This is a genomic window from Rathayibacter sp. KR2-224, assembly GCF_049446075.1.
In the GTDB taxonomy this organism is placed as follows: domain Bacteria; phylum Actinomycetota; class Actinomycetes; order Actinomycetales; family Microbacteriaceae; genus Humibacter.
On sequence record NZ_JBMSEB010000001.1, the window covers coordinates 2,445,787 to 2,503,141 of the forward strand.

Here is a 57,355-nt window from a genome sequence, read left to right on the forward strand (position 1 = left end):
CCGTGTTCGTCGCATACGACATACCCGGGCGCGACTGTGGCGACTACTCGGCCGGCGGCGCACTGAACACCGCCGACTACGAAGCGTGGATAGACGGCGTCGCCGCGGGCATCGGAAGCGCGAAGGCGGCGGTGCTGGTCGAGCCGGACAGCCTCGGGATGCTGCCTGGCACCGATTGCGGCCACGGGCACGGAGCCAGCAGGGCCGGGCATCCCTTCACCGACGTCGAGCGGTACAGCCAGCTGAACTATGCAGTGCATGTTCTCGAGGCGAAGCCGCACACGAGCGTGTACCTGGACGGCACGAACAGCGCGTGGATGGGCGTCTCGGGCATCGCCAAGCGCCTCATCCACGCGGGAGTGAACGAGGCCCAGGGCTTCTTCCTCAATGTGTCGAATTACCAGTACTCGGAGAACAACACCCGGTTCGGCACCTGGGTCTCGGAGTGCATCGCCTTGCTCGGTCGCGACTCCAGTGCGAGCTGCCCCGGCCAGTACCCGAACGACGGTTCCGACCGCACGAGGAGTGAAGCCCTGGTCGGGGCACCGCAGCGCGGCGCGCTCGACGACTACCGGCCGTGGAAAGACGGCGCCACCGGCCTCGCGCTCGATCCGCGCACGATCGACGATCAGTACGCGTCGGCTCTGCGTCGCGCAGGGGTTTCAGCGACCGCTCACTTCGTCATCGACACGAGCCGGGCCGGGGCGGGCCCGAATCCCATGAAGAGCTATCTTCGTGCACCCTACAAGCAGCCGGCAGCCAACGTGCCCAAACTCGAGAGCGGCAACTGGTGCAACTCGCCCGGCGCCGGGCTGGGGCGCACTCCGACCACGAACACGGGTGTTCCGCTCGTCGACGCGTACCTGTGGGTGAAGACGCCCGGCGAATCCGACGGGCAGTGCAACGCCGCCGGTGCGGGACGGGTGTGGAACTACGCCGCGTACTCGAAGCCGGGCTGGCCTAAGAGTGTGCCGGGGAAGGCATCCTTCGATCCGCTGTGGGGCCAGGTGGACCCGGCGGCAGGCGCGTGGTTCCCTGCGCAGATGCTCGACCTGATCCACCACGCGAATCCCGCCATCGGCTGAGGCTTTTTCTCGTCGGGAAGGGGCTCAGGTACGCGACGGCGGGCCTGACTCCTGAAGTGATGCACAGGTGGCGCAGCCCTGAGAAGAAGTTCACTCCTGGTTCACGCCCAGGCGGGGGAATGTCCAGGACGTAAGGCTGGGCTGGTCAGGCGTCCAGGGTGGGGCGCCCCGGCGCGACCGCACCGGATGGCACGAGACGAGCGACAACGGGGGAGGTGCGCGTGACCAGCACGAATGTGGCTGCGGCCACCTCCCGCAACACCCCGCCAACGCGTCCAGAACCCGCTCGCGGTGTCGCACGGATGCCGCGCTTCACCACGATCGCGGCCGTCGCGGCCGGCCTCTTCGCTTTCGTCGTGTCGTGGTGGGGATCGTGGGTGCCGTCGTTCTGGGGCGACGAGGCGGCGAGCATCATGTCGGCCGAGCGTCCGTGGGGTTCGCTGCTGCGCGAGCTCGGGCGAGTGGATGCCGTGCACGGCACCTACTACTCGCTCCTGCACGTGTGGATCGACTTCTTCGGAGCATCGCAGCTCTCCACTCGCCTGCCGAGCGCCATGGCCGTCGGCTTGGCGGCCGCGGGCGTCGTCGTTCTCGTCGCGCGATACGGCGGCCTGCGGTTGGGCATCCTCGCGGCCCTCGTCTTCGCCGTGCTGCCGCGGACCACCTACATGGCCACGGAGGTGCGCTCCTACGCACTCGGTACGGCGTGCGCGGTGTGGCTCGTCGTGCTGTTTCTACGGCTCGTCACGCGGCGAACCAGACGACTGCTGCCGTGGGTCGCGTTCGCGGTCGGTTACGCGGCATGCATCTACGTGTTCCTGTATCTCGCGCTGCTCGTGCTGCCGTTCGCGGCGCTGCTGCTGTGGGAATCCCGGGGTCGTCTGCGCGCAACCGTCCGGGCATTGACCCGGCCGCGTTCCACCGTGTCGCCGGACGTGGCCGCGCTTCGCGCCGTGATCGTGCGATGGATGCTCGCGACCCTGGGCGGAGTCATCCTCGCGTCGCCCCTTGAATACTTCGCGCTCAAGGAGCACGGCCAGATCAAGTTCCTCGGCAAGCATCCGGGCGTGACCTTCCTCACGTTCACCGTGAACCAGTGGTTCGACTACAGCTGGGGTGTGGCTGTGCTCGCCTGGGCGGCGCTCGCGGCGCTCGCCGTCGTCGGTCTCGTGGCGTGGCGGCGCAGGAGGCGCTCGGGAGTGCGAAGGATGCTGCGCACGGACCGCGCGCGCCTCCTGCTTTTGGCGGTCGCCTGGTTCGCGCTGCCGCCCCTCGCGCTGCTCGCGCTGAACGCCTTCATGCCCGCCTACACGGTTCGCTACGTCTCGTTCACCACGCCGGCACTGGCCATCCTGCTCGCGGTCGCGATCGACGGTGCGGCGCGGTGGGTGATCGCACGGCTGCCGAGAGGGCAGGCATCCGGTTCGGTCGTCAATCGGAGTGCGAGCGCGCTCGCGGCGTTCGCCTGCGTTGCACTCATCGCCGCGATCGCCACGCCGACCTACCTCGCCCAGCGCGGACCGTACGCCAAGAACGGCGGAAGCGACTGGGCAGACGTGGCGGCCGTCGTCCAGCAGCATGCCAAGCCTGGCGACGACATCGTCTTTGATGAGACGACGCGGCCATCGCGTCGTCCTCGACTGGCCATGCACCTCTATCCCCAGCAGTTCGCCGACGTCGTCGATGTGACGCTCGAGATCCCCTACGTCGATCGCGACGCGCTGTGGGACAAGGCGCACACCATTCCCGAGGTCGGCGCACGTATCGAATCCGGCAACGGCCGGGTATGGCTCGTGGAATACCGCGGGCCGGACAACGACGGCGTCGTGACCTCGACCGGCATGCGCGAGCGGATGGCCGACCTCCGCTCGCTCGGATTCGACCTTGTCAACAGCTATTCGCTGCACAGGGATGTCGTCTACCTTTTTACGAGAGGAGCAGCGTCGTGAACGTGGCCGTCATCATCCCGACCTACAACGAAGCGCAGAACATCGCGTGGATCGTGGGGCGGGTCAGGAACTCGGTGCCGCAGGCATCCGTGTTGATCGTCGACGACTCGTCGCCGGACGGCACAGGCGAGATCGCAGACGGCCTCGCCGCCGACGACGCCTCGGTGCACGTGCTGCACAGGGCCGGCAAGGAGGGCCTTGGTGCGGCGTACCGCGCCGGGATGCGCTGGGCGCTCGAGCACGGCCACGACGTGATCGTCGAGATGGATGCCGACGGCTCGCATCGCCCGGAAGAGCTTCAGCGGCTGCTCGATGGCCTGACCAAGGCAGACGTGGTCGTGGGTTCGCGCTGGGTGCCCGGCGGCGGCGTGAGCGGCTGGCCGCTCTGGCGCAAGGCGCTGTCGCGCGGTGGCAGCGCATACGCACGATTCGCGCTGGGTGTTCCGGTGCGCGACATGACGGGCGGATACCGCGCGTTCACCGGAGATGCACTGGCTCGCATCGACCTGGATGCCGTGCTCAGCCAGGGCTACTGCTTTCAGATCGACATGCTGTGGCACGCGCAGGTCGCGGGGCTGCGCATCCGCGAGGTCCCGATCACGTTCCCTGAACGTGAGCGGGGCAGCTCCAAGATGTCGGGTGGCATCGTGGTCGAGGCGATGCTTCGCGTCACGGGCTGGGCGATCGGTTCGCTGCCTGCGCGCATTCGCCGGGCGCTCCGCAAGGAGCCCGACGCGGTCGGCACCCGCTCCTGACGCTCACTGCTGGCATTGGCTCGATGCTCACCGCTGGCCTTGGCGTCGTGCTCACCGCTGGTTGAGTAGCGGCGCAGCCGCGTATCGAAACCGGGTGTGTGGGTGGGTGGGGTTTCGATACGCGCGCTTCGCGAGCTGCTCAACCCGCGGTGGGCGCGGAGTCGGGTCGCTTGGGGCAAGCTGAAACGAGCACAGTTCGAGGAGGAATTCATGGCTGAAGACCCGTACGAGCGGTTCGGATCCGTTCCGCAGTTCTCCGTGACCAGTGAGGACGTCGCGGACGGGCATCCGATCGCTGAACAGTTCCGCGCGAGCGGCGGCAACACGTCGCCGCAGCTGTCGTGGAGCGGCTTTCCAGATGGCGCCAAGAGCTTCGCGGTCACGATCCACGACCCGGATGCCCCCACCGGTTCCGGCTTCTGGCACTGGGCCGTCTACAACATTCCGGTGTCCGTGACCGCTCTGGAGCGCGGTGCGGGCGGCGCGGGTGGGTCGCTTCCCGGCGGTGCCGCCCAGCTGAAGAACGAGTTGCGACAGGTGGGCTACACCGGTGCCGAGCCGCCCCAGGGCACGGGCGTGCACAGGTACTTCGTCGTGGTGCACGCGGTCGACGTTGAGCGCCTCGACCTCGACCCCGAATCGACGCCTGCCGTGCTCGGGTTCAATCTGCACTTCCACACGCTGGCAAGAGCCGTGATCGTGCCGACCGCCTCGTACGACGACGCCGTGTAGCCGAGCCGTCAGCTCTTGTTGCCGGTGACCGCGAGCACGCCGCCGAGCCCGATGAGCATGACGCCTCCGGTGGCTGACAGCCGTTCCGCGCGCTTGGGCGATTTCGCGAACCAGCCCCTCGCGAGTCCGGCCAGGAGAGCCCACGTGCTGTCGGAGAGCAACGCGATCACGAAGAACACGAGTCCGAGCACCATCATCTGAAGCGGGATGCCGCCCGCCCGGAAGTTGACGAACTGCGGCAGCACCGCCACGAAGAAGACCAGCAGCTTGGGGTTGCTGATGCCGACGAGGAATCCCTCGCTGAGCATCCGCGTCGCCGATCGACGAGGACCCGACGCGATCGCGTCGATCGAGCCGTTCTTGCGGTGGCGAATGGCCTGGATGCCCAGATAGACGATGTAGAGCGCCCCGGCCAGCTTGATCACGGTGAACAGCACGACGGACTCGGCAACCACGAGCCCGAGCCCGAGCGCGACAGCGGCCACAATCGGGATGATGGCCAGCGCGTTGCCGAGCACGCTCAACATTCCGGCGCGGCGACCGAGCGCGATGGAGCGCCCGACGGCGAACAGCACGCTGGGGCCGGGGATGACGATGATGGCGAACGCCGCCAGGGCGAACGCGCCCAGGGTTGCGATGGACGGCATGCACCAACAATAGGGAGCGGCCACGAGGAAGGCCACCGTACCGGCACGGGCTCGTGCGTCGAGCCGGCTCCCGGGCATGACGCGCCCTAGGTTCGAATGCATGACTTCTCGTGAACCGGCATCCGTCGTGGCCGAAGCCCTCGAACTGTGCCCCGTCATCGACGGGCACAACGACTGGGCCTGGGAGAGCCGCCTGAGACGGGACTACTCGGTCGAGGGACTCGACGTCGTGCTCCCGAGCGACACGGACATTCCCCGGCTGCGCCGCGGCGGCGTCGGAGCTCAGTTCTGGTCGGTGTTCGTCGCCGACGACGACGCCGGGCCGGCTGCCGTGCAGGCCACGCTCGAGCAGATCGACTGGGTGCACCGGCTCGTGGCGAGGTACCCGGGCGATTTCGAACTCGCCCAGTCTGCTGCCGACATCGCCCACGCGCGCTCTCGGGGCCGCATCGCGTGCCTGCTCGGCGCCGAGGGCGGACACCAGTTGAACGATTCGCCCGCCGTGCTGCGGATGCTCGCCGCCCTGGGCGTGCGCTACCTCACTCTGACCCATCTGCGCACGTCGTCGTGGGCGGACTCCGCCACAGACGAGGCCGCGCACAACGGGCTCAGCGAACGTGGCAAGGCGTACGTGCGCGAGCTGAACCGCATAGGGATGCTCGTTGACCTCTCGCACGTGTCGCCCGCGACCATGCACGCGGCCCTCGACGTGGCATCCGCTCCGGTGATCTTCAGCCACAGCTCCGCGCGGGCGCTGGCCGACAACCCGCGCAACATCCCAGACGACGTGTTGGCGCGGCTGGCCGACAACGGCGGAGTCGCGATGATCACGTTCGTGCCGCAGTTTCTGCGTGAGGACTTCTGGCAGTGGTACGAGTCCGACCAGAGCGAGCCGATGCCGCCGGTCACGATCGCCGACGTCGCCGACCACGTGGAGCACGCGCGCGACGTGGCAGGCATCCGTCACATCGGCCTGGGCGGCGACTTCGACGGAACGGACATCTTTCCGCCGGGGCTCGAGGGTGTCGACGGCTACCCCGCGCTCCTCGAGGAGCTCGCGGTGCGGGGCTGGTCGAGCGCCGAGCTCGCACGACTCGCCGGCGCCAATGTGCTGCGCGTGCTCGCCGAGACGGATGCCGCCTTCGAGTCGGGCAGGCTCTCCCACCCGCCTGCCCTGACCTCGTAACGATCGGGGCTTCAGAAGGGCGAGGCGAAACGTCGCCGAAACGGTCCGGCTCTACGGTGGATGAATTCCCGCAACACGAAGAGAGAAGGCGCCCATGATCCGCTCTCACCGCCGCATCGCCGCCGCCGTGGTGATCGCAGCCAGCACCGCGATAGTGCTGGCCGGATGCTCGGGTGGCGGTGGTTCTGGAGGCAGCGGAAAGACGCTCGTCGTCGACAACTCGTTCGACCTGAAGACATCCGACCCGGCAAGGGCGTTCGAGCTCACGGGCTCGATCGTGGACCGGGTGCTGTATGACACCGTGCTCACCTTCAAGGGCGGCGACGTGACCAAGCCGGTGCCGTCGCTCATGTCGTACAAGGAGTCATCCGACGACAAGACGCTCACGCTCACCATGAACGGCAAGCACAGCTTCTCGAACGGTGATCCCGTCACGGTCGACGACGTCGTGTTCTCGCTCAAGCGCGTGCAGGGCATCGCAGGCAACCCGTCGTTCCTGCTCGACGGCGTCGCGGTGACGAAGAAGGACGACAAGACGGTTGTGCTCACGAGCCAGTCGGCGAACCCTGCGCTGCCGTTCATCCTGCCGAACCCGTCGCTGGGCATCGTGGACTCGAAGGTGCTGGCCAAGCACGGCGGCTCCACGTCGAAGTCCGACGGCGCGGAGTCCTTTCTGAACAAGACGTCGGCGGGCTCCGGGCCGTACATGCTGCAGTCGTACAGCGTGAACACCAAGGTCGTGTTCGCGCTCAACCCGCACTACGTGGGACCGAAGCCGGCGTACAGCAAGGTCGTGCTCGAGAACGTCGCGGGGCCGACGCAGAAGATCAACGTTCAGGCCGGCTCGACCCAGGTGGCACTGGACCTCAACGCCGACCAGGTGAATGGTCTCGGCAGCGGCAAGACCAAGGTGATAAAGGGCGTCTCGCCCGACGTCATCTACCTGTGGTTCAACCAGGATCCGGGCGTCTCCGGCGGCGTCACCGACAAGCAGGACTTCCTGACGGCCGTTCGCAAGGGCATCGACTACAGCAAGATGCTGTCGCTGTCCGGGCAGGGTGCGACGCAGCCGGGTGGCATGGTTCCTTCCCAGTTCCTGGGTGCGATCAAGCCGGACTCGACGGATGGCTACGACGCAACGGCGGCGAAGGCCGCCCTCGCAAAGAGCGGCTACTCGGGCCAGCCCGTGTCGTTCTCGTACCCCAACGACATCACCATCAACGGCCTGCAGATGGAGACGCTCGCCCAGGCGATCCAGTCGCAGCTCGCCGCGATCGGCCTCAAGATCACGCTCTCGCCTGCGCCGATCTCCACGTTCCTCGACGCGTACCGTGCCGGCAAGCTTCAGTCCGGCATCATGTACTGGGGCCCGGACTTCCCGGACCCCTCCGATTACCTGGTGTTCAACCCGGGCGGCGATCTCGGTCTTCGCGCAGGATGGAAGGCCGGCGCCGACCCGACGGTGACGGCGGCACAGCAGGCGGCGGAGGCTGCGAGCGGCAGCGCTCGCGCTGACGCATACGCGGCATGGCAGCGAGCGCAGAACGCGACCGGCCCGTTCGTGTCCGTCGTGCAGCCCGCCCAGTACGTCGTGACGTCGTCGAGCATCACGTCACTGCAACTGAACCCCGTGTGGACAGTTGACCTCGCTGCCATCAAGTAGCGACGTCGAGCAGGCGTCGGCCGGTGCACGCCGTGCCGGCCGGCGCCTTCGGCATCCGCTGCTTCGCTACATAGGCATCCGGTTCGGCATCAGCATCCTGCTGGTGGTGGGTGTCACGATCGTCACGTTCGTGCTCACGAACCTGGTGCCCGCCGACCCGGTGCAGGCGGCGCTCGGCGAGCGTGCGGCAGGAGACCCGAAGATCGTGGCGGCGTTCCGCCAGGCTCAGGGCCTCGACAAGCCCGTCGTCGTGCAGTACTTCATCTATCTGGGTCACCTGCTGCAGGGCAACCTGGGCACGTCCACGCAGACGCACAATCCCGTGACGCAAGACCTCGCCGTGGCGTTTCCGGCGACTGCCGAACTCGCGCTGTTCGTGATCGTGCTCTCGGTGATCATCGGCATCGGCCTCGGACTCATCGCTGCGCTCCGCCACAACCGGCTGACCGATCAGATCATCCGCGTGTTCAGCCTCGTCGGCATCTCGATCCCCACGTTCTGGCTCGCCGTCGCACTCTTCTTCGTGTTCTTCTACCTGCTCGGCTGGGCACCCGGTGCAGGCAGACTGGACGCCGCAACCACGCCACCGCCCACCGTCACCGGCATGTACACGGTGGATGCCCTGCTCGCCGGCCAGTTCGGCACCTTCGCGGATGCCCTGGCCCACCTCGTGCTTCCCGGCGTCGTTCTCACGCTGTACACGGTCGGGCTGCTCGTGCGGTTCTCCAGATCGGGCGTTCTCGACGTGCTGTCGCAGGACTACGTCAAGGCGGCGAGGGCAAAGGGGCTCTCCCCATCGGCCGTGGTGTTCCGGTACATCCTGCGCGGATCGCTGCTGCCTATCCTCACGATCGTCGGACTCGCGTTCGGTTCGCTGCTGTCTGGCACCGTGCTCACGGAGCAGGTGTTCGGCTGGGGTGGCCTCGGGCAATACGCCTACAAGGCCGCGACCACGCTCGACCTCCCGGCCGTGATGGGCGTGGGCATCGTGGTCGGAGTCGTGTACATCGCCATCAACTTCATCATCGACGTCGTGTACGGATTCATCGACCCGAGAGTGAGGGTGCAATGAGCGCCGACGCGGCACAGGCAACCGAGCCGGCGCAGGCATCCGACGGCCGACGGGTGCTGAAGACGCCGCCGTGGAAGCGGCGAAGGCGGCCACTGCTGGCTCGGCAGTGGCGCAGGCCGATGGCCATCGTCGGGGTGGCCGTGATCGTTCTCTGGTTGGTGATCGCGGTGTTCGCGCCGCTACTGGCGCCGTACGACCCGCTCGCTCAAGAGTTCCCGCGGCTCGCTCCGCCGAGCGGTGCACATTGGTTCGGCACGGATGTGCTTGGCCGCGACGTGCTCTCCCGCACGCTCTACGGGTCGCGCGTGTCGCTGCCGCTCTCGCTCATCCTGGTCGTCTCGTCGATGATCATCGGGTCGGTGCTCGGCGCCATCGCCGGGTACTTCGGCCGCGTGGTCGACGAGGTCATCATGCGCATCGCCGACCTCGTCTTCGCGTTCCCCACGATCATCCTCGCGATGATCGTGGCGGCATCCCTCGGCCCGAGCCTCACCAACGCCGTCGTCGCGCTGCTCGTGGTGTCGTGGCCCAACTACGCGCGCGTGATGCGCTCGCTCGTGCTCTCTGCGCGACGGCAGGAGTACGTGGTGGCCGGCCGGCTGCTCGGTGCCGGATCGTTCCGGTCGCTGTCGCGCGACGTGCTGCCCAACGTCGCGGCGCCCGTCTTCGTGCTCGCCACGCTGGACTTCGGCAACGCCATCCTGCTGCTGTCCGGCCTGTCGTTCCTCGGGCTGGGCGCCGTGCCGCCCACGCCGGAGTGGGGTGCCATGGTCGCCGACGGCGTGCAGCAGTTCAGCAGCTGGTGGCTCGCGGCATTCCCGGGCCTCGCCATCTTCACGGTCGTGGTCGCGTTCAACTTCGTGGGCGACGCCCTCCGAGATGCGCTCGACCCCCGCACCGCCGAGGCCGTATCGGAGGTGTCGATGTGAGCGAGACGGATGCCGGACGCGGGCTCTCGATCCGGGGCCTCACCCTCACGATCGCGACGAAACAGGCGAAGACGCCCATCCTGCGCGGGATCGACCTCGATGTGCCGATGGGAGCCGTGACCGGACTCGCCGGTGAATCCGGCTCGGGCAAGACGATGACGGGACTCGCCGTGTGCGGTCTGCAGCCCGCCGGCTCGATCGTGGGCGGAACCGTCGAGCTGAACTCCGAACGCATGCAGGTGGCCAACGTGCTGTCGCTGAGATCCCGGTCTCTGAATCGCGTGCGGGGAAGGGAGATCGCGGTGGTCTTCCAAGACCCGACAGCGAGCCTCCACCCCATGATCTCGATCGGCGGCCAGCTCACCGATCACATGCGCCATCATCTCGGGCTCTCGAAGAAGGATGCCCGCGACCGAGCCGTCGAATTGCTCTCCCGCGTGCGCGTGCCCGACCCGCGCGATGCGCTCGGCAAGTATCCACACCAGTTCTCCGGCGGTCAGCTTCAGCGCATCGCCATCGCTTCGGCCATCGCGTGCGACCCTGGCGTGCTCATCGCCGACGAGCCGACGACCGCGCTCGATGTCACCGTGCAGGCAGGTGTGCTGCGGCTGCTGCGCGAACTGTGCGACGACCTCGGCCTTGCCGTGCTGCTCGTGACGCACGATTTGGGCGTGATGTCCGCGGTGGCAGACACGATCGCCGTCATGCACAAGGGCCAGATCGTCGAGCACGGCGATCGGTACCAGGTGATCAGGGAGCCGCGCAGCGACTACACACGATCACTCATCGAGTCGCTCCCGCATACGCCACCACCGGGCGCGGGCTACGACGAGGAGGTGCCCGATGTCCGCTGATCTCGTGCTCGACGACATCGTCGTCAGCTACCGCCAGGCGGGCCGTGGCGAGTTACGTGCAGTCGACGGGGTGAGCCTCACGCTCGCGCCAGGAGAAGTGCTCGGACTCGTGGGGGAGTCGGGCTGCGGCAAGTCCACGCTCGCACGCGCGGTGTGCGGGCTGGAGCCGCTCGCGGGCGGAGGCATCCGGTTCGATGGGGAGCCCGTGTCGAAGCTCGGCCCGCGCGCGCGACCTGAGCGGCTGCGGCGCATCCAGATGGTGTTCCAGAACCCGTACGCGTCGTTGAACCCTCGCCGTCGGGTCGGCAGCCAGATCGAAGACGGTAGGCGTGCGGCCGGCCGGGACGCGCCATCCGTTCCGGAGCTGCTCGCCGACGTCGGGCTGGAGGCGGACGCCGCGCGCCGCTACCCGTACGAATTCTCCGGCGGGCAGCGGCAGCGCATCGCCATCGCCAGGGCACTCGCCGCGATGCCAGAGGTGCTGATCGGCGACGAGCCGATCGCGTCGCTCGATGCGTCGCTGCAGGCACGCATCGCGACCCTGATGCGCGACGCGGCGAGCAAACGCGGGGCATCCCTGCTGTTCATCAGCCACGACCTCTCGGTCGTGCGGATGATCGCGGACCGCATCGCCGTGATGAGTGCTGGCCGCATCGTGGAGTCGGGTACTGCCGAGGAGCTGTGGGCGCACCCGAAGGATGCCTACACGCGTCGCCTGCTCGCAGCCATCCCGATCGCGGACGGACTGGGCACACTGCCGCGGGTCTGAAGGCGCGCTGGCGAGGGGCGCCGCTCAGCCTCGGCCGCGAGCGGCTCGCCCATACGCCGGGACGGTAGGGTCGCGGGCCGTTCCGCGTCCGGTCCGCTCCTGTCGTGTTGCCGACGGCATGTAGCCTGCGCATATCGAACGGGAGAAGTCATGAAGCCGACCAGTGCTGCTCGACCTGCTGCCGGCATCCCCGCGCTATTCGTGATCGGTGGAGCTCTCCTCGGGGGCGCAGTGGTTGCAGGGTCGACCATGTGGATCGCGACGCTGTCGATGATGGCGCACCTGGGTCATCCTTCTCCACTGCCGACCCTGCCGGTCAAGGCCTATGCCGGCATCCCGTTCCCCGCGGCGGCGGTGCCCTCGGCGTTCGACGGCACACTCATGTTCGTCTTCTTGTCATTGGCCGGTCTTGGCCTGCTGTGCTTGGCAGCGGCCGTGATGCTTCGCGTACCTCGCACTCCCGCGGTCTGGCTCATCGTTCCGGGTGCGCTCGTTTCGCTCGCAGGTGTCATCGGCGCCATAGTCGCGAGGAGGGCCGCGGACATCGCTTCCTTCGTCGCCTCGCACGAGTATTCGAGGCTCGTCTCCGATCCCTCGAATCCCATTGGGCTCGCCTTCGACCCGGCATCGGCGCATCACGTCGGTGCGAACTACACGGGGTTCTGGACAGGGATGCTCGTCGTTGCAGTCGGCCTGCTGGTCGTGCTCGCCGGCGTCGTCACGGCGTTCGTCAAGCGCCGTCACCGTGTGGCCGGGTCTGCTTGACGCGCGACTTGCGAGAGAGGACCGGATCGAATGGGACGCAGCACATGGGCGAGGTTGGCGCTGATCCGAATCACCACGCCACCTTGCAGATCAGCGGCCTGTACGGGGGCTGAGTTCGAGACTGCTTGCCCGCGAGCATCCCAGCAGATCCAGCCCAACGGGGACTGGCACACTCCGGAGCGCGCTGTGCCCGGGTAGGTTCGATCGCGTGAACATCACGCACGTACGCACGCACCGAAGCGACGAGAACCTACCCCGTGAGGAGCAGCTGGCCTACAAGATCGCGCAGGTCGCCGCCGACGAGGTCGAGGTCACGCCCGAGGTGGCCGACATGGTGGTGAACCGGGTGATCGACAACGCGGCGGTCGCGGCGGCGTCGCTGCTCAGGCATCCGGTGGCCGCGGCTCGCGGTCAGGCGCTCGCGCATCCGGTCTCGGTCGGTGGCAGCGGTTCGAGCGTGTTCGGAACGGATGCCGCACGCCGCGTGAGCGTCGAATGGGCGGCTTGGGCGAACGGCGTGGCCGTGCGCGAGCTCGACTACCACGACACGTTCCTGGCCGCGGAGTACTCGCATCCGGGCGACAACATCCCTCCGGTCATCGCGGTCGCCCAGCACCTCGCGGTAGAGCGCGGCATCACCGGGCGCGACGTGGTGCGCGGCATCGCAACGGGCTACGAGATCCAGATCGATCTGTCGCGGTCGATCAGTCTGCACGCGCACAAGATCGACCACGTCGCGCACCTCGGTCCGTCGGCAGCCGCGGCGGTCGGCACGCTGCTCGGCCTCGAACCGGACATCATCTTCCACGCCATCGGACAGGCGTTGCACACCACGACCGCGACCAGGCAGTCGCGCAAGGGCGAAATCTCCAGCTGGAAGGCATTCGCCCCGGCCTTCGCCGGCAAGATGGCGATCGAATCGGTCGACCGGGCCATGCGCGGCGAGACCAGCCCCACCCCGATCTACGAGGGTGAGGACGGCGTCATCGCCTGGCTGCTCGACGGACCATCGGGCGGCTACGACGTAGCCTTGCCCGAAATAGGGGCACCGAAGCGTGCCATCCTCGACTCCTTCACCAAGGAGCACTCGGCCGAATACCAGGCGCAGGCCTGGATCGACCTTGCTCGCAAGCTGCACGGCGAGTATCCGCTCATCTTCGACGACCCGGAGCGCGTGGAGTCGATCGTGCTGCACACCTCCCACCACACGCACTACGTGATCGGCTCGGGCGCCAACGATCCGCAGAAGTACGAGCCGAACGCATCGCGCGAGACGCTCGACCACTCCATCCCGTACATCTTCACGGTCGCGCTGCAAGACGGACGCTGGGATCACGTCGGCTCGTACGCACCTGAGCGCGCCTCGAGGCCGGACACGGTGGCGTTGTGGCGCAAGGTGTCCACGCAGGAGGACGAGGAGTGGACCCGCCGTTACCACTCGAGCGATCCGCAGGAGCAGGCGTTCGGCGGCCGCGTCGAGGTGACGTTCACCGACGGGTCCCGCATCGTCGAGGAGATCGCCGTGGCGGATGCCCACCCGCAGGGCGCGCGCCCCTTCGGTCGCGACGACTACGTGAACAAGTTCCGCACGCTGGCGGGTGACGCGTTGGAGGCATCCGAGATCGAGCGGTTCCTGGATGTCGCGCAGCGGCTCCCCGAACTCACCCCCGAGGAGTTGCCTGGCCTGAGCTTCACCGCCCGCCACGGTCTGCTCGCCTCGGTGGACGTGCCGCGCGGGCTGTTCTGAGCCACGAGGGTTGAGTAGCGGCGCATCCGCGTTCTACCGAGGGTTGAGTAGCGGCGCAGCCGCGTATCGAAACCCGGTGGGTCGGCCTGGTTTCGATACGCCCGCTGCGGGCTACCTAACCGGCGGTGGGGCTCCTCAACCGGCGGTGGGGACGTGTCGCATCGAAATGGCAGACTGAACGGACCGGAGCGAAGGAGCACCATGAGCGAGCAGAACCCGGAGATCCACAAGGGTCTGGCCGGTGTCGTGGTCGACACGACCGCGATCTCCAGCGTCAACCCGGCGAGCAATTCGCTGCTGTACCGCGGGTATCCGGTGCAAGAGCTGGCGGCGAAGTGCTCGTTCGAGGAGGTTGCGTACCTGCTCTGGCACGGCGAACTCCCCGGCGAGGACGAGCTCCGCACGTTCGAGCAGCAGGAACGGGCGCAACGCTCGCTCGCGCCCAACGTGCGGCGCGCGATCGACGACATCCCGACATCCGCTCACCCGATGGACGTGCTGCGCACAGCTGTCAGTGTGATCGGAGCCGACGACGAGCACGGCGACTTCGGTGCGCTCGCCGACCCGTTCGAGGTGGTGTACCCCAAGGCGCTGCGGATGCTCGCGCAGCTGCCGGCGATCGTGGCGTACGACCAGCGACGCAGGCATGGCCTGGAGCTCGTGGAGCCGAACGACGAGCTCGACTACGCCAGCAACTTTCTGCACATGACGTTCGGCGAGGTGCCGGATGCCGTCGTGGTCGACGCGTTCCGCGTCTCGCTCATCCTGTACGCGGAGCACTCGTTCAATGCCTCCACGTTCACCGCCCGCGTCATTGCGTCCACCCTGTCGGATGTCTACAGCGCCGTGACCGGCGCGATCGGGGCGCTCAAGGGTCCGCTGCACGGCGGCGCGAACGAGGCGGTCATGGTGGCGTTCGAGGAGATCGGATCCGCCGACAAAGCCGAGCAGTGGCTCGACGACGCGCTGGCGAACAAGCGCAAGATCATGGGGTTCGGCCACCGCGTGTACAAGAACGGGGACTCGCGCGTTCCGACGATGAAGGCATCCCTCGATCGGCTCGTCGAGTACTACGACCGACCCGAGGTGCTCGACCTGTACGAGACGTTGGAGAAGGCGATGGATGCCCGCAAAGGCATCAAGCCGAATGTCGACTACACGAGCGGGCCGGCCTACAACCTGATGGGTTTCGACACGGAGACCTTCACGCCCATCTTCGCCGCGGCCCGCATTACCGGGTGGACGGCGCACGTCATCGAGCAGCTGAGCTCGAACTCGCTGATCCGCCCGCTGTCGCAGTACAACGGACCCGCCGAGCGGCACCTGTAGCGCGAGGCGGCCGGCACCGGCGGGCTACGCCGCAGGGAGCGTGAGGATCTCGGCGCCGTGCTCGGTGATCGCGATCGTGTGCTCGCTGTGTGCGGTGCGGGATCCTGTCGCGCTTCGGAGCGTCCAACCGTCGACATCGGTGACGAGGCGATCGGTGTCGGCCATGACCCACGGCTCGAGGGCGAGCAGCAGTCCGGGACGCAGCCGGTAGCCACGCCCGGGGCGGCCGGCGTTCGCGATGTGCGGATCCTGATGCATCGTCGACCCGATGCCGTGCCCGCCGAACTCCATGTTGATCGGGTAGCCGGCGTCGCTGAGCACCGAGCCGATGGCGCCTGAGATGTCGCCGATTCTGGCCCCGGGACAGGCGGCGGCGATCCCCGCCTCCAGCGCCCGCTCCGTCGCTTCGATCAGCGCCACGCTCTCCGCCGGGCGCGACTCGCCGACGATGAAGCTGATGGCCGAGTCGGCCGCGATCCCGTCCTTCAGCACGGCAAGGTCGAGGCTGAGCAGGTCGCCGTCGGCGAGTCCGTAGTCGTGGGGCTTCCCGTGGAGCACCGCGTCGTTGACCGACGTGCAGATGTAGTGCCCGAACGGCCCGCGCCCGAACGACGGTTCGTAGTCGACGTAGCACGACTCGGCGCCGGCGTCGGTGATCATCTCCCTGGTCCACGCGTCGATGTCGAGGAGGTTGGTGCCGATCGTGCTGCGGCTCTTCATCGCTTGCAGGATGCCTGCGACCAACCTGCCCGTCTCTCGTGCCCGCTCCATTTCCCCGGGGCTCAGGATCTCGATCACACTTCACCTCTCGAACCGATAACTATCCCGGTCATACTATCCCGGTATTAGTATCGGTTGCATGGTCCGAATGCCTCTCACACCCGCCGATGTCGAACGCGGCCAGCGCCTCGGTGCGCTGTTGCGTCGTGCGCGGGGGGACCGCTCGATGCTGCAGACCGCCCTCGACGCCGGGCTCTCGCCGGAGACCCTTCGCAAGATCGAGACCGGGAGGGTGGCGACGCCCGCGTTCTCCACCATCGCCGCCGTTGCGGATGCTCTCGGCCTCTCCCTCGATGCCGTGTGGCGCGAGATCGCTCTGCCGGCCGAGCACGAGAGCTCGGGCTCCGGCGACGCCGCTCGCTCCACGGCCGCGGAACGCCTCGCCTCGTAGCCCCTCGCATCGTAGCCGGCCGGTGCCCGACGGCCTCCCGTTCCGCTGTCGCAAATCGCGGGTGCGGCCATCCGTGACCCGCGTTTCCTGACAGCGGAACGACGCTGCTCGCTCGCGACGCATGTCGCTGTCCGACAGAGGAATGGTCCCGCCGCGTATGGCCCGCATAGCGTTGCGGCATGCACATGCTCTTGCGCACGATCCTGCACGCCTGGATCTCGCGGTTCGGCAAGCGGATCGGCCACTACGACGTCGCGTACACGAGGTTCCGTGTGCTGCCGACCGACCTCGACATCCTCAGGCACATGAACAACGGCGTGTACCTGTCGATCTTCGACGTCGGCCGCTTCGACATGCTGCGCCGTAACGGCATCTGGCAGGTCTTCGCCGAGCGCGGCTGGTATCCAGTCGTGGCATCCGAGACGATCACGTTCCGCAAGTCGCTGCAGCTCTGGCAGCAGTTCGTCGTCGAATCCCGCATCATCGGCTTCGACGAGAAGGCCGTGTACGTGCAGCAGCGGGCGGTGGTCGGCGGCGAGATCTATGCAGAGGCGTTCATCAAGGCCCGGTTCCTCAAGCGCACGGGCGGCACCGTCTCGATCGACGAGTTGCTGGATGCGGTGGGCCCGATCCCGCCGCAGATCCACCTGCCCGAATGGCTGGGGCGGTGGGGCGACGACGTGAAGCTGCCCGCGACGCGCGCTGAGGCGCCCAGCGTCTGGGAGTGACGGCCGGCGGACGTAGCCTTGAGCGCGTGACCACCATCGCCGACCCGCTTCTCGAGTCGGCCACCCGTCCGCTGTTCTGCGAGTACCGGCCGGCAGAGCCGGTCGACCTGCGCAGCACGCTCGGAATCCTCGGTCGCGGCACGTACGACCAGACCACCATCTGGGATGCCACCGGCGTCTGGCGAACATTCCGCACGCCCAGTGGTCCGGCCACACTCCGGCTCGTCCAGCGTGCCGACGGCGTCGACGCCTTCGCCTGGGGGCTCGGCGCCGAGTGGGTCATCGCGGGCGTGCCCGAGCTGCTGGGGGCACGCGACGACTGGAATGCGCTCGACTTGAGCAGGCATCCGTTCCTGTCCGAGGTGCGGCGCAGGCATTCTGGCATGCGGTTGCCGCGCACCCGGCGTGTTCTCGAGGCGCTCGTGCCCGCCATCATCGAGCAGAAGGTGACGAGCCTCGAGGCCTACCGCGAATGGGCGCGGCTCGTGCGCTGGTTCGGCGAGGTCGCGCCGGGTGTTGCGGAGGGGGTCGCGCCGCGTGGGCTGCTGGTCTGCCCCTCGGCCCACACGTTGCGGCACATCCCGTCGTGGGAGTGGCACCGGCTGGGCGTGGATCCGAGCAGGTCGCGCACGGTGGTGCTGGCATCCCGGGTCGCGGATGGCCTTGAGCGATCCATCGACGACACGGGAGCGGATGCGGCGGCCAAGCTGCGCACCATCTCGGGCGTCGGCGTGTGGACGGCCGCCGAGACCCTGCAGCGCTCGCACGGCGATCCGGACCAGATCAGCGTCGGCGACTACCACCTGGCGTCGATCGTCGGCTTCGCGCTCACGGGCTCGAAGACGGACGACGACGGGATGCTCGAACTTCTGCAACCGTGGGCCGGCCAGCGACAGCGCGTGGTGCGGCTGATCCTCGCGTCCGGACGCCGACAGGAGCGCCGCGGGCCACGCGCGACCATCACCGACCATCGCTGGCGCTGAGGCCCACCGGGGATTGAGCCGCGGGGGGCTGCCTGTCGCGGGTTGAGTAGCGGCGAAGCCGCCTGCCCCGGGTTGAGTAGCGGCGGAGCCGCGTATCAAAACCCCCGGTGGTTTCGATACGCGTCGCTGCCCGGCGCTACTCAACCCACGGTTCCCCCGCGACGCGGGCGACGCAACCCACGGTTCCGCGGCGCGCCGCGGCGCTACTCACCCGCGGTTCCGCGGCTATGCGCCGGCGTGCAGGTGCGGGTCGTCCTTCCAGGCGGGCATGCCCGACATGTAGGCGCGGGTCGAAGCTTCCACTTCGGCGCGGCTCTGCTCAGGGTGGGAGCGCTGCTGCCACGCCGTCATGCGCTCGAAGCGCTCGTCGAAGCTCTGCAGGTTGCCGTCGGCATCCGTGCAGTTGGCGCAGTAGCGGCCGCTCTCGATGGGCATCCCGCAGCTCTCGCAGGTCAGTTGAGTGGTCATGATGGTTCTCCTTCGATGTTCGATGGCTCCGCGATCGTTGCCGGCGCCGCGGCCGACGCGTCGACGAGCGCACGGAGGGCGGCGAGGAGGTCGGAGACCTGGCCGCCAGGCAGCCGCTGCAGAGCGGATGCCAGCATCCCCAGCCCGAGCACGCTCGAGTCGTCTCGCAGTACGTCGAGCCCGGCATCCGTGAGCCACACGAACGTGCGTCTGCGGTCGCCGGGGTCGGCGCGCCGCTCCAGCAGACCCTTGCGCTCGAGCCCCGTGACGATGTCGCTCGCCACGGACTGAGCGCGGTCCAGGTGCTCGGCCAGCTCGCCGATCGTCAGCGGCCCGGCGAGCGAGAGGTGCGTGAGCACAGCCCGCGAGGCGCCGGGCAGCGCGCTGTGCTTGGCGTCCCTGCGATGAAACGTGAGGTACACCTGCTGGAACAACCGATCGAATGCCTCGGCATCGTGTGCGGGTCGCTCGTTGTGCGTCACGCGATCACTGTCGCCCCAGGGCGACGCATCGTCAATCCCGATGGATCTGCGTGGGCGCCCGCATTGCAGATCTGTCGCTCTTGCGTGCCTGCATGGGCATCCGTGTGCAATGACGACAGATCTGCGGGGTGGCGAGTGTCGAGCGCGGTGGAGCAGCCGCGGGCACCGAGTTCCGGCGAAGGGTCGCGATGGCTCAGTCCGGGTCGGACGGGTCGATCGGCTCGTGGTGGTCGCGGTTGACGATCCCGCGCTTCCAGTAGCCCTGCACGTCGAGCTGGTCCTGCCGCAGACCGGCCTCGTGCTTGAGGAAGCGCCGGATGGGCACGAGCGCGGATGCCTCGCCCGCGGCCCACACGTAGACATCCGGGCCGAGAGCCAGGGAGCGCACCGCCTCCTCCAGCTGGCCAGGACCGTCTTCGCGATACAGCCACTCCACTGATGCCCGCGACAGCTGCTCCTCGCTCAAGTACGGCTCGACCTCCTCGTCGGCCACGTCGAGCAAGGCCGTGATGCGAGTGGACTCCGGGAGCATGGCAAGCCATCGCGTGAACGCGGGAAGCGCCGTCTCGTCGGCGATGAGCACGGCCTCCGACGCGTCTTGCGGAGCGAGGTGCGAACCTCGGGGTCCGGCCACCGCGATCTCGTCGCCCGGCTGCGCCGAGGCCGCCCAGGCAGAAGCGGGACCGCCGCCGGCGCGGTCCTTCGGGTCGCCGTGCGCGGGATCCGGCGAGTGGAGCACGAAGTCGATGTCGAGCTCCGCGGCGCCGAATGGGGCGGGGCGATACTCGCGCGGGGTGTAATCGCGAGAGATGATCACGCCATCCGTCGACCGATGGATGCCGTCGCTGCGCACCTCGGGAACCGTCAGCCGTCCCGTGGCCGGGTCGGGGAAGAACAGCTTCACGTGATCGGTGGGGCCGGGTGCCGAGAAATCATCGAGCGTGTCGCCCACGAGCGTGATGCGCACAATCGACGGCGTCAGCTGGTCGATGTGCGAAACGGTCAGGCGTCGGATCGCCATGTCGTGGCGAAGGTGATCGCGTGTGGCCATGCTTCGACGCTACGCCAGGGGGCGGTGAGTGGCTGGTGCGCCGGCACGCGCCGCGAAAAATCGGAGATCTGCGCCGACACGCCGCGTGTGAGGGCGTGTCGCCGCGGCTGGGCGGCGTGTCTCCGATTTTTCGCGGGGTGGCGGGCGGCGGCGAGGGTGGCGGTGGTGCGGGCAGGGAGTGCCCGGGGTGCGGCCGGGGCTGCAGGACGGCGGGGGTCGGCCGGATGGATGGGTGTGCGACGCAGCTGTGGAGAGTCCCGGGCGGTGCCGCGGGCGGGTAATAGGGTGAACGGGTGCCCGCCGGGAAACGCCACCGAGACGTGCACGGCTCGCCGCCGAGTGGATCCCGACACCGCACCGAACGCAGCGGCGCGCTGTGGCGCAGGCGCACGCGCGCCCAGGCGGGCCTGCTGGCCGCCATGGCCGGAACCATCGCCATCGTGGCTGCGCTGGTCGGGGTGATCGCGGGCATCGCCGCGCAGGCACCCGCGACATCCGTTCGCGCGACGATCGACGCCGGGCCCTCGTCTGCCATCTCCCGTAGCGTGTCGTGGCAGTGGGATGCCGGCGACGAGCATCCTTCGCAGGCCGTCGTTCGCGCGGCTCTGGGCAAGCAGTTCGCCGGCCTGCCGGTTCGCATCGAGCAGGATGCTTCGCCCGAGCACTCCGCTCGCTGGACGGTCACTCCGGATGACTCGCGCATCCGCCCTGAGCAGCTGACCTCGGTGCGTCACGCCGAGTCCCGCCTGGTCGAGGTGGTGCGAGGGCTCCCGGGGCTCAGCGACACCCCCGTGAAAGCGACCGGTGGCGGTATCGACGCGCTCCGCAGCATGGAGCAGGCGAACGCGGCGCTGTCGGCGGTGCTGCCCGTGCCGGCATCCGTGCTGGCCGTCGCAGGCGTGATCGCGCTGGCGTTGTTGGCGCAGCTGCTCGTCGACGCCCGCGACAACGAGACCAGGCTGCTGCGGGCACGCGGTGCCTCGGTGCGTGCCATCGTGCTGGCCGATGTGACAGAGACCGCGGTCACAGCCATCCTCGGATGCGTCGGAGGTGGGATCGCTGCCGGGCTGACGCTGGCGCTCACGGTCGGGATGCCTGCGCCCGGGTCGTTCCTGTTGCCGTGCGCGGGGGTTCTGCTCGGCTCGGTCGCGGTCGTCGTCGGGTTCGCCGCGGTCGCCGCCGAGCGGGCATCCGGCGAGGCGAGACAGGTCTCCGGGCGAGTTAGGCTCGGCATCTCTGCCGGGTCGACGCTCGTCCTGCTCGCCATCGCAGGCATCTCGATGTGGCGGTTCGTGCAGGGGCAGGCATCCACCGGCCCTGTGGATCCGATCGCCGTCGTCGCGCCGGCTGCGGTGCTGTGTGCGCTCGCCACGTTCGCCGTCATCTTCTTCGGCCCCGTCTCCGCGGCGATCGAGACCGGCGTGTCCCGGTCGCCCGGCGTCGCGTCGTTGCCCATGCGGCTGGTATCACGGCACGCGGCAGTGTTCGCCGCGCCCGTCGCGCTGCTCACCCTGGCCGTCGCCGTCGCGACCTTCGCCAGCGGCTACCAGGCCACCTGGTCGTCGTTCCTGACCTCGTCATCTCGGCTCGTCGTCGGCGGGGATGCCCGCGTCGACCTCGACGCGCCGCAGTTCGTGGCCGGCCCCTCGGATGCCTCGCCGCTCAAGCGCATCGTGAACGTGCCTGGTGTCAGTGTGGCGGTGCCCGCCATGACGATCCCGGCCGACATCGGACCTCTGTCGGTCGACCTCGTCGGCGTGAAGGCGAACATGCTGCCGACACTGAACAGTGCACCGGGCGCCATGTTCGATGCGGCAGCGATCGGCAACGACTTGACCAGGTGGTCCGAGTGCATCGGCCCGTCAGGTGAATGCGAGATCTCTGAGGAGGGGGCGCAACGGGCGAACGCCGTGCGCGCGGCGGGGCAGGGCATCGGGGTTGCGGCGGGAGCGAAAGAGCTCACGCTCAGTGTGCAGGCGAGCGCATCGGCGGCGACGACAGCGCACATCACGGCATGGCTCACCGCGCCGACGGGCGAGGCTGTGCCGGTCTCGGCCGACGATGTTCCGGTGCAGGCGGTGAAGGCATCCGACCGGGTCTCCGCTCAGCAGGTGCGGATCCCTCTGCCCGACGGCGTATGGGCCGTCGCGGCGATCGATGTCTCGGTCGACCTGCCGCAGGGATCCGGCCCGAGCCAGGGCTTGGCAGTGAACGACATGAGCGCGCTCGCGCACGTCGGCTTCTCGATCTCGAAGGCCGAAGCGGATGGCCATCAGCTGTCGCTCCCGCAAGCAGGCTGGCAGTTGCAGAGCGATGTGTACGACAACGGCGACGTGGTGACGATGCGCGGGCACGCGAACGACCTGGGATTCGACGGAGCCGTGGGGGCGACGACGGCACCTACCGTACGGGTGCGCCTCGCCCCGAAGGTCGACTCCAATGTCGTTCCGGTGGCCCTGAGCTCTGCGGCGGCGGCCCAGACCGGGCTGAAGGTCGGCGCCACCACGACCATCGACCTGCCTCAGGGATCGTTGCCCCTGCGCGTGGTCGCCGTGACGCCGCAGATCCCCGGAACGTCACAGGCCGCCGCCGCCCTCGTCGACCTTCCGACCCTGACGACTGCCATGCTGCACGCCTCGCAAGACCTGCCGGCCGTCGACACGGTCTTCGTAGAGGCGCACCATGGCGCCCCGGCGACCGGAGGGCGGTTCGACGCGCGCGCGCTGAGCAGCGCCATGCCCTCTGCCTCGGTCGTCACACCAGATGTCGCGCTGCCCACGCGATTCATCGCACCCGTTGTGCTGGCGCTCGAGCTCGGGGCATACGGATGCTGCGCGCTCGCCATCGTCGCGCTGGCCGCCAGTCTCGCGGCGCTGTGGCGCGGGCGGCGGGGTGAGACGGTCATCCTGCGCGCGATCGGCTTCGCCCCGCAGACGCAGGCTCGCTCCCGAGCCGCCGAGGCCGGCCTGGCAGTGAGCTACGCCGTCGTGTGCGGCGTGCTCGCGGGCATCCTCGTGACCATCGTCGCCGGCAACGCGCTCGCAAGACGCTCGGTCCCCGGCGCACCACAGGGGCTACCGGTAGTGGGCACTTTCGACCTCGTGTGGCTCATCGGATGCCTGAGCGCGCTCCTCCTCGTGCTCGCGCTGGTCGTGGTGCGCTACGCCACCACGCTCTATCGCAGCGCGGTGCACGCCGTTCCGGGAAGGACCACGACGTGAGCCACGGGCGGCACGCCGCTGGCGCGGAGCCAGCCGCCGGCAACGACGCCTCGAAGCGCGCGGGCGAGGAGCATCTCGCGCTGTTGCTGCGCCCGATGCGCGCGTTCCGCTCCGGCTTCGTCGCGCTCGGCGTGATCGTGCTCGTCGCCACCGCCGGGGTCGTGGCGTGGCCGGCGGTGACGAGTGCGCTCGTGACGGCGGATGCCCGCGACCGGCTCGCGCAGTCATCCGTCGCGGCTCGCGACATCACGGGAACTGTGCCGATTCAGCAGACCGGCGGTCTCGACGGGCGGATCTCATCGACTGCTGACGCGATCGCGGCCGGGTTGCCTGGCGGGCTCGGGCGGGCAAGGCGCGAGATGCAGCCCGCGCTGCGCTCGATGACACAGCCGGGCAGGTTCGTGGGCCGCTCCGACGGCATCAGCGCTCCGAACTCGCCGCAGGGTCTGCGTGTGAAACCGGAACCGTCCGACACCAAGCTGAGCGCGCTCGGCATGTCGGTGGAAGCCGATCAGCGGCTGAAGACTGACGACGCGGTGCTCGTCGAAGGCCGGTGGGCGGCCGGTGGCGTTCGCAACGGTGCGATCGAGGTGAACGTGGCCGCCGCGACAGCCAAGAAGCTGGCATGGAAGGTGGGCGGCGCACGCACCGTCGATCTCGGAATGAATCCAGAGATCTCGCCCTCTCTCGGGTTGCCGCAGGACGCCGCCGGTCGGTCGTCGCTCGTGCTTAGGCTGGTCGGCACGGTCAAGCCCAAGCACCCCGCCGACGACTTCTGGCAACTCGACCCGGTGCGCTCGAGACTCGGAGTCAGTACTTCACCGGACCCCAACTCGAAGATCGCGTTCTACCACGGCCTGGCGTGGATCGATCAGGATGCCTGGCCGCAGCTTGCCCTCTCCCTCGGCAGTCCATACGTGTCCGCCTGGTACGGGGTGAAGCCGGGGTCGGCAGAGGTCGGCGCCCTCCCGGACATCGCAGCGGCCGCGACGGCGTTCCTGGCCAATCCGATCGACCCCGGAGCGGGATCCGGCGCGCAGCCGTTGCGGCTCAGCAGCCAGCTCCCCGACATTGCTCAGACCATCAGCAGACGCGAGGGTCCCGTGCCGACGCTGCTCGCGATCGTGGCCGTCGGACCGCTCGGTGCCGCGGTCGCTGTGCTCTTCGTCGGCGCGCGCCTCATGACCTCCCGACGGGCACGCGAGCTGCAGCTCGTACGCGCCAGAGGAGCGTCGGAGCGTCGCGTACGTGGAACGCTCGCACTTCAGACAGCGATCGTCACGGTGCCAGCGGCCGTGCTCGGCGGGGCCGTGGCCACGTTCGTGGCATCCGCCGTTCTCGGTACGGCGCCGGCGTCCGCCGTGCTGCCGATCGTGGTGTGCGCCGTCGTGCCGCCGTGCGCCGTCGCGATCACAGCGTCGCCGCAGGGCGCCACCCGGCGACGCCCGGTCACGGCGCTCATCGCCGAGCTCTTCGTGCTGGCTCTCGCCTGTGCGTCGTGCGTTCTGCTGCTGCAGCGAGGGGCGAGCGCGGCGACGGATCCCACTGCCATCGACCCGCTTCTGGTGGCGACGCCGCTGCTGGTGGTCTTCGCCGTGTGCGTGCTCGTCCTCCGCGTTTACCCGGCCGTGCTTGGGCTCATCGGACGCGGGGCTCGTTCGTCGCGGGGTGCCGTCTCCCCGGTGGGGTGGGCCGCGGCATCCCGCAGCGACAGAGGCAGAGTGTGGCCGCTGTTCGCCATGCTGACCGGCGTGGCGGTCGCGGTCTTCGCCGGAACCACGTTCACGACACTGGTGACGAGCGGCGAGCAGGATGCCAGCGCCCGCGTTGGTGCCGACGTCACCGTGAGTGCGCCGCTGTCCGCCGGTCAGGTGCGGGCCCTGCAGCGAATCGACGGCGTCGCGACGGTGGCGCAGCTGCGCCTTGTCGGCCTCGGCAGCACACCTGAGGGTGCGAACATTCCGGCGTACCTCGTCGACGTTGCGAAGGTGTCGGCCGCGCAGTCGAGGGTCGGCGAAGGCCGGCGGCTCTTCCCGGCGGATGCCGTCGCCTCCGCGGCGCGGAACGTCGGCGGCGCAGTGACCGTTCTCGGTGCGGTGCCTGGGGCCCGATCGGTGCGCATCCTCACCTTCGACAACACGCGCATCGACGTGCCCGTGAAGGTGGTGAACAGCGCCTCCGGGTCGGAGGCGCCATTCCTCACCGACGCGGAGTGGGCACTGCTCGACGAGGACCGGGTGCCTGCGTCGCTGCGCGCGGAGGCGACCACGGTGATCGCCCTCATCGGCGTGCGCGACGGTGTCGACACCTCTCGCGTCGCGGCGGCGGCGCAGCGCGTCGCGGGCCAGGCCGCGCATGTGGACTCGGTCGCCGCCGAGCAGGATCGTCAGGGGCAAGGTCCGCTGCTTGCAGGCATCCAGCTGCTGATGATCGCTGGGACCGTGCTCGCCCTCGTCATGGCCGTCGGAGCGCTGCTGCTGACCCTGGCCATGGCGAGCGGACAACGCGTTCGGCTGCTGGCCGTGCTGCGTACGCTCGGGTTCGACCGAACGCAGTCAGCTGCGCTGGTGGCGTGGGAGGTGGTCCCGCTCGCCGCGACCGCGATCGTGGCAGGGGTGATCGCAGGACTGGGCCTCTCGTGGCTCGTGGTGAGCGCCGTCGACCTGCGTGCGGTCACCGGGGCGCTGGCCCGGCCGCGGCTCGACCTGTCGCCTGCCGCGATCGGCCTCGTGGTCGCGCTGTTCGTGGTGGGCACCGCCGTTGCCCTGCTCTTCGCCGTCGCCTCGGCCCGTCGTGCCGACCCGGCTCGAACACTCCGGGCCGCAGAGGAGGAACTGTGAACGATGTCACCACGTTGCCGGCAGAGCCGGTGATCAGCTGCTCCGACCTGGTGCGCATCTACTCGGGCGAAGGCGTCGAGGTGCAGGCGCTGCAGGGGCTCAACCTGCAGGTGTCGCGAGGCGAGCTCGTCGCCATCATCGGCGCGTCGGGTTCGGGCAAGTCGACGCTGCTCGGCATACTCTCGGGGCTCGACAAGCCGACCGCCGGGCGTGCCACCGTCGCAGGCCGCGACCTGCTGTCGCTCACGCGCAAGCAGCGCCTGGAGTACCGGCGGCATGTCGTGGGGTTCATCTGGCAGCAGACGGAGCGCAACCTGCTTCCCTACCTCAGGGCGCGCGAGAACGTGATGATGGCGATGAGCCTCGCGGGAGCGCCGAACAGGCAGCGCCGTTCGTCCGAGTTGCTCGAGGTGCTCGAGATCGGTCACCTCGCCGACCGGATGCCTTCGCAACTTTCGGGCGGCGAGCAGCAGCGCGTGGCCATCGCGGTGAGCCTGGCGAACGAGCCCCAGGTGCTGCTCGCCGACGAACCGACCGGTGAGCTCGACGACGCGACGAGCGCGGAGGTACTTGAAGTGATGCGTGGCGTCAACCGGGAGCTGGGCGTCACGACGCTCATCGTCACGCACGATCCGGCCGTGTCCGAGCACGTGCGGCGCACCGTGCTCATCCGGGACGGGCGCACCTCGACCGAGGTGTTCCGCAGTCATGGGGAGGGCGGCGAGCATTCGGTCGCGGAGGAGTTCACGGTGATCGACCGGTCCGGACGCCTGCAGCTTCCGGCGGAGTACGTCTCTCGCCTGCAGCTGCGCGACCGCGTGCGGCTCGAGCTCGAGCAGACGCACGTGAGGGTCTCGCCCGCGCATCAGCCAGGGCACGACGTGAGCGGGGAGGAGCAGCAGTGAGCACGGGAACGCGGGCGCAGGCATCCATCGAGCCGATCCTGCGAGCGCGAGCGCTCACCAGGGTGTTCGGCTCGGGTTCGACGCGGGTCGAGGCGTGCGCATGCGTGGACGTGGACGTGCGGCCAGGCGAACTGCTCGTCATCAGGGGCCGCTCCGGCTCAGGCAAGACGACGCTGCTCAACCTGCTCGCCGCAGTCGACCGCCCGACCAGTGGATCCGTGTGGCTCGGTGACGTCGAGCTCAGCGCGGCGAGCGAGGACGAACTCGTGCGCGTGCGCAGGGATCGGATCGGCTTCGTGTTCCAAGGTTTCGGGCTCATCCCCGTGCTGTCCGCTGCTGAGAACGTCGAACTGCCGCTCCGCCTCCTCGGCCTGCCTGCCGGAGAGCGGGAGGAACGCGTTGCCCGCGCACTCGAGGATGTCGGCCTGACGGAGCACGCAGCGCAGCGGCCTCCCGAGATGTCGGGTGGGCAGCAGCAGCGCGTCGGCATCGCGCGGGCGATCGTCTCAGAGCCCGAGGTGCTCTTCGCCGATGAGCCGACCGGGCAGCTGGACAGCATCACAGCGGCAGCCACCATGGACCTTCTCGTCACGCTCGTGCGCCAGCGGGGGACCGCCGCCGTGGTGACGACGCACGATCCCCTGCTGGTCGCCCGGGCCGACCGCGTGCTGGAACTGCACGACGGCCGGGTGGTCGACGAGGTGCGCGCGACCGGCTGAGCAGCCCTCAGCTGGCCTTTGCCGCCTCGACTGCCCCCACGTAGTTCTGCGCGATGTCGTCGAGCAGCCCGAGTTCGGTGGGCTGCCAGCCCAGCAGCTCTCGAGTGAGTGCGCTGGTTGCCTGAACGTCTGACCCGAAGAACCTGCCGAGCCAGCCGAAGTGCTCCGTGGCATCCTCCGGCGAGACCGACACGACCGGCAGGCCGAGGCCGTCTCCGATCGCCTGGGCGATCTGTCTCGTGGGCACGCCCTGCTCGGCGACCGCGTGGGTGATTGTTCCGCCCGGTGCCTTCTGCAGCGCGAGGCTCACGAGTCGGCCGGCATCCAGGCGGTGCACTGCCGCCCAGCTGTGCTCGCCGTCGCCGACGTAGGCCGAGACGCCCCGCTCACGCGCGATCCGCACGAGCACTGCACTGAAACCGTGGTCGCCCGCACCGTGCACGGTCGGGGCGAAGCGCAGGGCCACGGGAGCGATGCCCCGCTCGGCGAAGCTCATGGCGAGCTGCTCGCTTCCACCGCGCGGGGCATCCGGACCGGCGAACGGCGATTCGTCGCGTTCCGTCAGGGCGCGAGACGGGAATCCCGCGAGGCCCGAAGCGAACATGAACTTGCGGCCCGTGCCCTCGAGCGCGTCACCGAACGTCTCGAGCGCTGCTCTCTCGGTGCGCCCAGACGCCGCGAAGTTGTCGAAGTCGTGCTTGAACGCGAGGTGGATGACGGCATCGGATGCCTCGGCCCCTGTGCGAAGCACGTCGAGGTCGTCCAACCCGCCGCGCACGGGGATGACGCCTGCAGCCTCGAGGGCGGAGGCTGAGGCATCCGACCTGGCAAGACCCGCGACCTCGTGGCCGGCCTCGATCAGGTGCGGCACGACGGCCGAGCCAATCCAGCCGGATGCTCCTGTCATGAAGATGCGCATGTGCTCTGTCTCCTTCTCGTCCGCGTGCGCCTGGGCGACGCGAGGACGGTCGATGGTGGTGTTCAGCCGCTGAGTCATGTCAGCCACTGACATAGTTGACGCTAGCACTCATGTCAGTCTCTGTCATCAGTAGAATCGAAAGCGGGAGTCGAGGATGCCGGCACGCAGCGAGCGCGCACCGGGCCGGCTCCAGAATTCCGAAGCGCCGTAGAAGCAGAGGTGGTGAGCGCACATGGTGAGGTGGGAGCCGGATGCCAAGGGGCGGCTGCAGCGCGCCGCGCTCGAGCTCTATGGGGAGCGCGGGTTCGAGGCGACGACGGTGCAGGACATAGCCGAGCGCTCGGGCGTAACGGAGCGCACCTTCTTCCGCCACTTCGCAGACAAACGCGAGGTGCTCTTCGACGGATCCAACCTTTTGCAGAACGGGATGGTGGGTGCGCTGAGCGAGGCGCCGGCATCCGCGGGCCCGATGCAGTTGATCGTCGCAATGCTCGAGGCGGCGGGCGGGTTCTTCGATGGCCGGCATGAATACTCGAAGCAGCGCGCAGCGGTGATCGACGTGAATCAGGGCCTCATGGAGCGCGAACTGCTCAAGCTCTCCACGATGTCGTCCGCGATCGCCGCCGAGTTGCAGTCGCGGGGCATCCAGGCGGAGGCGGCAGCGTTGGCAGCCGACCTCGGCGTCGCCCTGTTCCACGGGGCGTTCCGTCGGTGGGTGCAGGGCGACGACGGAATCGAGTTCAGCCAGAGGGTGCGCGAGACGTTGGCCGAATTCGCCGTGCTCGCGGCCGAGGTCGCCGCTCCTCAGGCGGCGGCGAACGTGCGGCGGTAGTCACTCGGGCTCACGCCCGTGGCGCGCCGGAAGTGGGCGCGCAGATTCGCGGCGGTGCCCAGCCCGCAGTCCTCTGCGATGCGGTCCACGCCGAGGTCGGTGGTCTCCAGCAGCTCGCGGGCACGGTCGACCCGGGCAGCGTTGAGCCATTTCAGCGGCGTCGTTCCCGTCTCGGCCACGAAGGCGCGAGCGAAGGTGCGCGCGGATGCATGCGCGTGCGCAGCAAGATCCCCGACAGTCAGCGCCTGATCCAGCCTGTCCAGCGCCCACGCCCGAGTCTCTGCCAGCCGCGCGCTGTGCGGCTCGGCCGCCGGCGATCGTTCGATGAACTGCGCCTGCCCGCCGTCGCGGTGGGGCGCCGCGACGATGTCCCTTGCCACGGCATTAGCGACCGCCGCGCCGTGGTCGAGGCGCACGATGTGCAGGCACACGTCGATGCCGCTGGCGACCCCCGCAGACGTGATCACATCGCCCTCGTCGACGAACAGCACGTGCGGGTCGACCGTGACGAGCGGGTGCAGCCTGGCGAGGGCATCCGTGTAGCGCCAGTGCGTCGTCGCCCTGCGCCCGTCGAGCAGGCCGGCCGAGGCGAGCGCGAACGCCCCTGTGCAGATGGAGACCATGCGCGCGCCCCTGCGATGGGCCTCGCGGAGTGCCTCGGCGGCGTCCTCGGGCGCGCCGTCGAGTGCGTTGCGGAAGGCCGGAACGATCACGGTATCTGCGGACACCACCGCGTCGAGTCCATGAGTGGCGTTGACGGTCCACCCGGCTGTGGTCTCGATCGGTCCCGGTTGCCTGCCGCAGAGCACGACGTCGTACGGCAATCCGAGGTGATCGAAGATCTGGAACGGCATCCCGATCTCCATCGGCAGCGCCTGGCCGAGAGCGAGCACCGCAACGAGGTGCCTGTCACGCTCGACCCCTCGGCGCCGCGTACTCGAAACGACCATGGCAGAAATGTATCGCAGATCGTCATTAGTGCCACTCGTGACGACGTCGCTCCGGCGGCACAGTGTGACCGTGACGACAATCAACACACCGCAGGGCGCTCCCCGCGGCACCCGGCAGGCACGCACCCGCACGGATGCCTCGCCGCACCTCCGCGTCGCCCGCCGGCTCGCTCCAGCTCAGGCCCTCTACATCTTCGGCAGCTCGGTCGACCTCACGCTGACCGGCATCGTGGGTGTGCGGTTGGCGCCGGTGCCCGCGCTGGCGACGCTGCCGTTCAGCCTGATCCCGATCGCGGCCGTTGCGTCGACGTTCGTCGTCTCCCGTTTCATCGGTCGCGTCGGCTACCGCGCCACGTTCACAGGTGTCGCTGCTGTCGCTGCGGTTGCGGGCCTTGTCTCGGCCCTTGCGGTGCAGCTCGATCAGTTCTGGCTGTTCTGCATAGGCACCGGACTCATCGGCGTCTACTCGGCGGGTGCCGGCTACTACCGCTACGCGGCGGCGGATGCGGCAGGAACGCAGCGCGCCCGAGCTGTGACGACCGTGCTGGCGGGTGGACTCATCGCCGCCCTTCTCGGACCGTTCCTCGCCACCTGGGTCGGCGGCCTGCTGCCCGTGACGTTCGTTGCGAGCTACCTTCTCGTCGCGTTGTTCGGCGTGCTCGCCGTGGCGTGGAACGCGTTACTGCCGCGGGAACTCGCGGGCGGCCGCGATGAGCAGCGGCGAAGGGGCGGCGCCGCCGAGTCGGCGACGGGCGTAGGCGCGGGGGAGGAACAGGCATCCGCTCGCCCTCGCAGGATGCTCTGGCGGCAGCCCGTGCTGCTGGCCGGCGTCGCAGCGACCTCGTTCGCCGCCTTCTCGATGACCTCCATGATGGCCGCAGGCCCCATCGCGGGCATGGCGATGGGACACAGCGAAGCGGATGCCGCGCTCGCGGTTCAGCTGCACATGATCGGCATGTTCGCGCCAGGCTTCGTCATCGCGCGGATGATCGGCAGGTTCGGGGAGCGGTCGATCACCGTGGCCGGCGCGATGATCGTCATCCTGGCCGGTGCCGCAGCGGCGTGCAGCACGGCGGAGTGGGCCTTTCTCACCGCGATGCTCGCGATCGGCGTCGGCTGGAACCTCGCGTACAGCGGCGGCAGCGCCATGATCGCCGGCTCGTACGCGGGTGCCGAACGCGGCAGGGTTCAACCGATCGCCGAGGTGATCACGAACGGCTTCCAGGTGGTCGGCTCGCTGAGCGCCGGCGTGCTCGCAACCGTGCCCGGCTGGCGCATGCTTGGCATCGGCCTGATCGTCCTGTCGGTCGTGGTCGGCATCGGCGTCTCGGCGGTGCGGCGTGCGGCGCGTGCCTGATGCAGGGGCGCTAACGCGGACGGGCGGGAAGACCTTGCGCCATGCGCCGCGTAGACGCACGCCTGTTGCGCCGCACGCGCGGGCGGCGCTGCCGCCGTGCGTCGACATGCGAATAGTCTCGACTTCATGGCGCAGGACGACGGTATCCGCACCCCCGGCGGGCTTTCCGAAGACGATCTCGCGCAGCGCGCGATCGAACTCGTGCGAACGTGGCTGCAGGCGTCGCAGGCGCGGGATGCCATTCCCGAGGCATCCAAACGCGACCCGGCGGCCGAGCGGCTGGCCGGCTTGCTGCAGGACCCACGTGGACTGGACTTCGCGGTGGGCTTCGTCGACGGCGTCGCCCGACCTCAAGACGTCTACGTCGCTGCGAAGAACCTGCACCTGCTGGCGCGACGCGTTCCCGGCTTCCTGCCCTGGTATCAGCGCTGGGCGGTCATCGTAGGCGGCACGATAGCGCCGGCCATGCCGTGGATCGTCATCCCCATCGCCCGCCGCGTGCTGCGTTCGATGGTCGGGCACCTGCTGGTGGATGCCACGCCCTCTCGGCTCGGCAAGGCCATCGCGAGACTGCGGCAGGCCATGCCCGTTCAGCCAGGGGCTCCGGCGGGCGGGGCATCCCACGGCCCGATCCGGCTCAACCTCAACCTGCTCGGTGAGGCAGTGCTCGGCGAGAACGAAGCGGATGCCCGCCTCGAGGGAACGCGCGAGCTCCTGGAGCGCGACGACGTGGACTACGTCTCGATCAAGGTCTCGAGTGTGGCGAGTCAGCTCTCCATGTGGGCGTTCGACGAGTCGGTCGCCCGGGTCGTGCAGCGACTGCTGCCGCTCTATCTCTATGCCGCGGCATCCCCGACGCCGAAGTTCATCAACCTCGACATGGAGGAGTACCACGACCTCGACCTGACGATCGCGGTCTTCAAACGGCTGCTCGGCGACCCCCGGCTGCTGCGGCTGGAGGCCGGCATCGTGCTGCAGGCCTACCTGCCAGACGCGCTGGATGCCCTCCAAGACCTGACCGAGTGGGCGCAGAACCGCAGGGCGGCGGGTGGCGCGCCCATCAAGGTGCGTGTCGTGAAGGGCGCCAACCTGCCCATGGAGAGAGTGGATGCCGCACTGCACGGCTGGCCGCAGGCGACCTACGACGGCAAGATGCACACCGACGCCAACTACAAACGCGTTCTCGACTGGGCGTTCACGCCCGAGCACACGCACGCCGTCAAGATCGGCGTGGCCGGCCACAACCTGTTCGACGTCGCGCACGCGTGGCTGCTCGCCCGCAGCCGTGGCGTCGACGACCGCATCGACTTCGAGATGCTGCTCGGAATGGCGACGCAGCAGGCCGACGCCGTTGCGCAGACCGTGGGCGGCCTCCTGCTGTACGTGCCGGTCGTGCATCCGCGTCACTTCGACGTGGCGGTGTCCTATCTCATGCGGCGGCTGCAGGAGAACGCCGCAGACGAGGACTTCCTCTCCGCCGCCTTCGAGCTCCCGGACAAGCCCGATCTGTTCGAGCGGGAGAAGGCGAGGTTCCTGGCATCCGTCGCCGAACTCGAAGCGGATGCCGGCCCGCGCGGCCTAGCGCCCCTCCCGAACCGCAGGCAGGACCGCGCCAGGGAGTGGGTGGAAACGGATCCGACGACCCTGTTCCATCCGCGCCCGGCGCCCGTCGACCCTGCGGCGGAGGCAGCCGAGGGGGGTCTGACGCAGGCCGTTCTCGGACTCCAGCGCGGGTCGAGGGGCAGCGGCCTGTTCTCGACCACCGGCATCGTGTTGCAGCCAGAGGATGCCGTGCAAACGGAGGCAGCCGGTGAATCGCCTGCGGCTCGCTCAGGGAGCGAGGACTCGCCTGCGGCGAGCTCAGGAAGCGAGCAGGGTAATGCCTTCCGCAACGAGTCCGACACCGATCCATCGTTGCCTGCGAACCGGGCGTGGGGGAGGCGCATCCTGGCGTCCGTCCCGTCCTCCGAACTCGGTGTGCAGACCATCGCCAGGGCCCGCGTCCACGACGAGCGGATGCTCGACGATCTGCTCGCTACAGTGCAGGCGACCGGCGCGCAGTGGGGATCCATCTCGGGAAGTGCGCGGGCTGCGGCCCTCGACCGGGTCGGCCTCGCGCTCTCGGCCAATCGCGACAGACTGATCGAGGTGATGGCATCCGAAACCGGGAAGACCATTGCCGAGGCCGATCCCGAGGTCAGCGAGGCCGTCGATTTCGCGCACTACTATGCCGCGCTCGCCCGCGAGCTCGACACCGTTCAGGGCGCTCGGTTCGTGCCGTCGCGCCTCACGCTGGCGACGCCGCCGTGGAACTTCCCGGTGTCGATCGCGGCCGGGAGCGTGCTTGGCCCTCTCGCCGCAGGAAGCGGAGTGGTGCTCAAGCCCGCTCCGCAGGCGAGGCGCTGCGCTGCCGTGCTGGCCGAGTGCATCTGGGAGGCGGGCATCCCGCGCGAACTGATGGCGCTCGCCGACGTCGACGAGGGCGACCTCGGTCGTGCGCTGATCTCCGACCCCCGGGTGGATCGCGTCATCCTCACCGGCTCGTACGACACTGCGCAGCTCTTCAAGAGCTGGCGGCCAGACCTGCCGTTGCTGGCCGAGACGAGCGGCAAGAACGCCGTCGTCGTCACGCCGAGCGCCGACGTGGATCTCGCGGTGGGCGACATTGTGAGAAGCGCGTTCAGCAACGCGGGCCAGAAATGCTCGGCGGCCAGCCTGGTGATCCTGGTCGGATCGATGGGCACGTCCCGCCGCTTTCTCGACCAGCTGGCCGACGCAGCCGAAAGCGTGTTCGTGGGGTGGCCGGAGCAGCCGGTGACGTGGATGGGCCCGCTCATCGAGCCGGCCGCGGGCAAGCTCGAGTACGCGCTCACCCAGTTGGAAGCAGGCGAGCAGTGGCTCGTCGAGCCGCGGAGGCTCGACGACTCTGGGCGCCTCTGGTCGCCCGGCATCCGCACCGGCGTGCAGCCAGGTTCGCGCTTCCACCAGACCGAGTTCTTCGGCCCGGTGCTCGGCATCATGCAGGCGCGCACCCTGGAGCAGGCCGTCGAGTGGCAGAACGACGTGGACTATGGGCTCACGGCCGGCCTGCATTCGCTGGATCCGGACGAGATCGAGTACTGGCTGGCGACCGTCGACGCAGGCAACCTGTACGTCAACCGCGGCATCACGGGCGCGATCGTGCAGCGGCAACCGTTCGGCGGATGGAAGCGGTCCTCGGTGGGTGCCGGCCACAAGGCGGGCGGCCCGAACTACCTCTTCGGCCTGGGATCGTGGACGACGGATGCCGGCTCGTCCAGCGCGAGCCTGCACCTGCGGGGCCTCGACTCGCGTGTGACAAGGGTGATCGAGTCAGCGCAGCCTTCGATGAGCTATCAGGAGTTCGACGTCGTGCGACGCTCGGCGCTCAGCGACGCGATCGCGTGGGCGAACGAGTTCGGTGTCGCACGGGATGCCGCGAACCTCGGTGTGGAGCGCAACCTGTTCCGCTATCGACCGGCGCAGGCGAGCATCCGTCTCGCCGAGGGCGCGAGCCTGCCGTCTTTGCTGCGCGTGCTTGCGGCGGCGACCCTCGTGCGTGGGCGTTTCGACGTGAGCACTCCGGTGCAGTTGCCTCGCCCTTTGCGTGAGGCGCTGCATGAGACGGGCGCGGCGGAGATCGTGGAATCGGATGCCGCGTGGCTGAGCCGTGTTGCGGCTTCCGGTCCGGCAGTGGACCCGGATGGTCCGCCTGCCGAGCGCATCCGCCTGATCGGGGGCGATCCGTCGGCTCTCGCCAGAGCGCTCGGGGACCGCATCGACGTGGCGGTCTTCTCCGGTGAGGTCACGGCATCCGGTCGCGTCGATCTTCTTCCGTTCCTCAAGGAGCAGGCCGTGTCGATCACGAATCACCGCTTCGGCACGTCCACGAGGCTGACCGCCGACATCATCTGACGACCCACCGCCGGTTGAGTAGCGACGCGAAGCGCCGCGCATCGAAACCCGACCCCGAACCTGGCATGCACCGCAAGGGGACCTGAGGATCCCCTGATAGTGGCGGCTTTTCTGAGAATGGCGCCGGTGCATGCGTCGGTGGAACGGAAGTGGGTCAGGCGACCAGCTTCGTCGACTCGGACGGTCATCCGCGATCCGCGTCAGCATGCGGATCGCGCCGGGCTCGCAGCCGCCCTTCCTCGGCAGTCTGGGCGGCCGATCTCCCCGCAAGAGGTCCGAAACCTCGACCGGTCAGGTAACTGAGAACCTGAACGCCTTCTGGATGCGAGGGGTGCCGTCTCGCCTACGGTTGTCGACGGTCGGTGAAGAACCGGCCTTTTGTTTGTACCCGAACGACACCCGACGCCGCCGCCCGCGGCACCGGCCGGGCCCGGAGCGAATCCCGACACTCGCTCCGCGGCCGAATCACGCCAGGCGTCGACCAAGAAACGAAGCTCGATACCAGCCCCCGGAACACTGCCACGAAACTCATGCGCTTACCCTCTTCGACGTACGACCACTCCCGAAACCTCTCAGCCGACGCTGCTCGCGGCCGCCATCGCGGCACCGATCCTGCCGTAGCGGCCGCAAACCGCGCGACCCGCCGCCACCGCATCACGCTCGCCGTCGCAGGCGTCTCCTTCGGACTCATCGCCAGCCTCACCACGGCCCTTCCCGGCTATGCCGCCGAACGCATCGTGCATCCGCTCGCGCACTCCGTCGCTGTCACGCACAGCGCAGAGAGCGCGAGTGGCGCAGGCGCTGGCAGCCACGGCGCGAGCAAGGCTCGAGCCCAGCAGTCCGCGCTGCATGCCGCGATCCTCAGTGCGGCAGCGCATGGGGATGTGCAGCACCTCGACGTGGCGGCTGACGTCGTGCAGCCGTCGGTGGCCCAGGACTCCTTCGCCGCGGTCGACGTTGTGGCGAACCTTCAGCACGCCTACGGCATCGATCAGAGCGTCGCCATGCAGCTCGTGGGCGCCGGAAACGCGAACGGGCGTGCGGCAGTGGTGTCGACCGCGATGTCGTATCTCGGCACGCCCTACGTGCTGGGCGGCGCTTCGCACAGCGGCATCGACTGCTCGGGGCTCACCATGGTCGCCTACGCGGCGGCAGGCGTCAGCCTTGCGCACTACGTTCCCACGCAAGACGCCGCGGGCACGCCGATCTCGGCGGCCGACGCGCGTCCGGGCGACCTCGTGGTCTTCGACAGCGAGGAGCACGTCGGCATCTACATGGGCAACGGCATGGTGCTCCACGCGCCGACCGAGGGACGCGACGTCGAGCTCGACCCGCTCAGCGACTGGGCGAGCATCCCGTACCACTTCACGCGCCTGATCTGAGCCGCCCCGGCACGACGCACCTACTCGACGCAGTCGCTGCTGCAACGGGGTCGCCTCCTGCACCAGGTGCGCGGCCAACAGCCGAACCTCTGAGCTTCATCAGGGAACCCGGCCAAGGCATCGGTTAGGGTGGAGACCGGTCGGCTCAGCCGTCCGCATTTCGGGGGACACGTAACGTCATCCGTACGCCTGCCGGTCGGCATGCGGTGCGGCAACGGGAGCAGGCTGGGAGCGAATGGGTCGGAGAGTAGCGCAGATCAACCCTGGTGACTCGCTCGCAGAGCACGCGCCGTCGCGCGACGCCATTGCGGAGCCCGAAGACCTCGCTGCGTTCCTCGCTCGCTTCGACACGGATGCCCGCACCGCTCAAGCGGCGCCGCTCGCGTCGGACGCGGCTCCCGCACCGGTCGCGGCCTCCGCACCACTCGCGGCACCCGCGCCGGCCGAGCCGTCGCCCGCCGCCCAGGCATCGCCGGGTACGCCCAGCGACTCCGCCACGTCAGGCGCTTCGGTCTACCCGTCGCGCCGCGCTCTGCGCGAAGCGAGGGCGGCCGCGGAAGCATCTTCTCCCCGCGCTCTCGAGGCCCAAGCGACGTCGACCTCGACACAGTCGCTTGCCGACGTGCCGACCGGCCCGGCGGCGACCGCTCGAGCGACGGCCGCTGATCATGCGCACACGCCGCAAGAGCACGAAGAGTCAACTCGATCTGCTGGCTCGCGCGCTCGGAACACCGAGCAGGCGCAGACCGCCCCGACGCACAGCTCGGCGCCAGGCGTCGAACAGCCGCACGCTCGCAGGCACGCCAGGGCGCAGGCATCCCGAAAGCCGGCGCTCGTAGCCGGTGGTGCGGCGCTCGCTCTCATCCCTGGCCTCATGTTCGCCGCGCCGGCGAACGCCGCGGAGACCATCAGCCCCCAGCAACTGCAGGCGACGATCGCCAGCAACACGAAGCTGATCGCGCAGAAGCTGCAGGTCTCGTCGGCTGTCTCCAACGGATCGCTCGAGAAAGAGAACTACGTCGCAGGGGCTATCGCAGGCATCGTCGCGGCCGAGTCGGGCCCGAACGGCCCGGGCGTCGCCGTGGCGCTCGCGGAGGCGCTCCAGTACGGAGGTGCCCGCGAGAAGATCGTGGAGACCGCGCTGACCTACCTTGGCGACCCCTATGCGCTCGGTGGGGCATCCCATTCCGGTATCGACTGCTCGGGCCTCACCATGGTCTCCTACGCAACGGTCGGCGTCTCGCTCGTGCACTACGTGCCTTCGCAGGATTCCGTCGCCACCCCCATCACCGAGGCTCAAGCGCAGCCCGGCGACCTGGTCTTCTTCAACGACGACGAGCATGTCGCGCTCTACCTCGGCGACGGGATGATCATCGAGGCGCCCGACTACGGAATCCCGGTTCGCATCGTGTCACTGTCCACGTGGAGCGGCATCGGCTACCACTTCGGCCGCGTCCTGCACAGCTGACTGAGGCGAGCGCAGAGCGAGCTTGCTCGCTATGCCGAGCCGATGGAGGCTGTTGAGCGCCGCGAACACAGCTGACTGAGGCGAGCGCAGAGCGAGCTTGCTCGCTATGCCGAGCCGATGGAGGCCTGTTGAGCGGGATCGCGAACACAGCTGACTGACTGCGCCCACCGGCGAAGCCGTCTACGTCAGGGGCAGTTCGATGTCGACCGTGAGTCCCTCATCTGGGCGTGAGGCGAGGCGGATGCCCCCTCGAGCGGCGTCGACCAGTCCGGACACGATCGCGAGCCCCAGTCCGCTGCCCGTCGTCGTGTTGCGCGCAGCGTCGGCTCTGGTGAAGCGGTCCAGCGCGATCGGCACGAAGTCCTGCGGCATTCCCGGCCCGTCGTCCAGGATCGTCAGCCGGACGCATGCGTTGTCGTGTTGAAGGCGGGCCGTCACGGTGCCTGCACCCTTCGCTGCGCCTATCGCGGTGATCGAGTTGGAGATGAGGTTGTCGACGATGCGTCCGAACTCCTGGGTCGACAGCGCGATCGCGCCCGGCGCCGGCGTCTCCGTCGTCACCTCGAAGTCGATGACGCACTGGATGCCTCGCACGAGCGCCGCCTGGCGCATGCGGTCGATCGCCGCCGCCAGCTCGTTCTCGAGGGCATGCCAGCCGCTCGATCCGCGGTCGCCGTGCGCATCGATGCGGGAGAGCTCGAGCAGGTTCGTCGCGAGGTTCGACAACCGCAGCACGGTCGACTGGGCCTGACGCACATCCGCGAGCAGCGCATCGGCGTCGCCCGCGTCGAGCTCCGCCAGCTCCAGCTCGCCGCGCAGCACGGCGAGCGGTGTGCGCAGCTCGTGGCTGGCATCCGAGACGAGTTGTTTCTCTCGCTCGGCGGATGCCCGCAGTGCGGCGATGAGGCCGTTCAGCGTGACCGCGAGAGCGGCGAGCTCGTCCCGCACAGGCGGCACTTCGAGCAGTTCGTCGCCTGGGCTCCCGCCACTGCGATCGGCCTGTCGCCGCGTGATCTGGTCCGCCTGCCTGCGCATGTCGTTCACCGGCCGTAGCGCGGTGCGCGCCAAGATGAACGACGCCATCGTGAAGCACGCGACGAGGCCGATCATGCCGATGATGAGTGCCGTCGTCAGCCTCACCAGCACGAGGTCGTTGGAGTCCTGATCGCGTGCCGTGATGACATGCCACACCCCGCTGGGAGTGGCGACCGCCTTCGAGCGCACCAGATATGCGTGCTGCGAGGTTCGCACCACCTGTGTGGTCTCCTCCGAGGCGAGGGGTATGTGCCCGTATGGCCGCAGTGACCGAGGCAGGGTCGACAGCGTCGCCCTTCCAGAGGGAGAGACGAGGGCCACGTACTGGTCCTCGGTGGGAACGGCGTCGACGTCTACCGGGTTCTTCTGCAGCGCCACCTCGAACTGCTCGGCATCGTCGCGCAGCAACGTGACGGTGGCATTGCGCACGATCACGCTCACGCCGGCACGGATGCCCAGCACCGCGACGACCCCGACGAGGAGCGCGATCACGAAGCTGCCCACGGTAATGCGAGCCGTGATCGACAGGCGCCCGGCGGTGCCCCGGATCCACTTCACGACGCGGCTCGACTCACAGTGTTCACGTCGACCGCTCGGCTCACCTTGCCGGCTCGGCAGGAGCGCCGTGCTCCGACGACTCCGCCTCGCCAGGAGTCTGGATCAGCTCGAGTCGGTACCCGAGGCCGCGCACCGTGGCAATGCGGATGCCGGTCTCTGCAGCATCTAGCTTGCGGCGCACGTACGACACGTACTGGTCGAGCACGTTCTGGTCGATGTGCTCATGCCCGCCCCAGATGTCGTCGAGGATGTCGTTGCGCGTCACCATCTCGCCCGCGTGCGTCGCGAGCAGGCGCACGAGTGAGAACTCGCGGGGGCTGAACGCCACCTGCTTGCCCGCCACGGATGCCTTGTGCTCGAGCGAGTCGATGGTGAGGTTGCCGACGCGCAGGGTCGGCTTGGTCGAGGCATCCCTGCGAAGCAGCGCGCGTAGCCTGGCGGCCAGTTCCGCGAACGCGAACGGCTTCGTGAGGTAGTCGTCGGCTCCCGAGTCGAGGCCGAACACTCGGTCTTCGACGGCGTCGCGTGCGGTCAGCAGCAGGATGGGCATGGTGCGGCCGGACTCGCGCACCCTGCGGCACAGCTCGAAGCCGCTCATTCCCGGCAGCATGACGTCGACGGCGAGCGCGTCGACCGTGTTGTCGCGAAGTGTGATGAGCGCGTCCACGCCGTTGTCGACCGAGAGCACGTCGTAGCCCTCCGCGATGAGTCCGCGGCGAATGAGCCTCGCCATGTCGAGGTCGTCCTCGACGACGAGGAGGCGCGCTTTCGGTTCGTCCACCCGCTCATCGTCACAGAGTCTGCTGGGCGAGTCGAGAGGAATCGCTATGGATGTGCTCAGGCGTTATGGAAGGCGAAGCCTTCCTTGTCACTCGATCTTGCGATGCACGAGGCGCGAGAGCACGATCGCGCTGCGCGTGTGGTCGACGCTGGGAGCCACGCGCACGCGCTCGAGCGCGGCTTCGAGGCTCGGGATGTCCCTCGACCGGATGCGCAGAATGGCGTCGGCGCTGCCCGACACGGTCGACGCCTCTGCCACCTCGGGAACGGCCGTGAGGATGCGCTGCAACTCGCTCGGCGAGACGGTTCCCCTGCAGAACAGCTCCACGTAGGCCTCGGTGCTCATGCCGTCGATGGTCGGGTCGACGTTGATCGTGAAACCGCGGATGACACCGTCGGCCACCAGTCGGTCGATGCGTCGCTTCACTGCGGATGCGGACAGCCCGACACGCGAGCCGATGTCGCCGTACGAGGCGCGAGAGTTCTCGCGCAGGAGGTCGATGATGTTCCGATCCAAGTTGTCCACCGGCCCATTCTAGGTGGAATCATTGCGTCGACACGACGATTTGCGCACGAATCGTGCAGCGGATGCCAGACACCCGCAATATCCCGGTGCGACACTGGAAAGCATGACGGCCATCGACTCCACCGACGCACGCGTGCGCGAACAAGCGCGCGACAAGGCATCCGATTCCGCCACGGAGACGGATGCGCCGCAGCGCCGTGTGCCGTCCCACCGTACCTACCTGATGTGCCGGCCGGAGCATTTCACGGTGAGCTACCGAATCAACCCATGGATGCACCCGCAGGAGCCCACCGACACCCGTAACGCGCTCGAGCAGTGGACGACGCTGTATGAGACGTTCCTGCGCCTCGGACACGACGTGCACCTCATCGACCCGATCCCTGGGCTTCCGGACATGGTGTACACCGCCAACGGCGGTTTCCTCATCGACGGCATCGCTTACGGCGCCCTCTTCACCTACCCCCAGCGTGCGCCAGAGGGTCCAGCATTCATGGAGTGGTTCGCGGAGAACGGATTCCGCGTCGTCGAGCCCGAGAACGTGAACGAGGGCGAGGGCGACATTCTGCTCGTGGGCACGCGCATCCTCGCTGGAACAGGTTTCCGCAGCAGCGTCGAGAGCCACAAGGAGCTGGCCGAGGTGTTCGGCCGCGAGGTCGTCACGCTCAAGCTCGTCGACCCGCGCTTCTACCACCTCGACACGGCGATCTCCGTGCTCGATCCCCTGAAAGACGACGAGCACGCCAACATCGCGTACGTGCCCGCCGCGTTCGACGAGCCGAGCCGCCGCAGGCTCGAGGAGCTGTATCCGAACGCGATCATCGTGAGCGAGGAGGACGCGGGCATCCTCGGCCTCAACTCCATCTCCGACGGCTACAACGTGGTGATCGCCAAGCGCGCCGTGGGCTTCGAGAAGCAGCTGCGTGAGCGCGGCTACAACCCGATCGGGGTCGACCTGTCCGAGCTTCTGCGAGGGGGAGGTGGCGTGAAATGCTGCACCCTGGAACTGCGCCGCTGAGCGAACACCGCGGGCTGAGCGGCGACCGTCTGTCGAAGCCCGGCGAACCGGGCGACGCCTCGGCAGAGTTGCTGCGCCTCGAAGACGATCACGCCGCTCACAACTACTCACCGCTGCCTGTCGTGATCGCATCGGGTGATGGCGCGTGGGTGACCGACGTGGACGGCAACAGGTACCTCGACTGCCTTGCCGCCTATTCGGCCGTCAACTTCGGGCATTCCAACCCCGTGCTCGTCGCGGCCGCCAAAGCGCAGCTGGACCGCATCACGCTGACGAGTCGGGCGTTCCACCACGACCTCCTCGGTCCGTTCGTCACCGAGCTCGCGGCGCTCGCCGGAAAAGACCTGGTGCTTCCCATGAACACGGGCGCCGAAGCCGTGGAGACCGGCATCAAGGTCGCCCGCGCCTGGGGATACCGCGTGAAGGGCGTCGCCGCGGATGCCGCGAACATCATCGTCTTCGACGGCAACTTCCACGGGCGCACCACGACCATCGTCGGGTTCAGCGACGACCCGGATGCCCGCAACGACTTCGGTCCGTACACTCCCGGCTTCCGCTCGGTGCCGTACGGCGACGTGGCCGCCGTGGCCGCGGCCGTCGACCAGAACACCGTGGCGGTGCTCGTCGAGCCCATCCAGGGCGAGGCGGGAGTGATCGTGCCGCCCGACGACTTCCTGCCGGAACTGCGTCGCATCTGCACCGAGAACCGCGTGCTCCTCGTCGCAGACGAGGTGCAGTCGGGACTGGGCCGCGTCGGCGAGACGTTCGCCTGTGCGCTCTGGGGCGTTACGCCCGACGTCTACCTGCTCGGCAAGGCGCTGGGCGGCGGCATCCTTCCCGTCTCAGCAGTGGTGGCGAACCGCGACGTGCTCGGTGTCATCCGCCCCGGCGAGCACGGCTCGACATTCGGCGGCAACCCGTTGGCGTGCGCAGTGGGCATCCAGGTTGTCAGGATGCTCGCAACAGGCGAGCCGCAGCGTCGCGCCCGCGAGCTGGGCGAGCACCTGCGCACCAGGCTGGCGGCGCTCATCGGGCATGGGGTCACCGCCGTGCGCGGGGCGGGACTCTGGGCGGGCGTCGACGTGGACCCGGCCGTGGGATCCGGGCGCGAGCTCGCGGAGAGGATGCTTCGGCGCGGCATCCTGGTGAAGGACACGCACGGAGCGACCATCCGTTTCGCGCCGCCGATCGTCGTCGAGCGGGCCGACCTGGACTGGGCCGTCGACGAGTTCGAGGCTGCGCTCGCCGCTCGCTGAACCCACCGCGGGTTGAGTAGGGTCGCGTATCGAACCGCACCGGTGGGACGCCGGGTTTCGATACGCCCGCCCCATGGCGGGCTACTCAACCCGCGGTGGTGTCCGACGGGTCAGAACTCGGCGACGTGCACGCCAAGCCATTCGCCCAGGTCGGCGATCTCGGCGCGCACCATCTCGTCCTCCTCAGGCTCGAAGGGGATGAGCTCGTGCACGGCGTTCACGCGCAGCACCTCGTTCTCCCGGTCGACCTCGGCGTCGAGCAGCCCCATGAACATGTCGCCGAGCAGGATCGGATGCGCGAAGAATCCGTACTTGCGCTGCGACTTCGGCTTGAACTGCTCGAGCACATAGTCGAAGTCGAAGATGTCGCGCAGGCGCGGCCGGTCGAACAGCATGCCGTCGTATGGGTTGAGGATGGCCACGCGTCCGTCGACCTCATCATCGAGCGATGCGAGCGCCTGTGGGTCGACCCGCCACGTCGTGCGCATGCCCTCGATCGTGGCGGGTTCGCCTGCCTCGCCGACGGGAGTCCACGGTGACTTCTGCTTCGCGATGCCTGCTGCCTGCAGGCGGCGTTCAGCGAGCATCCGTGCTGCTTCCTCATCGGTGTACTCCGGCAGGTTCTGCGGGTATACGCGCTCGGCGAGGTCCCAGATGCGATGACGGCCTCGCCTGCCGACGATGGCCACCTCGCCCTGGCGTGCGAGGAAGTCGAGCATGTGCGGTACCTGGTTCGGTCCGAACCAGCCGCCGTCGTTGTCGCGCGCGACCTCGGCCGTGTCGGGGATCTCGCTCGCCATGAGGGGACCCTCCGCGCGAAGGCGGGCGAGAACATCCGCTCGGAACTTCGCATTGGCCTCCAGCCACTGCCTGCTGCTCTCCCGGCGGGGAAAGTGCCGCATCTCCGGCAACATCGCGGGTAGCAGGCTCGTCGCGTGGAAGCTGCCGTCGAACTCGAAGAGCGCCCGGTCCATCTCCACGGCTTTGGTGAGCTGCGCGGACTCGTACGACCATCCGATGCGCGACCACAGCACCGTGTGCTGGCACGGCGCGATGGTCGCCGTCGGATCGATCTTAATCGAGCCCAGCTGCTCGGCGACCTCGACGACGTCGCCGGGTCGTTGCGCGTCGAGCAGCTGAGCGCGCACGGCGATGCGCCGAGCCTCGTCGCGAGTGAGCCGGTGGGTCACCCTTCCGAGCGTAGCCGTGAGGAGTGACGGTCCCGCGCTGACCCATTCTCGCTCGGGGAGCGGGAGGCAAGGAGCAGGTGGGCAAGGAGCAGGAGGGCAGGGAGCCCGCGGGCAGGAGAGAATGGATGCCATGGCCAACGACGTCGACGCCCTGCTGTCCCAGCTCACTCTCGAAGAGAAGGCGTCGCTCGTCACGGGCGACGGCTTCTGGCACACGAGGGCGATCGAGCGGCTGGGCATACCGGCCATCACGCTGAGCGACGGACCGCACGGCGTTCGTCGCCAGCCGCCTGAGCAGGAGAACGGCATAGGCGGCAGCTACCCCGCCACCTGCTTTCCGCCGGCGGTCGGGCTCGGATCCACCTGGGACGCCGACCTCATCGAGCGCGTGGGCGAAGCCCTCGGCGAAGAGTCGAAGGCTCTCGATGTGCAGGTGCTGCTCGGTCCCGGCATCAACATCAAGCGCTCGCCCCTGTGCGGACGCAACTTCGAGTACTTCTCCGAAGACCCGCTCATCGCCGGGGCCCTCGGGAGCGCGCTCATTCGCGGCATCCAGAAGACGGGCGTCGGCACATCCCTCAAGCACTACGCGGCCAACAGCCAGGAGACCGACCGGTTCCGGGTGAGCGCCGACATGGACGAGCGCACCGCCCGCGAGATCTACCTGGCCGGCTTCGAGCGGGCGGTGAAGGATGCGGCGCCCGCCACTCTCATGGCCGCTTACAACAAGGTCAACGGCGTCTACGCGACCGAGAGCCACTGGCTGCTCACCGAGGTGCTGCGCGACGAGTGGGGCTTCGACGGCGTCGTCGTCTCGGACTGGGGCGCGGTGAACGACAGGGATGCGGCAGTCGCAGCCGGCCTCGACCTCGAGATGCCGGAGTCGGAGGCGGGCCCGGAGGCGATCGTGGCCGCGGTGCGATCCGGATCGCTCGACGAGGCATCCCTCGATGCCGCGGTGCGGAACGTGCTGAAGCTCGTGTTCGATCACGCGCACTTGAAGACGGATGCCGGCCGCCGCCTGTCCGTGCCCGACGAGCTCGTCGCTTCGCACCACGCGCTCGCGCGGGAGGCGGCATCCAGGGCGGCTGTGCTGCTGAAGAACGAGGGAGGCGTGCTGCCCCTGTCCTCGGATGGCTCCATCGCCGTGATCGGAGAGTTCGCGCGCAATCCGCGATACCAGGGCGCAGGAAGCTCTCAGATCGAGCCCACGAGGCTCGACGACGCGCTCACCGAGATCCGCCGGATCGCCGGCTCCGACGTGCCGTTCGCACCGGGTTTCACGCTTGACGGAAGCGGCGACGCGGCCGGGCTCGCGCGCGAGGCAGCCGCGGTGGCATCCGGTTCCGAGGTGGTCGTCGTGTTCCTCGGCCTTCCCTCTGTTGCCGAGTCTGAGGGCTATGACCGCGAGAACATCGAGCTGCCTGCTGACCAGATCGCACTGCTCGCTGCGGTGGTACAGGCCAACCCGAACGTGGTGGTCGTGCTGTCGAACGGCTCGGCGGTGCGGGTCTCGGACTGGGAGGCGGGAGCCCGAGCCATTCTCGAGGGATGGCTGCTCGGGCAGGCCGGCGGGGGCGCGATCGCAGACATCCTGTTCGGCGTGACCAACCCGTCCGGCCGGCTCACCGAGACCATCCCCGAGAAGCTCGAAGACAACTCGGCGTTCCTCGACTACCCGGCCCACGATGGCCATCTCGAGTACGGCGACGGCGTCTTCGTCGGCTACCGCTGGTACGACGCACGGCAGCTGCCCGTCAGCTATCCGTTCGGGCACGGCCTGTCGTACACGAGCTTCGAGTACTCGGGCCTGTCGATGAGTGTCGAGGGGACGGATGCAGACCTGGCGGTCCACGTGTCCGTCACCGTGACGAACACGGGAGCGGTGGCCGGCCGTGAAGTCGTGCAGCTGTACGTCGCAGCCCCGAGCGCCCACGTGCGTCGGCCGCTCAACGAGCTGCGCGGCTTCCAGGTGGTGCCGCTGGAGCCGGGTGAGAGCCGCGAGGTCTCCTTCACGCTCGGATACCGCGACTTCGCCTACTTCCACCCGACGCTGAAGCGGTGGTACGTGGAGAACGGGTCGGTCGGGATCCTGGTCGGGGCGAGCTCGAGGGACATCCGCGAGCAGGGCAGCGTCGAGCTGCAGCTCAGCGAGCCCGTGGTGCCGCTCGACCGGCAGTCGTCGCTCGCGGAGTGGATGAGGCATCCTGGCGGCCAGCAGGTGCTCGCTGGGTTGCTGCAGCAGGCGGCGGCCCAGAACCCAGAGGCGACCGCGATGTTCCAGAACGAGGAACTCGTCGCGATGATGGGCTCGATGCCTCTGCGTCGCATCGGCCGCTTCCCCGGCGTGGGGCTCAACGACGACACCATCGACGCCCTGATCGCCCAGGCGAACGCGGGCTGAGCCCGCGGTTCGCATCTCAACTGCAGAAATGGCGCCAAGGCAAACGCCTTGGCGCCATTTCTGCAGTCCAAACCGGCAGCGCGTCAGGATGCGGCGGTGGCAGCACTGCGGATCGCGCGTACCAGCGCGGCCGGCGCATTGAGCTCGTCGTCCGTCACCCGGAAGACGCGCCAGCCGGCCTCCTCGAGCAACCTGACGCGGCGCAGGTCCTCGCGCCAGCGACGTTTGCTCGAGCGGTGCTCGTCACCCTCGTATTCGATGGCGATCTTCAACGCGGGGTAGGAAAGATCCGGGTGGAGCACCACCCCGCCGGCGACGGCCACGGGATGCGCGACGACCGGCTCGGGCAGGCCGTGCTCGACGAGCAGGAGCCGCAGCAGCGATTCCCTGCGTGAATCGACCGGAGCGCGGAGCCGGGGCAGCGCCCAGCGGATGCCCGCGGCGCCTGGCGTGCGGCCGTAGCGGGATGCGGCATCCGCAAGGTCCGCGGGAGTGCACAAGGGTGTGGTGCGGATCTCCGACCTGATCCGTTGGCCCGAGATGAGGAAGTCGCCGGCGGCGACGAGATCCTCCCTGGAGAGCATCGAGGACAGGTGGCACCACGTGTCGGCGGCCGTCGTCACCGGCATGCGATTGCGGTGGCGCACCGCCAGCGGCCGGAACTCGTGCCCGACGACGCCCCTGGTGCGGGGTTTGCTGCCTTTCGTCGTGCCGACGTGGACATCCAGCGACTGCTCGAGTTCGAGCGGAAGCGGTATGCCCCACAACAGTGCGGCGGTCGTGTGGCAGTAGAACTGGCCGGGTCTCAGACGCGGCGCGTACGCCCGCGCGAGGGCGATCGGGTCATCGAGCGCCACGTCCACGCTTCGGATGCCGTGGAACGGTGCGTCGACATCGCCGGCTCGCAGGCGCCCGCGGCCGAGTCCGTTCGGGCCGGGTCCGGCGGCGCGGAACGACGACCCTCGCAGTTCCGGCGGCAGCGGGATGCGCGTGGGATGCCAGGAGTGTGCTCGATGCGAGCCCACACCCTCCGGTTCTGTCCACAGCAGCGCTCCGCGAGCGTCTCAACTGCGGAAATGGTGCCAAGGCAGGCGCCTTGGCACCATTTCCGCAGTTCAAACTAAGGAGCGGGCGACGTGACCTGCGGCGGTATGGACGGCGAGGTTTAGCCTGATGGCATGAGTGCGGACGCGGGGGCGTCGACCGACACGACGCGGGGTGAACACGAAAAGACCTTCCTCGGTCAGCCGAGATCGCTGGCCAACATCTTCGGGGTGGAGATGTGGGAGAGGTTCTCGTTCTACGGGATGCAGGGCATCCTGCTGCTCTACCTCTACTTCTCGGTCGCGCACGGCGGTCTGGCCATGCCCAAGCCCGAGGCGGCCGGGATCGTCGGGGCGTATGGCGGTGCGGTCTACCTCTCGACCATCATCGGCGCCTGGGTGGCCGACCGGCTGCTCGGGTCGGAGCGGGTGCTGTTCTACAGCGCCATCGTCATCATGTGCGGTCACATCGCGCTGGCGCTGCTGCCCGGCTACCTCGGCGTGGGGGTCGGTCTCATCCTGGTCGCGGTGGGGTCCGGCGGGCTCAAAGCCAACGCCACGACGGTGGTCGGCACGCTGTACAGCGAGCACGATCCGCGCAGGGATGCCGGCTTCTCGGTCTTCTACCTCGGCATCAACCTGGGTGCGTTCTTCGGTCCACTCCTCACCGGGCTGCTGCAGTCGACCATCGGATTCCACTACGGCTTCGGACTCGCCGCGCTCGGAATGGCCATCGGACTCGTGCAGTACTCGTTCGGCCGCAAGCGCCTCCCCGACGAGGCCCGGAACGTGCCGAACCCGCTGCAGCGATCGCGGTACGTGCTGTGGCTCTGCATCGGTGCCGCGGGCATCCTCGTCATCGTCGTGCTCACGCTCGTCGGCGTCATACGGGCGACCAACCTGTCGCTCGTGGTCATCGTCGTCACGATCGTCGCGGCCATCGGATACTTCGTGGTCATCCTCACCAGCAGGCTCACGGATGTCGAGCGCAGCCGGGTCTACGCGTTCATCCCGCTCTTCATCGCGAGCGCCGCGTTCTGGTCGTTGTACCAGCAGCAGTTCACCGTGGTCACCTTCTACTCCGACAACCGGCTCAACCGGGACCTGTTCGGCTGGGACTTCCCGATCTCGTGGGTGCAGTCCATCAACCCGGTCTTCATCATCGTTCTGAGCGGTGTGTTCGCCGCTCTGTGGACGAAGCTCGGCGAGCGGCAGCCCTCCACCCCGCTGAAATTCGCGATGGGAACGGTCATCATGGGCGTCGCGTTCCTGCTGTTCCTGCCGTTCGCCGGCGGCGGCAAGAACAGCACACCCTTGTTGGCGATGATCGGCATCCTGCTCGTGTTCACCATCGCCGAGCTGCTGCTGTCTCCGGTCGGGCTCTCGGTGTCGACCAAACTCGCGCCATCTCGGTTCCACGCGCAGATGGTGGCGTTGTTCTTCCTGTCGGTCGCCCTCGGCACGGCGCTGAGCGGACAGCTCGCCCAGTTCTACTCGCCGAAGACGGAGTGGGCGTACTTCGGTGTGCTGGGTCTGGTCGCCATCGTGATCGGCGTGGTGCTCGGACTCATGGCGTCGTGGCTCAGACGCCTGATGCGAGGCGTGCGCTGACCGTCAGCTCGCCAGCGCGCCCAGTTGCACGAGGAACCAGATCGAGACCCCAGTGCCCGCTGCTAGCGCGGCGCCGCCCTCGATGATGCCTGCGAGGGCATAGCCGCGAGGGCGTCCGCCCAGGTAACTCGCGATGCCGAGGCCGATCGCGACGAACGCCGGCACCCACGCCAGCAGGCTCAGACCGGGAACGACCGCGAACACGGCGGCGACGATGCCGGCGATCATCGCGATCAATCCGAGTCGAGCCCTCCGATTGCCCGGTTGCGCGGGCGCAACGTCGCGGAGAGCCCAGCGGATGCTCGCGGCATCCGGCGCCTCGTAATAGGCGTCCTGATTCGGCTGGGCAGGACGGTAAGGCTGAGCGTCCTGGTAAGGCGGGGCACCTTGATATGACTGGCCGTCCTGTCCTTCATACCGCTGCTCCGCCTCCCCAGAGGGCGGAGGAGCCTGCACGTACGGTTGACCGGTTCGGCCGGATGGCTGCGGTGGTTGGGCGTATGACTGCGCCGGCTCGACGTAGAACTGAGCGGGCTCCGCGGATGGCTGCACCGGCTCCGCAAAGAACGGGGCGGGCTCGGCGTAGCGCTGAGCAGGATCCGCGTATGGTTCCCCGGCGTCGGCGTATGCGTCGGCATAGGACTCGGGTGCCAGCAGCGGAGTGGGCAGCAGGGGCGGCGAGGTGCGCCGCGGCCGGATGATCGTGGCCTCCTCCACCTCGTCGGGCGGCGCCGGCACGCTGATCGCAGGGGCTGCGCGGTGGGCCGCGCGGGAGATGCCGGTCCATTCGGTGCCCGACCAGTACAGCTCCTCCGCGTCGTTCCACGGGTTCGGGTACCAACCCGCCGGAGAATCTGCAGCCATGCGACGAATCCTAAACCGCGCTCGGTGGCGAGCGGATGGCGTCCGCAAGCCCGCAGTGCAGGCATCCGTTCATTGCGGCGCGGTACGTTCGAGGCGAAACCCGACCTGCGACGCGAGCGACGACCGAGCGAGGAACACATGAGAATCTCCGTGACCGGATGCGGCTACCTCGGTGCCGTGCACGCCTCGGCCATGGCCCAGCTCGGGCACGACGTCGTCGGCATCGATGTGGACGTGCGCAAGGTCGAGCGCCTGTCGGCGGGCGAGCCGCCCATCTTCGAGCCAGGGCTGGCCGAGCTGCTCGCCGAGTCCATAGCATCCGGACGCCTGCGTTTCACGACCGATCCGGCCGCGGCCGCAGATGCGACGGTGCATTTCATCGCCGTCGGCACTCCCCAGGCACACGACGGAAACGCCGCGGATCTGCGGTTCGTCGACGCCGCGGTGGATGCCCTGCTGCCGCATCTCGGCGCCGGCCACGTCGTGGTCGGCAAGAGCACTGTTCCGGTCGGTACCGCCGCCGGCCTCGCCGAGCGCATCGATGCCACGGGCGCACGGCTGGTGTGGAACCCGGAATTCCTGCGCGAGGGCTACGCCGTGCACGACACGGTGGAACCCGACCGGCTGGTGTACGGGGTGGAGGCGGGGGACGAGGCATCCGTCGCCGCGCTCGATGAGGTCTACGCGCACGCGATCGGGCTCGGCACGCCGCGCATGGTCACCGACTTCGCGACGGCGGAACTGGTGAAGGTCGCGGCCAACGCCTACCTCGCCACGAAGATCTCGTTCATCAACGCGATGGCCGAGATCGCAGAGGTGACGGGGGCAGACGTGACGCAGCTCGCGGATGCCCTCGGCCACGACACCCGCATCGGCCGCCGGTTCCTGAACGCCGGCGTCGGCTTCGGCGGCGGATGCCTGCCGAAGGACATCCGCGCCTTCACGGCGCGTGCCGAGGAGCTCGGGCGGGGGGAGTCGGTCGCCTTCCTCAAAGAGGTCGACGCCATCAATCTGCGCCGCAGGCACCGTGTGGTCGACCTGGCGACGGCCGAGCTGGGCGGATCGGTGGTCGGTCGCAAGGTCGCTGTGCTCGGCGTCACGTTCAAGCCGCACTCCGACGACGTGCGCGACTCGCCGGCGCTCGACGTGGCCGTTGCGCTCAAGGGACTGGGGGCCGACGTGGTGGCCGCCGACCCGCAGGGAGTGGCGAACGCGAGGGCGAGGCATCCGCAGCTGGAGTACGCGGACGACACAACGGATGCCCTGCGCGGCGCCGACCTCCTCATCCTCGTCACGGAATGGCCGGAGTACACGGGCCTGGACCCGGTCGCCACGCGCGAGCTGGTGTCTGGAGCGATCGTCATCGACGGACGCAACGCGCTCGACCGCGATGCCTGGATGGCGGCTGGCTGGCGGTACCGCGGCATGGGGCGCAGCTGAGGGCGGGGTCTCGATACGCGTCGCCTGCGGCGGCGCTACTCGACTGGCGGTGGCGCTCCGGCCCAATATCCTTGACCCCATGTTCACCGACCTCCCAGAACACGAACTGCGTACGTACACGAGCGACCAGCGCGAGCCAGACGACTTCGACGCCTTCTGGACCGAGACGCTCGACGACGCCCGCTCCTTCCCGCTCGACGTCGTTCTGACCCCGGTCGAAACGGCGCTCACGACCATCGACCTCTTCGACGTCATGTTCAACGGCTTCCACGGGCAGCGGATCAAGGCGTGGCTGCGGGTGCCGGCGGCGGCGTCGGGGCCGCTGCCTGCGATCGTGCAGTACCAGGGGTACGGCGGCGGACGCGGCCACGCTCTCGAGAACCTGCTGTGGGCATCCGCCGGCTACGCCCACCTCATGATGGACACCCGCGGGCAGGGCTCGACCTGGGGGCTAGGCGACACGGCCGACCCGGACGGCAGCGGTCCGGCGTACCCGGGAGTCATGACGAGGGGCATCGAGAGCCCGCATACGTACTACTACCGTCGCCTGTTCACGGATGCCGTGCGGGCCGTCGAGGCGGCTCGCTCGCTCGACGTCGTGGATGCGGACAGGGTCGTCGTGGCCGGCGGGAGCCAGGGCGGAGGCATCACGCTCGCGGTCGCCGGACTGGTGCCCGATCTCGCGGCCGCGTTCCCGCGGGTTCCGTTCCTGTGCGACTTTCCCCGAGCATCCGTGATCACCGACGACTTTCCCTACAAGGAGATCGGCAAGTACCTCGCCGTGCACCGTGACCGGGTCGGCACCGTGCACTCCGTGCTGAGCTACTTCGACGGCGTCAACTTCGCCAAGCGCGCAACCGCGCCAGCGTGGTTTTCGACGGCGCTGATGGATGCCGTCTGCCCGCCTTCGACCGTGTTCGGCGCGTTCAATGCATACGCGGGCGCATCCAAGGAGATCGTCGTCTGGCCGTACAACGGTCACGAGGGCGGCGCGTTCGAAGACGACGTGCGCATGCTCGCGACGCTGCGCGAGCTGTTCTGACCGCGCGACTGCGCTATCGGTTCGATCGCACTATCCGTTCGATTGGGCGTGCACGGGCGCCGCGAGCAGCACTGCGCCTGTGGCGGTAGCCCGCAGCTCGACGCGCTGGATGTCGCTCACCGGGATCGCCGTCGAACCGCTCGTGCGCACCACGTCGCCCGGGCCGGCGTACCACGTGGCCACCTGATCGGTCGTGCCGTCCTTGGCCACCGCCCAGAGGGCATACTCCCACCTGGTCGTGCCGCCGGCCTTCGGAGACCAGCTCGAGTCGGCGTTCCAGTCGCAAACCATGCCGATCGACGTGCCCCACTTCTTGGCGGTCAGCGTGATGCTCGCCGTGAGTGGGCTTGTCGACTCGGATGTCGTCCCCACCGGCTGCAGGCTCGTCGCGAAGGATGCCGCGGGCGGTTCGCTCACCATCGAGGGCACCACCAGCGCGATCACGGCCGCGATGGCAGCCGCCCCGACGAGGGCAGCCGCCAGCGACCGGCGCCGCATCCTGCGACGTCGCCGCACCCGGTGCAGGAGCGAGGGCATGAGGTCGGGAACCTGGGGCTGCTCGTTGTCGAGCAGCTCGATCGCCTCGTCGCGAGACAGCGTGCCGAGCAGGCCGGGCATGCCGGCCAACTCGCGGATCGATTCCGAGCAGATCGGGCACACCCCGAGGTGCTCCTCATACGCTCGACGCTCTGCTGGGGAGAGCGCGCCGAGCACGTAGGCGGCGTCCCACTCGGCGAAACGTTCGTGGTCTTCGCGCAGGTTGTCCGCGCTGTTGCGCGTGTCGCGATCGTTCATCGGGTCACCCCCTTCTCCTGCAGTGCGAGGCGTAGCGCTCGCAGTCCGTAGTGCATCCTCGACTTGACAGTGCCTTCTGGTATCCCCAGCTCTCTGGCGATCTCGGCCGTCGAACGGCCCGCGTAGTACGCGTGAACGATGACGGCGCGGTGCTCGTGCGACAACGTCGAGAGGGCATCGGCGACGAGCCACGCGTCGAGGCGGGCATCCGTCTCGTCAGGGGTCGGGGCATCCGGAAGAACATCAGTCGTCACTTCGTGGTTGTGTCTGGCGCTCCGCACGCCGTCGATCACGAGGTTGCGAGCTACCGTGAACAGCCAGGCGCGAGCGGATGTCTCGCTCTGGTCGAGCACGCTCGGCTTGCGCCAGGCGCGCAGCAGCGTCTCCTGCACGATGTCGTCGGCCTGAGCCCTGTCGCCCGTGAGAGACACCACGTAGCGCCAGAGCGCCGGCGCATGCTCGTCGTGAAGGGCACGAAGCAATGCCGCATCGTCGGCGGTCATGTCGTCTCCCTTCCGCGGCTCACTGCTGGCTGCGCCTGCTCTCTCAGTGTGCGCGCTCGGTGTTACCGAGAACACGAGCCAGGTGCCGCCGTGGTTCATCCGGGACGTCGGGTTTCGATAGGGCAGGCGCACCGTTGGTTGAGTAGCGACGCGCAGCGTCGCGTATCGAAACCACGAACGGGCAGTGGGGTTTCGATACGCCCGCTGGCGCGGGCTACTCAACCCGCGGTGGCGGCGGGCGCTACTTGCTCACGGCCTTCGCCTTGCTCGCATTACCGGTGCCCGAGCGGGCGCGGGATGCCGAGGTTCGCGTGCGGGAGGCCGAGGCATCCGCTGCTTCCGTTGCAGCGCGCGAAACGGGCACGAGCCGGGTCAGCTGTGTGACGTGCGAAGGGTTCAACTCTTCGAGGCTCGAGACGCCAAGCAGTCGCATGGTGCGACGGAGCTGGGTCGCCAGGATGTCGATGGTCTTGTCCACGCCCTCGCGTCCGCCGGCCATGAGTCCGTAGAGGTAGGCGCGGCCGACGAGCGTGAACTTCGCGCCGAGCGCGACGGATGCCACGATGTCTGCACCGTTCATGATGCCGGTGTCGACCATGACGGTGGCGTCCTTGCCCACCTCGCGCACGACATCCGGAAGCAGGCGGAACGGCACGGGAGCCCGGTCGAGCTGCCGCCCGCCGTGGTTCGACAGCACGATGCCGTCGACCCCGACGTCGATCAGGCGCTTCGAGTCCTCGACGTTCTGAACGCCCTTGATGACGATCTTTCCCGGCCACATGCTGCGGATGGTGGCGAGGTCGTCGTAGCTGATCGTCGGGTCCATGGCTGCGTCGAGAAGGTCGCCCACGGTGCCGCCAGTGGACGACAGCGATGCGAATTCCAGCGGCGGAGTCGTGAGGAAGTCGACCCACCACCACGGGCGCGGGATGGCGTCGACGATCGTGCGCAGTGTGAGCTGCGGCGGAATGGAGAAGCCGTTGCGCTTGTCGCGCAGCCGGGCACCTGCGATAGGTGTGTCGACCGTGAACATCAGAGTGTCGAAGCCCGCAGCCGCCGCCCGGCGCGTCAGCCCGTAGGAGATCTCCCGGTCCCGCATCACGTAGAGCTGGAACCAGTTGCGACCGTTCGGGTTCGCGGCCTTGACGTCTTCGATCGAGGTCGTGCCGAGCGTCGACAGCGTGAACGGGATGCCTGCGGCACCGGCCGCGGACGCGCCCGCCGTCTCGCCTTCGGTCTGCATCAGCCTGGTGAAGCCGGTCGGTGCGATTCCGAACGGCAGGGCCGAGGGGCCGCCGAGGATCTCGCACGTCGTGTCGACGTCGACGGCCGGACGAAGGATGTCCGGGTGGAACTCCACGTCCTGGAACGCCTGGCGCGCGCGGGCAAGGCCGATCTCGCCCTCTGCCGATCCGTCTGTGTAGTCGAACGCGGCCTTCGGGGTGCGGCGCTTGGCGATCGTGCGCAGGTCTTCGATCGTGTACGCGGCATCCAGCCTGCGCTTCTTCAGATTGAACTCGGGCTTCTTGAACTGCATCAGGGCCGCCAGTTCACGCACCTGCGGCAGCTGCCTCTTCACCATGTTCTCGTTCTCCTCGGTGGTCTGTTGGTCGGATGCGTCGTCACGCGATGCGGGACTCGGCGTAGTACCCGGCGACGTGCGCGCGAACGCGGCGGGCGGCATCCGTTGCGTCGCTGTCCCGGATGGCCTGCACGATGCCCCGGTGCTCGGCGCGGAGCCGCGCGGATGTCGCCCACCACGACGGCAGGTTCGGTACCGCCTGTAGCACGTAGCCCTCGATCGAGTCGCGCAGGCCGGCCATGGTGGCGCTGAGTACCGTGTTTCCGGATGCCTCGGCCAGTGCCACATGGAACCGCGCGTCGAGCGCGAGGAACTCGGCGGGCTCGAGCCCTGGCACGTCCATGGCGTCGAGCAGTGCGGATGCCCTGTGCAAGCCTGCCTCGGCCGCTGCGCCGTCGTCGTGCGCGGTGGCGGCGGCGAGATGTGCGGCGATGGCCGGCTCGACGACCAGCCGCGCCTCGACGACGTCGGCGACGGGGAAGCCGTGCGCCGCCACGTGCAACCGCATCACTGCGCTCATCCCGCCGTCGGGAGAGGCGACGATGATGGCGCCGGCGTTCGGTCCGCTCCCGGTCGCCGTTCGGACCAGCCCGAGCACCTCGAGCACGCGGATCGCTTCGCGCACCGACGACCTCGCGACGCCGAGATCGGCGGCCAGCTGACGTTCGGGCGGAAGGTGATCGCCCGGTCGCAGCTCACCGCTCAGCAGACGGGACTCGATGTGCTCGAGCGCAACGCGCCACGCGCGGGCCGTTGGAGGGGGCGCGGACTTGGCAGCTTGGTCCGCTTCACCATCCAGCGCCATGTCACCCCCTGTGGT

At 68.7% G+C, this 57,355-nt stretch carries 48 protein-coding genes (1 of these 48 cut by a window edge); 31 read left to right on the top strand and 17 right to left on the bottom strand.

All coding sequences use genetic code 11. The features are described 5' to 3' along the window. The 4 genes from ACO2Q7_RS11240 to ACO2Q7_RS11255 all read left to right on the top strand — a co-directional run. On the top strand, positions 1-1,085 hold the 3' portion of the coding sequence (locus ACO2Q7_RS11240) for a glycoside hydrolase family 6 protein (RefSeq protein WP_423355688.1). The gene continues 388 nt to the left of window position 1, outside the view; only the last 1,085 of its 1,473 coding nucleotides appear in the window; the start codon falls outside the window, past its left edge; it ends in the stop codon at positions 1,083-1,085. A gap of 221 nt (positions 1,086-1,306) precedes the next feature. Beyond that, on the top strand, positions 1,307-3,034 hold the full coding sequence (locus ACO2Q7_RS11245) for a glycosyltransferase family 39 protein (RefSeq protein WP_423355689.1): 1,728 nt from the start codon (positions 1,307-1,309) through the stop codon (positions 3,032-3,034). Continuing rightward, positions 3,031-3,789, top strand: coding sequence for a polyprenol monophosphomannose synthase (locus ACO2Q7_RS11250; RefSeq protein ID WP_423355690.1), 759 nt, complete (start codon positions 3,031-3,033; stop codon positions 3,787-3,789). Before ACO2Q7_RS11245 ends, ACO2Q7_RS11250 begins: the two co-directional genes overlap by 4 nt. 210 nt (positions 3,790-3,999) lie before the next feature. Beyond that, positions 4,000-4,521, top strand: a complete 522-nt coding sequence (locus tag ACO2Q7_RS11255; RefSeq protein WP_423355691.1) for a YbhB/YbcL family Raf kinase inhibitor-like protein — start codon at positions 4,000-4,002, stop codon at positions 4,519-4,521. A gap of 8 nt (positions 4,522-4,529) precedes the next feature. On the opposite strand, the gene ACO2Q7_RS11260 is transcribed toward ACO2Q7_RS11255, so the two are convergent. Beyond that, positions 4,530-5,168 carry a LysE family translocator gene (locus ACO2Q7_RS11260; RefSeq protein ID WP_423355692.1) on the bottom strand — a complete coding sequence of 213 codons (639 nt, stop codon included), beginning with the start codon at positions 5,166-5,168 and terminating at the stop codon, positions 4,530-4,532. A 100-nt stretch (positions 5,169-5,268) separates the two neighbouring features. Here ACO2Q7_RS11260 and ACO2Q7_RS11265 point away from each other — a divergent pair, with 100 nt between their 5' ends. The 9 genes from ACO2Q7_RS11265 (at position 5,269) to ACO2Q7_RS11305 (ending at position 15,482) form a co-directional block, all read left to right on the top strand. Then, the gene (locus tag ACO2Q7_RS11265) at positions 5,269-6,354 is read left to right on the top strand and encodes a dipeptidase (RefSeq protein ID WP_423355693.1); all 1,086 of its coding nucleotides are present in this window, start codon (positions 5,269-5,271) and stop codon (positions 6,352-6,354) included. 94 nt (positions 6,355-6,448) lie between these two features. After that, entirely contained in the window at positions 6,449-8,017 is a 1,569-nt protein-coding gene (locus tag ACO2Q7_RS11270; RefSeq protein ID WP_423355694.1) for an ABC transporter substrate-binding protein, read from the top strand. Next, the gene (locus ACO2Q7_RS11275; RefSeq protein WP_423355695.1) at positions 7,995-9,089 is read left to right on the top strand and encodes an ABC transporter permease; all 1,095 of its coding nucleotides are present in this window, start codon (positions 7,995-7,997) and stop codon (positions 9,087-9,089) included. The genes ACO2Q7_RS11270 and ACO2Q7_RS11275 overlap by 23 nt, the downstream gene beginning before the upstream one ends. Further along, on the top strand, positions 9,086-10,018 hold the full coding sequence (locus tag ACO2Q7_RS11280; protein ID WP_423355696.1) for an ABC transporter permease: 933 nt from the start codon (positions 9,086-9,088) through the stop codon (positions 10,016-10,018). The genes ACO2Q7_RS11275 and ACO2Q7_RS11280 overlap by 4 nt, the downstream gene beginning before the upstream one ends. Then, a complete protein-coding gene (locus tag ACO2Q7_RS11285) occupies positions 10,015-10,872 on the top strand; it encodes an ABC transporter ATP-binding protein (protein ID WP_423355697.1) in 858 nt (285 codons plus the stop codon). Before ACO2Q7_RS11280 ends, ACO2Q7_RS11285 begins: the two co-directional genes overlap by 4 nt. Continuing rightward, complete coding sequence (locus ACO2Q7_RS11290; RefSeq protein WP_423355698.1) at positions 10,862-11,641, top strand: ABC transporter ATP-binding protein; 780 nt, start codon at positions 10,862-10,864, stop codon at positions 11,639-11,641. Before ACO2Q7_RS11285 ends, ACO2Q7_RS11290 begins: the two co-directional genes overlap by 11 nt. Before the next feature lie 150 nt (positions 11,642-11,791). Continuing rightward, complete coding sequence (locus ACO2Q7_RS11295; RefSeq protein WP_423355699.1) at positions 11,792-12,406, top strand: hypothetical protein; 615 nt, start codon at positions 11,792-11,794, stop codon at positions 12,404-12,406. A 208-nt stretch (positions 12,407-12,614) separates the two neighbouring features. Next, complete coding sequence (locus ACO2Q7_RS11300) at positions 12,615-14,153, top strand: MmgE/PrpD family protein (RefSeq protein ID WP_423355700.1); 1,539 nt, start codon at positions 12,615-12,617, stop codon at positions 14,151-14,153. 201 nt (positions 14,154-14,354) lie between these two features. After that, complete coding sequence (locus ACO2Q7_RS11305) at positions 14,355-15,482, top strand: bifunctional 2-methylcitrate synthase/citrate synthase (RefSeq protein ID WP_423355701.1); 1,128 nt, start codon at positions 14,355-14,357, stop codon at positions 15,480-15,482. 24 nt (positions 15,483-15,506) lie between these two features. Here the strand turns inward: ACO2Q7_RS11305 and map are convergent, their stop codons facing one another. Continuing rightward, complete coding sequence (gene map / locus ACO2Q7_RS11310) at positions 15,507-16,280, bottom strand: type I methionyl aminopeptidase (RefSeq protein ID WP_423355702.1); 774 nt, start codon at positions 16,278-16,280, stop codon at positions 15,507-15,509. A gap of 61 nt (positions 16,281-16,341) precedes the next feature. Between map and ACO2Q7_RS11315 the strand changes: the two genes are divergently transcribed. The 3 genes from ACO2Q7_RS11315 (at position 16,342) to ACO2Q7_RS11325 (ending at position 18,364) form a co-directional block, all read left to right on the top strand. Next, entirely contained in the window at positions 16,342-16,653 is a 312-nt protein-coding gene (locus ACO2Q7_RS11315; protein ID WP_423355703.1) for a helix-turn-helix domain-containing protein, read from the top strand. 179 nt (positions 16,654-16,832) lie between these two features. Continuing rightward, the gene (locus tag ACO2Q7_RS11320) at positions 16,833-17,381 is read left to right on the top strand and encodes an acyl-CoA thioesterase (RefSeq protein ID WP_423355704.1); all 549 of its coding nucleotides are present in this window, start codon (positions 16,833-16,835) and stop codon (positions 17,379-17,381) included. A 26-nt stretch (positions 17,382-17,407) separates the two neighbouring features. Continuing rightward, positions 17,408-18,364 (top strand): DNA-3-methyladenine glycosylase family protein, encoded by a 957-nt coding sequence (locus tag ACO2Q7_RS11325; protein WP_423355705.1) that lies wholly within the window; start codon positions 17,408-17,410, stop codon positions 18,362-18,364. Between the two features lie 225 nt (positions 18,365-18,589). Here ACO2Q7_RS11325 and ACO2Q7_RS11330 read toward each other — a convergent pair whose 3' ends face one another. The 3 genes from ACO2Q7_RS11330 to ACO2Q7_RS11340 form a co-directional block, all read right to left on the bottom strand. After that, positions 18,590-18,832, bottom strand: a complete 243-nt coding sequence (locus ACO2Q7_RS11330) for a hypothetical protein (protein WP_423355706.1) — start codon at positions 18,830-18,832, stop codon at positions 18,590-18,592. After that, entirely contained in the window at positions 18,829-19,314 is a 486-nt protein-coding gene (locus ACO2Q7_RS11335; RefSeq protein WP_423355707.1) for a MarR family winged helix-turn-helix transcriptional regulator, read from the bottom strand. The genes ACO2Q7_RS11330 and ACO2Q7_RS11335 overlap by 4 nt, the downstream gene beginning before the upstream one ends. A gap of 193 nt (positions 19,315-19,507) precedes the next feature. Further along, on the bottom strand, positions 19,508-20,365 hold the full coding sequence (locus ACO2Q7_RS11340) for a siderophore-interacting protein (protein ID WP_423355708.1): 858 nt from the start codon (positions 20,363-20,365) through the stop codon (positions 19,508-19,510). 293 nt (positions 20,366-20,658) lie between these two features. Here ACO2Q7_RS11340 and ACO2Q7_RS11345 point away from each other — a divergent pair, with 293 nt between their 5' ends. Genes ACO2Q7_RS11345 through ACO2Q7_RS11360 form a run of 4 tightly spaced genes read left to right on the top strand, consistent with a single transcriptional unit; the run spans position 20,659 to position 28,050 of the window. Next, a complete protein-coding gene (locus ACO2Q7_RS11345; protein WP_423355709.1) occupies positions 20,659-23,586 on the top strand; it encodes a hypothetical protein in 2,928 nt (975 codons plus the stop codon). Beyond that, complete coding sequence (locus ACO2Q7_RS11350; RefSeq protein WP_423355710.1) at positions 23,583-26,426, top strand: FtsX-like permease family protein; 2,844 nt, start codon at positions 23,583-23,585, stop codon at positions 26,424-26,426. Before ACO2Q7_RS11345 ends, ACO2Q7_RS11350 begins: the two co-directional genes overlap by 4 nt. After that, positions 26,423-27,331, top strand: a complete 909-nt coding sequence (locus ACO2Q7_RS11355; RefSeq protein ID WP_423355711.1) for an ABC transporter ATP-binding protein — start codon at positions 26,423-26,425, stop codon at positions 27,329-27,331. The genes ACO2Q7_RS11350 and ACO2Q7_RS11355 overlap by 4 nt, the downstream gene beginning before the upstream one ends. Continuing rightward, positions 27,328-28,050, top strand: a complete 723-nt coding sequence (locus ACO2Q7_RS11360) for an ABC transporter ATP-binding protein (RefSeq protein ID WP_423355712.1) — start codon at positions 27,328-27,330, stop codon at positions 28,048-28,050. Before ACO2Q7_RS11355 ends, ACO2Q7_RS11360 begins: the two co-directional genes overlap by 4 nt. Before the next feature lie 7 nt (positions 28,051-28,057). Here ACO2Q7_RS11360 and ACO2Q7_RS11365 read toward each other — a convergent pair whose 3' ends face one another. Then, complete coding sequence (locus ACO2Q7_RS11365) at positions 28,058-29,047, bottom strand: SDR family oxidoreductase (RefSeq protein WP_423356014.1); 990 nt, start codon at positions 29,045-29,047, stop codon at positions 28,058-28,060. Positions 29,048-29,201: 154 nt separating this feature from the next. On the opposite strand from ACO2Q7_RS11365, the gene ACO2Q7_RS11370 reads away from it, so the two are divergent. Continuing rightward, positions 29,202-29,801, top strand: coding sequence for a TetR/AcrR family transcriptional regulator (locus tag ACO2Q7_RS11370; RefSeq protein ID WP_423355713.1), 600 nt, complete (start codon positions 29,202-29,204; stop codon positions 29,799-29,801). Here the strand turns inward: ACO2Q7_RS11370 and ACO2Q7_RS11375 are convergent. After that, positions 29,774-30,751 carry a GlxA family transcriptional regulator gene (locus ACO2Q7_RS11375; RefSeq protein ID WP_423355714.1) on the bottom strand — a complete coding sequence of 326 codons (978 nt, stop codon included), beginning with the start codon at positions 30,749-30,751 and terminating at the stop codon, positions 29,774-29,776. The genes ACO2Q7_RS11370 and ACO2Q7_RS11375 overlap by 28 nt on opposite strands. A gap of 70 nt (positions 30,752-30,821) precedes the next feature. Here ACO2Q7_RS11375 and ACO2Q7_RS11380 point away from each other — a divergent pair, with 70 nt between their 5' ends. From ACO2Q7_RS11380 to ACO2Q7_RS11395, 4 genes are all read left to right on the top strand, one after another. Then, entirely contained in the window at positions 30,822-32,108 is a 1,287-nt protein-coding gene (locus ACO2Q7_RS11380; protein ID WP_423355715.1) for an MFS transporter, read from the top strand. Between the two features lie 126 nt (positions 32,109-32,234). Further along, entirely contained in the window at positions 32,235-36,041 is a 3,807-nt protein-coding gene (locus tag ACO2Q7_RS11385) for a bifunctional proline dehydrogenase/L-glutamate gamma-semialdehyde dehydrogenase (protein WP_423355716.1), read from the top strand. A gap of 530 nt (positions 36,042-36,571) precedes the next feature. Beyond that, entirely contained in the window at positions 36,572-37,423 is an 852-nt protein-coding gene (locus ACO2Q7_RS11390) for a C40 family peptidase (RefSeq protein WP_423355717.1), read from the top strand. Positions 37,424-37,658: 235 nt separating this feature from the next. Beyond that, complete coding sequence (locus ACO2Q7_RS11395) at positions 37,659-38,891, top strand: C40 family peptidase (protein ID WP_423355718.1); 1,233 nt, start codon at positions 37,659-37,661, stop codon at positions 38,889-38,891. 180 nt (positions 38,892-39,071) lie between these two features. Here the strand turns inward: ACO2Q7_RS11395 and ACO2Q7_RS11400 are convergent, their stop codons facing one another. The 3 genes from ACO2Q7_RS11400 to ACO2Q7_RS11410 form a co-directional block, all read right to left on the bottom strand. Beyond that, a complete protein-coding gene (locus ACO2Q7_RS11400; RefSeq protein ID WP_423355719.1) occupies positions 39,072-40,484 on the bottom strand; it encodes a sensor histidine kinase in 1,413 nt (470 codons plus the stop codon). Positions 40,485-40,524: 40 nt separating this feature from the next. Further along, entirely contained in the window at positions 40,525-41,265 is a 741-nt protein-coding gene (locus ACO2Q7_RS11405) for a response regulator transcription factor (protein ID WP_423355720.1), read from the bottom strand. Positions 41,266-41,352: 87 nt separating this feature from the next. Beyond that, entirely contained in the window at positions 41,353-41,790 is a 438-nt protein-coding gene (locus ACO2Q7_RS11410; protein ID WP_423355721.1) for an Lrp/AsnC family transcriptional regulator, read from the bottom strand. A 103-nt stretch (positions 41,791-41,893) separates the two neighbouring features. On the opposite strand from ACO2Q7_RS11410, the gene ddaH reads away from it, so the two are divergent. Beyond that, entirely contained in the window at positions 41,894-42,805 is a 912-nt protein-coding gene (gene ddaH / locus ACO2Q7_RS11415; protein ID WP_423355722.1) for a dimethylargininase, read from the top strand. Continuing rightward, positions 42,778-44,061 (top strand): ornithine--oxo-acid transaminase, encoded by a 1,284-nt coding sequence (gene rocD / locus ACO2Q7_RS11420; RefSeq protein WP_423355723.1) that lies wholly within the window; start codon positions 42,778-42,780, stop codon positions 44,059-44,061. Before ddaH ends, rocD begins: the two co-directional genes overlap by 28 nt. Before the next feature lie 110 nt (positions 44,062-44,171). On the opposite strand, the gene ACO2Q7_RS11425 is transcribed toward rocD, so the two are convergent. Then, positions 44,172-45,251 (bottom strand): DNA glycosylase AlkZ-like family protein, encoded by a 1,080-nt coding sequence (locus tag ACO2Q7_RS11425; RefSeq protein ID WP_423355724.1) that lies wholly within the window; start codon positions 45,249-45,251, stop codon positions 44,172-44,174. 130 nt (positions 45,252-45,381) lie between these two features. Between ACO2Q7_RS11425 and ACO2Q7_RS11430 the strand changes: the two genes are divergently transcribed. Next, a complete protein-coding gene (locus tag ACO2Q7_RS11430; RefSeq protein WP_423355725.1) occupies positions 45,382-47,655 on the top strand; it encodes a glycoside hydrolase family 3 C-terminal domain-containing protein in 2,274 nt (757 codons plus the stop codon). A gap of 83 nt (positions 47,656-47,738) precedes the next feature. Here ACO2Q7_RS11430 and ACO2Q7_RS11435 read toward each other — a convergent pair whose 3' ends face one another. Then, a complete protein-coding gene (locus ACO2Q7_RS11435) occupies positions 47,739-48,680 on the bottom strand; it encodes a hypothetical protein (RefSeq protein ID WP_423355726.1) in 942 nt (313 codons plus the stop codon). Between the two features lie 153 nt (positions 48,681-48,833). Here ACO2Q7_RS11435 and ACO2Q7_RS11440 point away from each other — a divergent pair, with 153 nt between their 5' ends. Further along, positions 48,834-50,309 carry a peptide MFS transporter gene (locus ACO2Q7_RS11440; RefSeq protein ID WP_423355727.1) on the top strand — a complete coding sequence of 492 codons (1,476 nt, stop codon included), beginning with the start codon at positions 48,834-48,836 and terminating at the stop codon, positions 50,307-50,309. Between the two features lie 3 nt (positions 50,310-50,312). Here ACO2Q7_RS11440 and ACO2Q7_RS11445 read toward each other — a convergent pair whose 3' ends face one another. Then, positions 50,313-51,173, bottom strand: a complete 861-nt coding sequence (locus ACO2Q7_RS11445) for a hypothetical protein (protein ID WP_423355728.1) — start codon at positions 51,171-51,173, stop codon at positions 50,313-50,315. 138 nt (positions 51,174-51,311) lie between these two features. Here ACO2Q7_RS11445 and ACO2Q7_RS11450 point away from each other — a divergent pair, with 138 nt between their 5' ends. Further along, the gene (locus ACO2Q7_RS11450; RefSeq protein ID WP_423355729.1) at positions 51,312-52,613 is read left to right on the top strand and encodes a UDP-glucose dehydrogenase family protein; all 1,302 of its coding nucleotides are present in this window, start codon (positions 51,312-51,314) and stop codon (positions 52,611-52,613) included. Positions 52,614-52,692: 79 nt separating this feature from the next. After that, complete coding sequence (locus ACO2Q7_RS11455) at positions 52,693-53,655, top strand: acetylxylan esterase (RefSeq protein ID WP_423355730.1); 963 nt, start codon at positions 52,693-52,695, stop codon at positions 53,653-53,655. Between the two features lie 30 nt (positions 53,656-53,685). Here ACO2Q7_RS11455 and ACO2Q7_RS11460 read toward each other — a convergent pair whose 3' ends face one another. From ACO2Q7_RS11460 to ACO2Q7_RS11475, 4 genes are all read right to left on the bottom strand, one after another. Further along, entirely contained in the window at positions 53,686-54,450 is a 765-nt protein-coding gene (locus ACO2Q7_RS11460; protein WP_423355731.1) for an anti-sigma factor family protein, read from the bottom strand. Beyond that, positions 54,447-54,953, bottom strand: a complete 507-nt coding sequence (locus ACO2Q7_RS11465) for a sigma-70 family RNA polymerase sigma factor (protein ID WP_423355732.1) — start codon at positions 54,951-54,953, stop codon at positions 54,447-54,449. Before ACO2Q7_RS11465 ends, ACO2Q7_RS11460 begins: the two co-directional genes overlap by 4 nt. 241 nt (positions 54,954-55,194) lie before the next feature. Continuing rightward, positions 55,195-56,535, bottom strand: coding sequence for an alpha-hydroxy acid oxidase (locus ACO2Q7_RS11470; RefSeq protein WP_423355733.1), 1,341 nt, complete (start codon positions 56,533-56,535; stop codon positions 55,195-55,197). A 40-nt stretch (positions 56,536-56,575) separates the two neighbouring features. Next, on the bottom strand, positions 56,576-57,340 hold the full coding sequence (locus tag ACO2Q7_RS11475) for a FadR/GntR family transcriptional regulator (protein ID WP_423355734.1): 765 nt from the start codon (positions 57,338-57,340) through the stop codon (positions 56,576-56,578). Between the last annotated feature and the right edge of the window lie 15 nt (positions 57,341-57,355).

Bases quoted from the DNA above. Each gene is read 5' to 3' on its own strand.
- ACO2Q7_RS11255 (WP_423355691.1), top strand. From the start codon at position 4,000: ATGGCTGAAGACCCGTACGAGCGGTTCGGATCCGTTCCGCAGTTCTCC.
- ACO2Q7_RS11260 (WP_423355692.1), bottom strand. From the start codon at position 5,168: ATGCCGTCCATCGCAACCCTGGGCGCGTTCGCCCTGGCGGCGTTCGCC.
- ACO2Q7_RS11265 (WP_423355693.1), top strand. From the start codon at position 5,269: ATGACTTCTCGTGAACCGGCATCCGTCGTGGCCGAAGCCCTCGAACTG.
- ACO2Q7_RS11270 (WP_423355694.1), top strand. From the start codon at position 6,449: ATGATCCGCTCTCACCGCCGCATCGCCGCCGCCGTGGTGATCGCAGCC.
- ACO2Q7_RS11280 (WP_423355696.1), top strand. From the start codon at position 9,086: ATGAGCGCCGACGCGGCACAGGCAACCGAGCCGGCGCAGGCATCCGAC.
- ACO2Q7_RS11290 (WP_423355698.1), top strand. From the start codon at position 10,862: ATGTCCGCTGATCTCGTGCTCGACGACATCGTCGTCAGCTACCGCCAG.
- ACO2Q7_RS11295 (WP_423355699.1), top strand. From the start codon at position 11,792: ATGAAGCCGACCAGTGCTGCTCGACCTGCTGCCGGCATCCCCGCGCTA.
- ACO2Q7_RS11305 (WP_423355701.1), top strand. From the start codon at position 14,355: ATGAGCGAGCAGAACCCGGAGATCCACAAGGGTCTGGCCGGTGTCGTG.
- ACO2Q7_RS11315 (WP_423355703.1), top strand. From the start codon at position 16,342: ATGGTCCGAATGCCTCTCACACCCGCCGATGTCGAACGCGGCCAGCGC.
- ACO2Q7_RS11320 (WP_423355704.1), top strand. From the start codon at position 16,833: ATGCACATGCTCTTGCGCACGATCCTGCACGCCTGGATCTCGCGGTTC.
- ACO2Q7_RS11330 (WP_423355706.1), bottom strand. From the start codon at position 18,832: ATGACCACTCAACTGACCTGCGAGAGCTGCGGGATGCCCATCGAGAGC.
- ACO2Q7_RS11340 (WP_423355708.1), bottom strand. From the start codon at position 20,365: ATGGCCACACGCGATCACCTTCGCCACGACATGGCGATCCGACGCCTG.
- ACO2Q7_RS11365 (WP_423356014.1), bottom strand. From the start codon at position 29,047: ATGACTCAGCGGCTGAACACCACCATCGACCGTCCTCGCGTCGCCCAG.
- ACO2Q7_RS11370 (WP_423355713.1), top strand. From the start codon at position 29,202: ATGGTGAGGTGGGAGCCGGATGCCAAGGGGCGGCTGCAGCGCGCCGCG.
- ACO2Q7_RS11375 (WP_423355714.1), bottom strand. From the start codon at position 30,751: ATGGTCGTTTCGAGTACGCGGCGCCGAGGGGTCGAGCGTGACAGGCAC.
- ACO2Q7_RS11385 (WP_423355716.1), top strand. From the start codon at position 32,235: ATGGCGCAGGACGACGGTATCCGCACCCCCGGCGGGCTTTCCGAAGAC.
- ACO2Q7_RS11390 (WP_423355717.1), top strand. From the start codon at position 36,572: ATGCGCTTACCCTCTTCGACGTACGACCACTCCCGAAACCTCTCAGCC.
- ACO2Q7_RS11395 (WP_423355718.1), top strand. From the start codon at position 37,659: ATGGGTCGGAGAGTAGCGCAGATCAACCCTGGTGACTCGCTCGCAGAG.
- ddaH (WP_423355722.1), top strand. From the start codon at position 41,894: ATGACGGCCATCGACTCCACCGACGCACGCGTGCGCGAACAAGCGCGC.
- rocD (WP_423355723.1), top strand. From the start codon at position 42,778: ATGCTGCACCCTGGAACTGCGCCGCTGAGCGAACACCGCGGGCTGAGC.
- ACO2Q7_RS11430 (WP_423355725.1), top strand. From the start codon at position 45,382: ATGGCCAACGACGTCGACGCCCTGCTGTCCCAGCTCACTCTCGAAGAG.
- ACO2Q7_RS11440 (WP_423355727.1), top strand. From the start codon at position 48,834: ATGAGTGCGGACGCGGGGGCGTCGACCGACACGACGCGGGGTGAACAC.
- ACO2Q7_RS11445 (WP_423355728.1), bottom strand. From the start codon at position 51,173: ATGGCTGCAGATTCTCCGGCGGGTTGGTACCCGAACCCGTGGAACGAC.
- ACO2Q7_RS11450 (WP_423355729.1), top strand. From the start codon at position 51,312: ATGAGAATCTCCGTGACCGGATGCGGCTACCTCGGTGCCGTGCACGCC.
- ACO2Q7_RS11455 (WP_423355730.1), top strand. From the start codon at position 52,693: ATGTTCACCGACCTCCCAGAACACGAACTGCGTACGTACACGAGCGAC.
- ACO2Q7_RS11460 (WP_423355731.1), bottom strand. From the start codon at position 54,450: ATGAACGATCGCGACACGCGCAACAGCGCGGACAACCTGCGCGAAGAC.
- ACO2Q7_RS11465 (WP_423355732.1), bottom strand. From the start codon at position 54,953: ATGACCGCCGACGATGCGGCATTGCTTCGTGCCCTTCACGACGAGCAT.
- ACO2Q7_RS11470 (WP_423355733.1), bottom strand. From the start codon at position 56,535: ATGGTGAAGAGGCAGCTGCCGCAGGTGCGTGAACTGGCGGCCCTGATG.
- ACO2Q7_RS11475 (WP_423355734.1), bottom strand. From the start codon at position 57,340: ATGGCGCTGGATGGTGAAGCGGACCAAGCTGCCAAGTCCGCGCCCCCT.